The sequence below is a fragment of the Corynebacterium sp. HMSC034H07 genome (genome assembly GCF_001815175.1).
GTDB lineage: Bacteria > Actinomycetota > Actinomycetes > Mycobacteriales > Mycobacteriaceae > Corynebacterium > Corynebacterium hiratae.
The window spans coordinates 98,512-154,247 of sequence record NZ_KV819538.1 but is presented as its reverse complement, the minus strand read 5'-3'; the positions used below and the strand labels follow the sequence as shown (position 1 = coordinate 154,247).

56 protein-coding genes (2 of these 56 only partly in view) are annotated in these 55,736 nt (G+C 62.0%); 29 read left to right on the top strand and 27 right to left on the bottom strand.

Annotated features, from left to right (window positions below; genetic code table 11):
- The 3 genes in view from HMPREF3009_RS10515 to HMPREF3009_RS10505 are tightly spaced (each overlapping or abutting the next) and all read right to left on the bottom strand, a layout consistent with a single transcriptional unit that may run on beyond the window.
- Positions 1-310 carry the start of a hypothetical protein gene (locus HMPREF3009_RS10515; RefSeq protein WP_232761079.1) on the bottom strand. It extends 680 nt beyond the left edge of the window, so 310 of the gene's 990 nt are visible here — the first part of the coding sequence; its start codon is at positions 308-310; its stop codon lies off the left edge, out of view.
- Positions 307-1,107, bottom strand: coding sequence for an ATP-binding cassette domain-containing protein (locus tag HMPREF3009_RS10510; protein ID WP_049154465.1), 801 nt, complete (start codon positions 1,105-1,107; stop codon positions 307-309). The genes HMPREF3009_RS10515 and HMPREF3009_RS10510 overlap by 4 nt, the downstream gene beginning before the upstream one ends.
- On the bottom strand, positions 1,104-1,478 hold the full coding sequence (locus tag HMPREF3009_RS10505; RefSeq protein WP_046648800.1) for a GntR family transcriptional regulator: 375 nt from the start codon (positions 1,476-1,478) through the stop codon (positions 1,104-1,106). Before HMPREF3009_RS10505 ends, HMPREF3009_RS10510 begins: the two co-directional genes overlap by 4 nt.
- Before the next feature lie 225 nt (positions 1,479-1,703).
- Here HMPREF3009_RS10505 and HMPREF3009_RS10500 point away from each other — a divergent pair, with 225 nt between their 5' ends.
- Positions 1,704-2,942, top strand: coding sequence for an NYN domain-containing protein (locus tag HMPREF3009_RS10500; RefSeq protein WP_046648799.1), 1,239 nt, complete (start codon positions 1,704-1,706; stop codon positions 2,940-2,942).
- Between the two features lie 115 nt (positions 2,943-3,057).
- On the opposite strand, the gene HMPREF3009_RS10495 is transcribed toward HMPREF3009_RS10500, so the two are convergent.
- The gene (locus HMPREF3009_RS10495; RefSeq protein ID WP_070681798.1) at positions 3,058-3,882 is read right to left on the bottom strand and encodes a PspA/IM30 family protein; all 825 of its coding nucleotides are present in this window, start codon (positions 3,880-3,882) and stop codon (positions 3,058-3,060) included.
- A 157-nt stretch (positions 3,883-4,039) separates the two neighbouring features.
- Complete coding sequence (trxA, locus tag HMPREF3009_RS10490; protein ID WP_046648797.1) at positions 4,040-4,405, bottom strand: thioredoxin; 366 nt, start codon at positions 4,403-4,405, stop codon at positions 4,040-4,042.
- Between the two features lie 149 nt (positions 4,406-4,554).
- Between trxA and HMPREF3009_RS10485 the strand changes: the two genes are divergently transcribed.
- From HMPREF3009_RS10485 to HMPREF3009_RS10470, 4 genes are read left to right on the top strand one after another with little or no spacing between them, the layout of a single operon-like run.
- Positions 4,555-4,755, top strand: coding sequence for a heavy-metal-associated domain-containing protein (locus HMPREF3009_RS10485; RefSeq protein ID WP_070681795.1), 201 nt, complete (start codon positions 4,555-4,557; stop codon positions 4,753-4,755).
- 5 nt (positions 4,756-4,760) lie between these two features.
- Positions 4,761-6,932 carry a heavy metal translocating P-type ATPase gene (locus tag HMPREF3009_RS10480; RefSeq protein ID WP_070681792.1) on the top strand — a complete coding sequence of 724 codons (2,172 nt, stop codon included), beginning with the start codon at positions 4,761-4,763 and terminating at the stop codon, positions 6,930-6,932.
- A gap of 11 nt (positions 6,933-6,943) precedes the next feature.
- The gene (locus HMPREF3009_RS10475; RefSeq protein ID WP_070681789.1) at positions 6,944-8,278 is read left to right on the top strand and encodes an MFS transporter; all 1,335 of its coding nucleotides are present in this window, start codon (positions 6,944-6,946) and stop codon (positions 8,276-8,278) included.
- On the top strand, positions 8,268-8,771 hold the full coding sequence (locus HMPREF3009_RS10470; protein ID WP_369816118.1) for a VanZ family protein: 504 nt from the start codon (positions 8,268-8,270) through the stop codon (positions 8,769-8,771). Before HMPREF3009_RS10475 ends, HMPREF3009_RS10470 begins: the two co-directional genes overlap by 11 nt.
- Before the next feature lies 1 nt (position 8,772).
- Here HMPREF3009_RS10470 and dnaB read toward each other — a convergent pair whose 3' ends face one another.
- From dnaB to HMPREF3009_RS10430, 8 genes are all read right to left on the bottom strand, one after another.
- Entirely contained in the window at positions 8,773-10,197 is a 1,425-nt protein-coding gene (gene dnaB / locus HMPREF3009_RS10465) for a replicative DNA helicase (RefSeq protein WP_046648794.1), read from the bottom strand.
- Positions 10,198-10,865: 668 nt separating this feature from the next.
- A complete protein-coding gene (gene rplI / locus HMPREF3009_RS10460) occupies positions 10,866-11,318 on the bottom strand; it encodes a 50S ribosomal protein L9 (protein WP_010187895.1) in 453 nt (150 codons plus the stop codon).
- Between the two features lie 46 nt (positions 11,319-11,364).
- Positions 11,365-11,958, bottom strand: a complete 594-nt coding sequence (locus HMPREF3009_RS10455; protein WP_046648793.1) for a single-stranded DNA-binding protein — start codon at positions 11,956-11,958, stop codon at positions 11,365-11,367.
- Between the two features lie 51 nt (positions 11,959-12,009).
- Positions 12,010-12,300 carry a 30S ribosomal protein S6 gene (rpsF, locus tag HMPREF3009_RS10450; protein ID WP_175973876.1) on the bottom strand — a complete coding sequence of 97 codons (291 nt, stop codon included), beginning with the start codon at positions 12,298-12,300 and terminating at the stop codon, positions 12,010-12,012.
- A gap of 147 nt (positions 12,301-12,447) precedes the next feature.
- On the bottom strand, positions 12,448-12,630 hold the full coding sequence (locus HMPREF3009_RS10445; protein WP_046648791.1) for a hypothetical protein: 183 nt from the start codon (positions 12,628-12,630) through the stop codon (positions 12,448-12,450).
- On the bottom strand, positions 12,627-13,982 hold the full coding sequence (locus tag HMPREF3009_RS10440) for a glycosyltransferase family 87 protein (protein WP_070681810.1): 1,356 nt from the start codon (positions 13,980-13,982) through the stop codon (positions 12,627-12,629). The genes HMPREF3009_RS10445 and HMPREF3009_RS10440 overlap by 4 nt, the downstream gene beginning before the upstream one ends.
- A 63-nt stretch (positions 13,983-14,045) precedes the next feature.
- Positions 14,046-16,274 (bottom strand): transglycosylase domain-containing protein, encoded by a 2,229-nt coding sequence (locus tag HMPREF3009_RS10435; protein WP_070681786.1) that lies wholly within the window; start codon positions 16,272-16,274, stop codon positions 14,046-14,048.
- A gap of 76 nt (positions 16,275-16,350) precedes the next feature.
- On the bottom strand, positions 16,351-16,710 hold the full coding sequence (locus HMPREF3009_RS10430) for a DUF5318 family protein (protein WP_070517275.1): 360 nt from the start codon (positions 16,708-16,710) through the stop codon (positions 16,351-16,353).
- Positions 16,711-16,880: 170 nt separating this feature from the next.
- Here HMPREF3009_RS10430 and HMPREF3009_RS10425 point away from each other — a divergent pair, with 170 nt between their 5' ends.
- From HMPREF3009_RS10425 to HMPREF3009_RS10415, 3 genes are all read left to right on the top strand, one after another.
- Positions 16,881-17,360, top strand: coding sequence for a MarR family winged helix-turn-helix transcriptional regulator (locus HMPREF3009_RS10425; RefSeq protein ID WP_046648788.1), 480 nt, complete (start codon positions 16,881-16,883; stop codon positions 17,358-17,360).
- Positions 17,361-17,443: 83 nt separating this feature from the next.
- Entirely contained in the window at positions 17,444-18,427 is a 984-nt protein-coding gene (locus HMPREF3009_RS10420; RefSeq protein ID WP_070681783.1) for a universal stress protein, read from the top strand.
- Between the two features lie 11 nt (positions 18,428-18,438).
- Positions 18,439-18,921 (top strand): hypothetical protein, encoded by a 483-nt coding sequence (locus HMPREF3009_RS10415; protein ID WP_049154484.1) that lies wholly within the window; start codon positions 18,439-18,441, stop codon positions 18,919-18,921.
- 6 nt (positions 18,922-18,927) lie between these two features.
- On the opposite strand, the gene HMPREF3009_RS10410 is transcribed toward HMPREF3009_RS10415, so the two are convergent.
- The gene (locus HMPREF3009_RS10410; RefSeq protein WP_070681780.1) at positions 18,928-19,857 is read right to left on the bottom strand and encodes an oxygen-dependent tRNA uridine(34) hydroxylase TrhO; all 930 of its coding nucleotides are present in this window, start codon (positions 19,855-19,857) and stop codon (positions 18,928-18,930) included.
- Between the two features lie 53 nt (positions 19,858-19,910).
- Complete coding sequence (locus HMPREF3009_RS10405; RefSeq protein ID WP_070681778.1) at positions 19,911-21,407, bottom strand: DUF1846 domain-containing protein; 1,497 nt, start codon at positions 21,405-21,407, stop codon at positions 19,911-19,913.
- 77 nt (positions 21,408-21,484) lie between these two features.
- Here HMPREF3009_RS10405 and HMPREF3009_RS10400 point away from each other — a divergent pair, with 77 nt between their 5' ends.
- On the top strand, positions 21,485-22,300 hold the full coding sequence (locus tag HMPREF3009_RS10400) for an Fpg/Nei family DNA glycosylase (RefSeq protein ID WP_046648783.1): 816 nt from the start codon (positions 21,485-21,487) through the stop codon (positions 22,298-22,300).
- Between the two features lie 10 nt (positions 22,301-22,310).
- Positions 22,311-23,912, top strand: a complete 1,602-nt coding sequence (locus HMPREF3009_RS10395; protein ID WP_070681775.1) for a bifunctional ADP-dependent NAD(P)H-hydrate dehydratase/NAD(P)H-hydrate epimerase — start codon at positions 22,311-22,313, stop codon at positions 23,910-23,912.
- A gap of 160 nt (positions 23,913-24,072) precedes the next feature.
- Here the strand turns inward: HMPREF3009_RS10395 and HMPREF3009_RS10390 are convergent, their stop codons facing one another.
- From HMPREF3009_RS10390 to HMPREF3009_RS10380, 3 genes are all read right to left on the bottom strand, one after another.
- Positions 24,073-24,849 carry a YwaF family protein gene (locus HMPREF3009_RS10390; RefSeq protein WP_232745370.1) on the bottom strand — a complete coding sequence of 259 codons (777 nt, stop codon included), beginning with the start codon at positions 24,847-24,849 and terminating at the stop codon, positions 24,073-24,075.
- 101 nt (positions 24,850-24,950) lie between these two features.
- Positions 24,951-25,601, bottom strand: a complete 651-nt coding sequence (locus HMPREF3009_RS10385) for an ABC transporter ATP-binding protein (RefSeq protein WP_070510149.1) — start codon at positions 25,599-25,601, stop codon at positions 24,951-24,953.
- The gene (locus HMPREF3009_RS10380) at positions 25,601-26,596 is read right to left on the bottom strand and encodes an ABC transporter permease (RefSeq protein ID WP_046648780.1); all 996 of its coding nucleotides are present in this window, start codon (positions 26,594-26,596) and stop codon (positions 25,601-25,603) included. Before HMPREF3009_RS10380 ends, HMPREF3009_RS10385 begins: the two co-directional genes overlap by 1 nt.
- A gap of 115 nt (positions 26,597-26,711) precedes the next feature.
- Here HMPREF3009_RS10380 and HMPREF3009_RS10375 point away from each other — a divergent pair, with 115 nt between their 5' ends.
- The 3 genes from HMPREF3009_RS10375 to HMPREF3009_RS10365 are packed head-to-tail and all read left to right on the top strand — an operon-like array spanning position 26,712 to position 29,493.
- Positions 26,712-27,917, top strand: a complete 1,206-nt coding sequence (locus HMPREF3009_RS10375) for a histidine kinase (protein WP_070681772.1) — start codon at positions 26,712-26,714, stop codon at positions 27,915-27,917.
- Positions 27,853-28,473 carry a response regulator gene (locus tag HMPREF3009_RS10370; protein WP_046648778.1) on the top strand — a complete coding sequence of 207 codons (621 nt, stop codon included), beginning with the start codon at positions 27,853-27,855 and terminating at the stop codon, positions 28,471-28,473. The genes HMPREF3009_RS10375 and HMPREF3009_RS10370 overlap by 65 nt, the downstream gene beginning before the upstream one ends.
- Positions 28,474-29,493, top strand: a complete 1,020-nt coding sequence (locus tag HMPREF3009_RS10365) for an NAD(P)-binding domain-containing protein (protein ID WP_070681769.1) — start codon at positions 28,474-28,476, stop codon at positions 29,491-29,493. It begins immediately after the preceding gene.
- 3 nt (positions 29,494-29,496) lie between these two features.
- Here HMPREF3009_RS10365 and HMPREF3009_RS10360 read toward each other — a convergent pair whose 3' ends face one another.
- Positions 29,497-30,069: a VanZ family protein gene (locus HMPREF3009_RS10360; RefSeq protein WP_070510144.1), complete on the bottom strand. Its 573-nt coding sequence runs from the start codon at positions 30,067-30,069 to the stop codon at positions 29,497-29,499.
- Between the two features lie 86 nt (positions 30,070-30,155).
- Here HMPREF3009_RS10360 and HMPREF3009_RS10355 point away from each other — a divergent pair, with 86 nt between their 5' ends.
- Positions 30,156-31,121 carry an MDR family oxidoreductase gene (locus tag HMPREF3009_RS10355; RefSeq protein WP_070510141.1) on the top strand — a complete coding sequence of 322 codons (966 nt, stop codon included), beginning with the start codon at positions 30,156-30,158 and terminating at the stop codon, positions 31,119-31,121.
- Positions 31,122-31,164: 43 nt separating this feature from the next.
- On the opposite strand, the gene metS is transcribed toward HMPREF3009_RS10355, so the two are convergent.
- The 5 genes from metS to HMPREF3009_RS10330 form a co-directional block, all read right to left on the bottom strand.
- Positions 31,165-31,332, bottom strand: coding sequence for a methionine/alanine import NSS transporter subunit MetS (metS, locus tag HMPREF3009_RS10350; RefSeq protein ID WP_046648774.1), 168 nt, complete (start codon positions 31,330-31,332; stop codon positions 31,165-31,167).
- Between the two features lie 25 nt (positions 31,333-31,357).
- Positions 31,358-32,977, bottom strand: coding sequence for a sodium-dependent transporter (locus HMPREF3009_RS10345; protein WP_070517287.1), 1,620 nt, complete (start codon positions 32,975-32,977; stop codon positions 31,358-31,360).
- A 282-nt stretch (positions 32,978-33,259) separates the two neighbouring features.
- Positions 33,260-34,585 carry an MFS transporter gene (locus HMPREF3009_RS10340; protein WP_070517291.1) on the bottom strand — a complete coding sequence of 442 codons (1,326 nt, stop codon included), beginning with the start codon at positions 34,583-34,585 and terminating at the stop codon, positions 33,260-33,262.
- A 116-nt stretch (positions 34,586-34,701) separates the two neighbouring features.
- Positions 34,702-35,967, bottom strand: a complete 1,266-nt coding sequence (locus tag HMPREF3009_RS10335; RefSeq protein ID WP_369816119.1) for an AMP-binding protein — start codon at positions 35,965-35,967, stop codon at positions 34,702-34,704.
- Between the two features lie 367 nt (positions 35,968-36,334).
- Positions 36,335-36,955, bottom strand: coding sequence for a TetR/AcrR family transcriptional regulator (locus HMPREF3009_RS10330; protein ID WP_232745371.1), 621 nt, complete (start codon positions 36,953-36,955; stop codon positions 36,335-36,337).
- A 112-nt stretch (positions 36,956-37,067) separates the two neighbouring features.
- Here HMPREF3009_RS10330 and HMPREF3009_RS10325 point away from each other — a divergent pair, with 112 nt between their 5' ends.
- The 10 genes from HMPREF3009_RS10325 (at position 37,068) to HMPREF3009_RS10280 (ending at position 45,226) form a co-directional block, all read left to right on the top strand.
- On the top strand, positions 37,068-37,526 hold the full coding sequence (locus HMPREF3009_RS10325; RefSeq protein ID WP_070517297.1) for a hotdog fold thioesterase: 459 nt from the start codon (positions 37,068-37,070) through the stop codon (positions 37,524-37,526).
- Between the two features lie 111 nt (positions 37,527-37,637).
- The gene (gene paaA / locus HMPREF3009_RS10320) at positions 37,638-38,624 is read left to right on the top strand and encodes a 1,2-phenylacetyl-CoA epoxidase subunit PaaA (RefSeq protein ID WP_070510126.1); all 987 of its coding nucleotides are present in this window, start codon (positions 37,638-37,640) and stop codon (positions 38,622-38,624) included.
- Positions 38,625-38,672: 48 nt separating this feature from the next.
- Positions 38,673-38,960, top strand: coding sequence for a 1,2-phenylacetyl-CoA epoxidase subunit PaaB (gene paaB, locus HMPREF3009_RS10315; RefSeq protein ID WP_046648767.1), 288 nt, complete (start codon positions 38,673-38,675; stop codon positions 38,958-38,960).
- Complete coding sequence (paaC, locus tag HMPREF3009_RS10310; protein ID WP_070517300.1) at positions 38,957-39,793, top strand: 1,2-phenylacetyl-CoA epoxidase subunit PaaC; 837 nt, start codon at positions 38,957-38,959, stop codon at positions 39,791-39,793. The genes paaB and paaC overlap by 4 nt, the downstream gene beginning before the upstream one ends.
- Positions 39,794-39,820: 27 nt before the next feature.
- Complete coding sequence (paaD, locus tag HMPREF3009_RS10305; RefSeq protein WP_070510120.1) at positions 39,821-40,360, top strand: 1,2-phenylacetyl-CoA epoxidase subunit PaaD; 540 nt, start codon at positions 39,821-39,823, stop codon at positions 40,358-40,360.
- The gene (gene paaE / locus HMPREF3009_RS10300; protein WP_070681764.1) at positions 40,360-41,520 is read left to right on the top strand and encodes a 1,2-phenylacetyl-CoA epoxidase subunit PaaE; all 1,161 of its coding nucleotides are present in this window, start codon (positions 40,360-40,362) and stop codon (positions 41,518-41,520) included. Before paaD ends, paaE begins: the two co-directional genes overlap by 1 nt.
- 11 nt (positions 41,521-41,531) lie before the next feature.
- Positions 41,532-42,308, top strand: coding sequence for an enoyl-CoA hydratase/isomerase family protein (locus HMPREF3009_RS10295; RefSeq protein ID WP_070681761.1), 777 nt, complete (start codon positions 41,532-41,534; stop codon positions 42,306-42,308).
- A 73-nt stretch (positions 42,309-42,381) separates the two neighbouring features.
- On the top strand, positions 42,382-43,578 hold the full coding sequence (locus HMPREF3009_RS10290; RefSeq protein ID WP_070681759.1) for a thiolase family protein: 1,197 nt from the start codon (positions 42,382-42,384) through the stop codon (positions 43,576-43,578).
- Positions 43,579-44,346: an enoyl-CoA hydratase/isomerase family protein gene (locus tag HMPREF3009_RS10285; protein ID WP_070547055.1), complete on the top strand. Its 768-nt coding sequence runs from the start codon at positions 43,579-43,581 to the stop codon at positions 44,344-44,346. It abuts the gene before it with no gap.
- A 28-nt stretch (positions 44,347-44,374) separates the two neighbouring features.
- Positions 44,375-45,226: a 3-hydroxyacyl-CoA dehydrogenase family protein gene (locus HMPREF3009_RS10280; RefSeq protein WP_070547058.1), complete on the top strand. Its 852-nt coding sequence runs from the start codon at positions 44,375-44,377 to the stop codon at positions 45,224-45,226.
- 33 nt (positions 45,227-45,259) lie between these two features.
- Here the strand turns inward: HMPREF3009_RS10280 and HMPREF3009_RS10275 are convergent, their stop codons facing one another.
- Complete coding sequence (locus HMPREF3009_RS10275) at positions 45,260-45,667, bottom strand: PaaI family thioesterase (protein ID WP_083312739.1); 408 nt, start codon at positions 45,665-45,667, stop codon at positions 45,260-45,262.
- A 102-nt stretch (positions 45,668-45,769) separates the two neighbouring features.
- Here HMPREF3009_RS10275 and paaZ point away from each other — a divergent pair, with 102 nt between their 5' ends.
- From paaZ to HMPREF3009_RS10260, 3 genes are read left to right on the top strand one after another with little or no spacing between them, the layout of a single operon-like run.
- Entirely contained in the window at positions 45,770-47,848 is a 2,079-nt protein-coding gene (gene paaZ / locus HMPREF3009_RS10270; RefSeq protein ID WP_070681753.1) for a phenylacetic acid degradation bifunctional protein PaaZ, read from the top strand.
- Positions 47,849-47,908: 60 nt separating this feature from the next.
- Complete coding sequence (locus HMPREF3009_RS10265) at positions 47,909-49,609, top strand: FAD-binding dehydrogenase (protein WP_070681750.1); 1,701 nt, start codon at positions 47,909-47,911, stop codon at positions 49,607-49,609.
- Positions 49,610-49,636: 27 nt separating this feature from the next.
- Positions 49,637-50,920 carry a hypothetical protein gene (locus HMPREF3009_RS10260; RefSeq protein ID WP_070517321.1) on the top strand — a complete coding sequence of 428 codons (1,284 nt, stop codon included), beginning with the start codon at positions 49,637-49,639 and terminating at the stop codon, positions 50,918-50,920.
- Between the two features lie 399 nt (positions 50,921-51,319).
- Here HMPREF3009_RS10260 and leuS read toward each other — a convergent pair whose 3' ends face one another.
- The gene (gene leuS / locus HMPREF3009_RS10255; RefSeq protein WP_070681747.1) at positions 51,320-54,163 is read right to left on the bottom strand and encodes a leucine--tRNA ligase; all 2,844 of its coding nucleotides are present in this window, start codon (positions 54,161-54,163) and stop codon (positions 51,320-51,322) included.
- Between the two features lie 200 nt (positions 54,164-54,363).
- Here leuS and HMPREF3009_RS10250 point away from each other — a divergent pair, with 200 nt between their 5' ends.
- Both HMPREF3009_RS10250 and HMPREF3009_RS10245 read left to right on the top strand, forming a co-directional pair.
- A complete protein-coding gene (locus tag HMPREF3009_RS10250; protein WP_049154824.1) occupies positions 54,364-54,636 on the top strand; it encodes a type II toxin-antitoxin system Phd/YefM family antitoxin in 273 nt (90 codons plus the stop codon).
- Positions 54,636-55,019, top strand: coding sequence for a type II toxin-antitoxin system VapC family toxin (locus HMPREF3009_RS10245; RefSeq protein WP_070510079.1), 384 nt, complete (start codon positions 54,636-54,638; stop codon positions 55,017-55,019). Before HMPREF3009_RS10250 ends, HMPREF3009_RS10245 begins: the two co-directional genes overlap by 1 nt.
- A 376-nt stretch (positions 55,020-55,395) precedes the next feature.
- Here HMPREF3009_RS10245 and HMPREF3009_RS10240 read toward each other — a convergent pair whose 3' ends face one another.
- Positions 55,396-55,736 carry the 3' portion of a zinc ribbon domain-containing protein YjdM gene (locus HMPREF3009_RS10240; protein WP_070681744.1) on the bottom strand. It continues 43 nt past the right edge of the window, so the window shows 341 of its 384 coding nt (coding positions 44-384); its start codon lies off the right edge, out of view — the gene reads right to left on this strand; its stop codon occupies positions 55,396-55,398.

Below are 55,736 nucleotides of genomic sequence, written 5' to 3'. Positions count from 1 at the left end.
CGATCCACGTTGCCGCTGGGGCAATGAGAACCCACCACGGAAAGGCGAAGGGCGCGCTAACAAGAATCAGTAAAAGCGTCAGGGTGGCATTGATGCGCCGGTGTCCGTTCCAGATACGGGTACTGAGGCCAAAGGTCAGGTAACGCGTGAAGTCAGGCTGCGAAAGGTAAACCATAAGGACCATAAAGAGTGAGTAACCAATGGCCCACCCTTGCCCGCGGCCCATTCCCAGCACCGGAAGGATGACAATCCACAAAGCGTAGAAGAAGCTGTTCCAGCTCAGCGCCATATGTCTATAGAGCTTCATCATGCCTCCCCCAGTGCCAGAACTGCCTGTTCAAGGGATACCTGGGCGGCGCGCAGCCCCATTTCCTGGGCCATGGCAAAGACGTTGGCGGTGTGGTTGGGGCGGGCGTCGACAAGCGCGCGGTCGGCTACGGCTGAGGTTTCGCGCTCAAGCACCGGAAGCTGCAGGCGCCCCAGCGCACGATCGAGGGCTTCGGCAGAGCCAGTGAGCTGGACGACGCCTTCGATGAACTCATCGATGGGACCGGACAGCGGGTTCTCCCCCATCAGAGCCACGGTATCGAGCAAACCGGAAAGCTCGTTGAGGTGGTGGGTGGAGACAATAATGGTGCGGCCGTGCTCTTCGCGCAGGACTTCGTAGAATACTTGCCGCTTGGAAGCGTCGAGGCCGAGATAGGGTTCGTCGAGAAGCATGTACGGCACCCCCGAAGCCACCGCAACGATGAAGCTCGCTGCCGACTTCTGCCCACGGGAAAGCCCCGAGTAGTTCTTCATCGGTAGCTCGAAGCGCTCGACCAATTCCTCGGCGCGCTCCTTGTTCCAGGTGGTCCAGCGCAGGCTGGATACGGTGAAAATCTTCTTCAGGTTCCAGCCTTCAGGCAGGGGGTTATCGATACCCATGAGCACGATCTTGTTGAGCACCTTTTCATTGTCATAGGGCTTGTCGCCGTCGACCTTGATGCCGGAGCCACCCAATTGCCCGGCGATTTTGCGCAGCAAGGTGGTCTTACCAATGCCGTTGGGGCCGACAAGCCCGTGAGTCAGGCCGTCATCAAACGTGAAGTGCGGGGTAGAAATCATGAATAGAGTCCTCGGCTTTCTGCGACAAGGTCGATGAGGTCATGGAGTTGCTGGCGGGTATAGCCCAGGCGCACGGCTTCGTCGATAAGCGGCGCAGCGTACTCGGCCGCGAATTCCTGGCGACGCCGCGCCCGGATCAGTTCGGCGGCACCAGAGGTAACGAACATGCCGATGCCTCGGCGTTTTTCGAGGATTCCGAGATCCACGAGGAGGGTCAGCCCCTTGCGGGCGGTCGCGGGGTTGATGCTGTGGAAGGCGGCGAGCTCATTCGTGGACGGTGCCTGGGCACCCTCGGCGAGAGTGCCCTCGATGATGGCGTCCTCGATGAGCACCGCTATCTGACGAAAGAGCGGCTGCGCGGAGTTGTCCATGCAGACCCCTTAGCTGGTTGGTTACTCATGTAACTAACCATATAACCAACCTTCGGCCAGTGCAAGGTCTCCCCATTCCATATCTTTGACCTGGGAATTTCCTCAAGGTTATCGACGTTTTGTGGCTAATGGGGCACACTGGACTACACCGGCCGTAGGCTGGAAGACCTCACAGAAGTGACCTAAGAAAATTAGTTAGAAGAAATAGAACGGAATTTAGGAGCCATGCTTGAACGAACACTTGTCTTCGTCGACACGTCATATCTACTCGCCAGTTTCTATAACTCCTGGGAGACGGGCGCCCGTGCCCAGCTAGAGATTGATTTACCCGAAGTGGTCAGCTCCCTCGGTTCGATGATTGAAACCCAGGTGGGCAACCGCGTTCACCGCCAATATTGGTATGACGGAATCCCGGATACCGGCCCCCACCGCTACCAACGCGCACTGCGCGTCTGCGACGGCGTCCAGCTTCGCACCGGCCAGCTCATCGAGTGGGGCGAGCGCCGCACACAGAAAGCCGTGGACACCCGCCTTGTCGCCGACATGATCGTCTCCGCCATGAAGGGCCAAGTCACGGACTTTGTTTTGGTCTCCGGCGATGCCGACATGATTCCCGGCGTCCAAGAAGCCGTGAACAACGGCGTACGCGTGCACCTCTATGGCTTTGGCTGGGATTCGATGTCCTCGGCGTTGCGCCATGCGTGCGACTCCACCACCATCCTGGATCCGCGGGAAGATTTCGCCGATGCAATGGAGCTCGAGGTCCTCGAAGGGCCGCTGCCGCCGACCATCCGCGAGCCCCAGCACTCCGAGGACGGCAGCGAGGGCGAAGCCGTTGCCACCGATGAGCACGCAGAGGAGTGCGACGAGCCCACCGAGGCGCAAGCCGCCTTCCCCTCCGCCCCCAAGCCCGGCCCGGCCACACCTTCTGCCGCCGCGACGGACGTCGCCGCGACTGCCTCTCATCCCGAATCAGCTGCGCCCGATACCTCCCGCAAGGAAGAGGAGCCTCTCCCCTCCGGCGAGCAGCCTTCCGCGCCCGGCATCGACTCGCAGGAGCCTGCGGGCGAGGAAGCGGACGCAGCCCCCGAAAGCTCGAAGCCAACGCCCAAGCCAGCTGCGCCCAAACCTTCGATGATGGCGCCGCGCCGCAAGCTGCGGTCGAAGTATGTTCCGCTCCCCGAAGAAGTGTGGAGCTCCGCCGGGTTCCAGTCCCCCTTTGACGTGGGGCAGCAATATGCCTCGTGGTGGTTCGACAACGCCGCGAGCGCCGATCAGCGCGACCAGGCCCACCTGCTCTCGGGCGGCGGCCTGCCCCCGGAGATCGATCGCCCGCTGCTGCAGTTCGCCTGCGAAACGCTGCACGAGTACACGCTGACAGAAACCCAGCGCGTCAACCTGCGCGATGGCTTTCACTCGGGCATCCGCGGCGTGCTCATCAATATCCGCCGCCAAGATAGCTAAACCGAAAATCGTCAAAAGGGACCTTGGAGAGCGTGGGGTTCTGAAACACCCCGGCCGCGCTGCGCGGCCCGCTCTAGAAGGTCCCTTTTCTGTGTAGTGGCTTGCTTCGCAGTGGCTACTGCTTGCCCTCGGCGGAGTCCGATTCGGCGTTGGCATCACTAGCATCAGAATCGGCGCCGGCCTCAAGCGCTTGGTCGCTGGCGAAGGGCGAGTTTTCCAGCTCCTTGCTCTTGGCCATCTCGGCGCGAATCTCGTCCAAGCGGGACGTAGCGGCCATGTCGTGGCCCGCGGCCGTAATTTCCTGAATGCGGCTACCACCCGCCGCCTGATGGAGCTCCTGGGCGCCGAGCGCATCCGCGTAGCGCTTCTCAATCTTGGCGCGCACCGAGTCCAAGGTCGGCGTGGAATCATCCGGCTTGAGCTCGTTCATTGAGTTCAACGCCTCGGCGTTCTTTTCCTGCATCGCTGCCTGATCTGCCTGGGACAGCAACTGGTCGACTTGTGCCAGCTGCTCCTTCAGGCGGGCCTCCGACTGCTGCTGCTGGGCCTTCGCCTGCTCGGCAGCCTGGCTAGCCGCCTCGTGCTGCGTTTTCAGGTTAGCCAGCTCGTTTTCCACGGCGACCAGCTGGCTCGCTACGACCTCTGCCGCCTGGTTGTACTCGGCGGCCTTCTGCGGATCCTCAGAGGCATCCGCCAACTCCAGCGCCCGGCGGGTCTGGTCCTGATAATCCTGCTGCGTCTTCACCAGGCGGTTGAGCTGCATTTCCAACTGGGTCTTGCGTCCAATAATCTCCGCTGCGTGTTCGGAAATCTCGCGATGCTGCTTCTTCGCGCCTTCCACGGCCTGCTGGATCTGGACCTTGGGGTCAGCGTTCTCGTCGATCTTCTGATCGAAAGAAGCCATCACATACTTCCAGCCTTTGCTAAATGGATTTGCCATCGCACTCACTCCTTTGTGGTTCCTGCAGCAGTAGTTAATGCAGCTCTTATTGGTGCCCTATATAAAAAGACGCTTTCCTGCGAGTGTAGCGATACTCACAGGAAAGCGCGCGCGGCGGGGCCACCGGGACCTCACCGCAGACAAGGACTAACCAGTTCTATTCCGCCTGCTGGCTCTCCACCTGGGCGCGGACCTCGTCCATGTCGAGGGCCTTAACCTGGCCAATGAGATCCTCCAGTGCCGCCGGCGGCAGAGCGCCAGCCTCGCGGAAGACCAGGATGCCGTCGCGGAACACCATCAAGGTGGGGATGGACTGAATCTGCAGCTTCGCGGATAGCTCCTGGTTGGCCTCGGTATCCAGCTTGGCGAACGTGGCATCGGGGTGCTCTTCAGATGCCTTCTCAAAGACTGGGCCGAAGCGCTTGCACGGGCCGCACCATTCCGCCCAAGCATCGACGAGCGTAATGCCGTCGCCGGAAACGGTCTCCTGGAACGTGTCCTCAGTAATGTCAATCGTTGCCATGTCTTTTCCTATCAGTCTCGGGGATATTTCTCGGTTCTATCAACCCCCAACGGTACACAAGACTCGATTATTCCTTGCCCACATACCCCAGGGGGGTATATCCTCGACAGTGACATTAACCCCCAAGGTAAGGAGAAGGATCCACCACCATGAGCACCACAACCTACACCGTTAACGGCATGACCTGTGGCCACTGCGAGCTTTCCGTCAAGGAAGAGATCTCAGAGATCAGTGGCGTCACCGACGTTACTGCCGACCACACCACCGGCGCCGTCACCGTGACCGGGGAGGGCTTTAGCGACGACCAAGTCGCCGCCGCCGTCGCCGAAGCTGGCTACGAGTTGGCCTAAGCACCATGACTACCAGTCTCACCCTCGGCATCACCGGGATGACCTGCACGTCGTGTTCCTCCCGCGTCGAGCGCAAGCTCAACAAGCTCGACGATGTCCACGCCACGGTCAACTTCGCCACGGAGTCTGCCTCCGTGAGTTATGACCCTGCAACGACGACGCCCGCCGATCTCATCGACGTCGTCGAAGGCGCAGGCTACGGAGCATTCACCATGAACGGTGAGGGGGAGGAGCCGGCCAGCACGGCGGAGGATGCTCGCGAAAGCGAGGCCTCCGACATCCTGCAGCGCACTCTGATCTCCGCGGCGCTCTCGCTACCAGTGATGCTGCTTTCCATGGTCCCGGCCCTGCAGTTTCAGCATTGGCAGTGGGCCTGCTTGATGCTCACCACACTCGTCTACGTCATCGGCGGAGCACCCTTCCACCGGGCCACCTGGGCCAACCTCAAGCATGGCGCCGCCACGATGGATACTCTCATCACTCTGGGCACCACCGCGGCTTTCGGTTGGTCACTCTACGCGCTCTTCTTCGGTGATGCCGGGATGCCCGGCATGACCATGCACATGACGCTACGCTCCAATGACGCGCAGATGGACCATATTTATCTCGAGTCCGTCGGCATGGTTATCACGTTCCTGCTGCTTGGACGATGGTTTGAGCTCAAAGCTAAGGGGCGCTCCTCCGAAGCGCTCACCACGCTGCTAACCATGGGGGCTAAAGAAGCCACCGTGCTCCGCGACGGCACCGAAACCCGCATTCCCGCCAGCGAGCTCCGCGTAGGCGATGTTTTTGTGGTCCGCCCCGGCGAGAAGATCGCCACCGATGGCGTGGTCCTCAGCGGTCATTCCGCCGTGGATGAATCCCTGCTCACCGGCGAGTCAATGCCGGTTGAGGTTTCACCCGGCAGCACAGTAACGGGCGCGACCATCAACGCCTCTGGGCGCCTTGAGGTGCGCGCCCCCCGCGTTGGCTCCGACACCGTCTTGGCCCAGATGGGCGCGCTGGTTACTGCGGCCCAGACCTCGAAGGCACCGGTCCAGCGCCTCGCGGACCGTATCGCCGCCGTCTTTGTCCCCATCGTCATCGGTATCGCCATCCTCGCACTCGTGGCGCACCTCTGGTTCGGCGGTATCGCCCCGGCCTTCGTGGCCGCCGTCTCCGTCCTCATCATCGCCTGCCCGTGCGCCATGGGATTGGCGACGCCCACCGCAATCCTCGTCGGCACCGGGCGCGGCGCCGAACTGGGAATACTCATCAAGGGCCCGGAGATTTTGGAATCGACCCGCCAGATCGACACCATCGTTCTGGACAAAACCGGCACCATCACCGAAGGCCAGATGTCGGTGGGAGCAGTCCAAGCTAAGGCAGGGCACACGCAGCAGGAGGTTCTCCGCCTCGCGGCCGCCGCGGAACAGGGTTCCGAGCACCCCATCGCACGAGCCATCCGCACAGCCTACGAGGGCGAGTTACCCGCAACCGAGGGCTTCCACGAGCTTCCCGGCCAGGGAATCGAGGCAACGATTGAGGGCTCCCGGGTGCGGGTAGGCCGGCCGCCCGCGGGCTATGACGGCACCGGAACGCAGGTGGGCGTCTACGTCGATGACACCCTGGCAGGCACCATCGAGCTACAGGATCGCATCAAGGAATCCTCCGCCGCCGCCATCGCGGCAATGCACAAGCTAGGACTTACCCCCCACCTACTCACCGGGGATAACGCCGGCGCGGCACGTGCAGTGGCGCGGGCCGTTGGCATTGATGATGCCAACGTAACAGCGGAGGTCATGCCCGCAGACAAAGTGGATACTATTGCTCGTCTGCAGGAGCAGGGGCGCACTGTGGCCATGGTGGGCGATGGCGTCAACGACGCCGCAGCGCTCGCGCAGGCGGACCTCGGAATCGCGATGGGCGCGGGAGCCGACGTGGCGATCGAAGCTTCCGATATCACGGTGATGAACAACGACCTGCGCTCCGTCGCCGAGGCAGTGCGGCTCGCGCGCAGCACCCTACGTATCATCAAGGGCAACCTATTTTGGGCCTTCGCCTATAATATTATTCTTCTTCCCGTGGCAGCGTTCGGCCTGCTCAACCCCCTATTGGCGGGGTTAGCAATGGCCCTGAGCTCAGTCTTTGTGGTGACCAATTCTCTGCGGCTAAAAAGCTTTACCCCCGCAGAGTAAGCTTAGCCTGCATGAATCGTCTTGATCATCGCTCTATCTCACGCACGGAGAGGCTCGACCGCCTTCCCGTCACCGGAAAACACAAACGTCTTCTTTTCGGCTCCGGCATCGGCTGGGCGCTCGACGCCATGGACGTGGGCCTCATCTCCTTCATCATGGCCGCTCTGGCCGTGCACTGGGGGATCACACCGACCCAGTCCTCATGGCTGGCGTCCGTGGGCTTCATCGGCATGGCCTTGGGTGCTACCTTCGGCGGCCTCTTGGCCGATAAGTTCGGCCGCCGCCACATCTTTGCGCTAACCCTGCTGGTCTACGGCCTTGCCACGGGTGCTTCCGCCCTGGCGACGGGCCTCACGCTCCTCATCGTTCTGCGCTTCTTCATCGGACTTGGCCTCGGCGCCGAGCTGCCGGTGGCCTCCACGCTAATCTCCGAGTTCGCACCCCTCAAGGTCCGCGGACGCATGGTGGTCTTGCTGGAGGCCTTCTGGGCCGTGGGCTGGATCCTCGCTGCGGTAATTGGAACGTTCGTCGTGGGGGCGTCGGAAAGCGGCTGGCGCTGGGCCCTAGCACTCGGCATGGTGCCCGCTTTTTATGCGCTTTACGTGCGCCTCCACCTGCCGGAGTCCGTGCGCTTCCTTGAGTCGAAGGGCCGCCACGAAGAAGCAGAAGAGATTGTCGCTTCCTTCGAGGCCGAGGTGGATGAGGCGGACATCGACCGCACGACCCCGGCACCGACCTACTCCGAGGAAGATGTCACCGCCACCAGCATTTGGTCGAAATCCCTGCGCGGGCGCACGCTGGCGCTGTGGACCATCTGGTTCTGCGTCAACCTCTCCTACTACGGCGCCTTCATTTGGATTCCGTCACTGCTTGTCGCGGATGGCTTCTCCCTGGTGAAGTCCTTCAGCTTCACGCTGATTATCACCCTCGCCCAGCTACCCGGCTACGCCGCAGCCGGCTGGCTCATTGAGGTCTGGGGCCGCCGCTCGACCCTAGCGATATTCCTCGTGGGTTCCGCCCTGTCGGCCGGGTTCTTTGGTTTCGCTAACACTGAAGCCATGATCATCCTGGCTGGTTGCCTGCTGTCTTTCTTCAACCTCGGCGCGTGGGGCGCGCTATACGCCATCGGCCCGGAGCTCTACCCCACCGCCCTGCGCGGGCGCGGTACTGGTGCGGCCGCGGGCTTCGGCCGACTCGCCTCCATCCTGGCGCCGCTTATCGTTCCGCCGCTCATCGCGGTGGCGGGCACGGGCTGGCTCTTCGTGCTGTTCGCAGCGGCCTTCGGACTCGCCGCTGCGGCGGCACTGACCCTGCCAGAATTCAAGGGTAGGACCCTTGCTCAATAGGATCGCCCTTGGCGCGTGGGTCGCGGTCATGGCCGCGCTCACCACGCTTAAGCCCTTCTACCAGATCGGCTACCTTTGGAAGCCGGAGAACCAGCGGGTCCGTGACCTGCGTTTGGTGCCACTTGATGAGTTCTCCGGAGGCACCTGGTTTGGCCCGCTTTTTGAGTATGCGGGCAATACCGCCTTTTTCATTCCTTTCGGCATGCTCGTCTTCAGCATGTGCCGATCAATCAAGGCAACGGCCGCGTGGGGATTCGCGCTGAGTTTGGCGCTGGAAACAGTCCAGTATGCCTTCGCGCTCGGACGCACTGATATTGATGACCTCATCTTCAATACGATCGGCGCGCTCATCGGCGCGGCATTCGCCCGGCTGTGCGGCGAGCGCTTCTTCCCCGTGTGGCGGTGGCTGGCGCTCGCCGCGGCTGCGGTCTTCCTGGTCTTGGTCATCCTCGGCCCACGGTTGGGTGACCCCAACGCCGTCGTGGACCTGTAATTTAACCGTGCGCCATGTTGACGAACTTGGAGTAGTGCAGCTGGTGCGCCACCTTCACCGTGTCGATCGGGCCGCCACGGTGCTTGGCCAGGATGATATCCGCCTCACCGGCGCGGGGATCATCGCGGTCTTGCGAGTCCGGGCGGTAGAGCAGCATAACCATATCGGCGTCCTGCTCAAGCGAGCCGGACTCACGCAGATCCGCCAGCTGCGGCTTCTTATCGGTACGGGACTCTGGGCCACGGTTCAGCTGGGAAATAGCGATGAGCGGAACTTCCAGTTCCTTGGCCAACAGCTTGAGCTGGCGCGAGAACTCCGAGACCTCTTGCTGGCGGGACTCCACCTTCTTGCCCGAAGACATCAGCTGCATATAGTCCAACACAATGAGGTCGAGCCCGTGCTGCTGCTTGAGGCGGCGGGCCTTCGAGCGGATTTCCATCATGGTGAGGTTTGGGGAATCATCGATGAACAGGGGCGCATCCTGGATGCGATTGAGGGTGTCATCGATCTTGGCCCAATCCTCCGTGGACACGCGGCCACCGCGCATATCCGACAGCTTCACTTCCGCCTCCGCTGACAACAGGCGCATGACGATCTCGGAGGCAGACATCTCCAGGGAGAAAACCACAGAGGTCTTGTTGTGCTGCAGGGAGGCCGAGCGCATGAAGTCCATGGCCAGCGTGGACTTGCCCACGCCAGGGCGGGCGGCGACGATGATCATCTGGCCCGCACGCAGGCCATTGGTCAGGTTGTCGAGGTCGATGAAACCGGTAGGCACGCCGGACTCCACGCCGTTTTGCTGCAGGGCGGCGAGCTCATCGATCGTGGGGTCGATGAGATCACTCAGCGCACGGTAATCCTCAGTCGTCTTCTTCTGCGCCACGGCGAAAACTTCCTGCTGGGCGCGGTCCAGCACGGACTCGATCTCCATGTCTTCGGAGCCCTGGAAGCCGAGTTGGACGACTCTGGTTCCGGCGTCCACCAGCTTGCGCAGCACCGCCTTCTCCGCGACAATCTCCGCGTAATAGCGGGCGTTAGCCGCAGTGGGCACCGTGGCCAGCAGGGTATGCAGGTAGGGCGCACCGCCAACGCGTTCAAGGTTGTTATAGCGATCGAGACGGGCCGCAACAATCACCGCGTCAATATCCGTGCCTGCCGCGTAAAGATCGATCATGGCCTGGTAGATGAGCGTGTGCGCAGGATAGTAGAAGTCCTCCGGCTCCAGCTCCTCAATGACCTCCATGACCGTATTCGGGCTCAGGAGCATGGCGCCGAGGACGCCCTGTTCGGCCTCGCGGTCCGCGGGCGGCTGGCGAAATTCGCCGTAGCGCTTTGGCTCTTCCTGCCGGTAAGAGCGGCGAGGTTCCTCCTCTACCGGCTCCGGCGGCGGTGGAACGTGGTCGTCGTCAAAACTGGCATTAGTCATTGCTCATCAATCCCACCGTTCATTAGTCCCACCCTGGCCGTGCCTGAAGTTCTCACTCTTCTCCGCGCCGGACGGCCAGGCTTCGATGCAGTGCCAAGCGGCAACCGCGCGTAGTACACAACAGTGTAGCCGAGGGTCAAGACACTACCCCTTGGGCATAACTCTCACAGTTATCCACAGAGAGCTGTGGAATTCCCAGGTCAGCAAAGACATGGTGTACAAAGCCAGAGGTCAGAGCTGTGGATAACTTTGCAACGCTGTGACCAGCGAAGATTATTCCTGCAGGTCAAGGCGCGTTTTTTGAGGTGTGAAAATACGCACAAATTCCGTGGAGAAGTAGGGCCATTACCCCGATATCGCCGCTACCAGCGGGTTAACACATGGCGGCATGAGTGAATTCACCGTTAACTGAACGCAGGTTTATCCACAGGCTGGGAGAGTTATCCACAGGCCGCGCTTGGCGACATTTCCCTGCCTCCCGCGGTGCTAGATCTCCAAAAAGGCGACCCCGCGTAAAACGGCGCAAGGCCGTGCTTCCTCTCACCACCTCACATAGTGAAAGGAGCACGGCCTTAAAGCCTTGCTGTTGTCTTAAGGTCACATCCTGCGTACCGGCGCCGCGCCTCACACGCGGGCGAACGGAGGGTGACCGTCGTGCGCCTTAATTCTTAGGCAGCGACGACCGAGAAGTTCACCTTGCCGATAACGTCAGCGTGCAGCTTCAGCTCGACTTGGTAGTTGCCGGTCTTCTTGACCAGGCCCTTGGGCAGCACAACGATGCGCTTGTCCAGCTTCGGGCCGCCAGCGGCGGCAACGGCGTTCACGATGTCCTCAGCGGACACGGAGCCGAAGAGCTTGCCGGACTCGGAGGTCTTCACGGGGACGTTAACGTCCTTGAGCTCCTCCAGCTGGGTACGGATCTCGCGTGCGTGGTCCAGGTCGCGGATTGCGCGAGCTTCCTGGGCGCGCTTGATGCCCTCGATCTGCTTCTCAGCACCGCGGGTAGCAACGATTGCCAGGCCGCGCGGAAGCAGGTAGTTACGTCCGTAGCCGTCCTTAACCTCTACAATTTCGCCGGGGGCGCCGAGGTTCTCAACGGCAGCGGTGAGGATCAGCTTCATGATCCCTGCCTTTCAATTGAGTTAAATGAATACTTGCGTGACAGTCTTAGAACGGGGGTTCTGCATCCGCACCACCAAAGCTTCCCGCTTGGGGTGCAGAATTCCACGGATCGTTACTCGGAGCCGACTGCTGCTGAGACTGCTGCGGGGCAGAGGACTGGGACTGGTTTCCAGAGAAACCGCCCTGGTTTCCGGAGAAACCACCTTGGTTGCCGCCGCCGTAGTTAGCACCACCCTGCTGCTGGCCGCCACCATAGTTGCCGCCGCCGTTGCCGGACTTGCGGTTAACCTGTGCGGATGCATAACGCAGGGACGGGCCGACCTCATCAACCTCGATTTCAAAAACAGTGCGGTTTTCGCCCTCACGGGTCTGGTAAGACCGCTGGCGCAAACGGCCAGTAACGATAACGCGCATGCCCTTGGTCAAGGTCTCCGCAACGTTTTCTGCGGCTTGGCGCCACACGTTGCAGGTGAGGAACATGGCCTCGCCGTCCTCCCACTGGGAAGTCTGCTGATTATAGCGACGCGGGGTGGAGGCAACACGGAAATTTGCCACTGCGGCACCCGCTGGGGTGAAGCGCAGTTCCGGGTCGGCCACAATGTTGCCGACAACCGTAATGTTGGTATCTCCCTGAGCCATGTCTTTACTCCTTAATATCGGTTACGTGGATTGCTCGAAACCCAGTATCCGCTATTTGCTGTCGGTGCGCAGAACCTTGGTACGCATAATGGAGTCGTTCAGGTTCAGACGGCGATCAAGCTCGAGAACCGAGTGGGATTCACACTCCAGCTCCACGACTGCGTAGATGCCCTCTTCCTTCTTGTTGATCGGGTATGCAAGACGGCGCTTGCCCCACACATCAACCTTTTCGACTTTGCCGCCATCCTTGCGGATCGTTTCGAGGAACTTGTCTAGGGACGGGGTTACGGTGCGCTCATCCTGGTTAGGATCCAGAATGATCATGACTTCGTAGTGACGCACGGACCTCATCACCTCCTATGGTCTAGTAATTGGTATCGGCCATATCACCTTTGCGGATATGGCAGGAGGGTCTGTTGCGTCAAGCAACCCTCACACAGTACCGCACTGACCGGCGGAAAAGGAAATCCCCCATCTCCTCGGCTGCCGCTAGTGGGTCGCCGCGACGAAGATCGCCGATCCCGCCGGGATCACCGTGAGAAACAGCAAAGCCAGCAAGCCCAGCACAACCGGCCAGGTGCGGTCTTGAGAGCGCTGAAACAGGTAGTAGGCGCTCAACACACAAAGGAAGCCCAGCGTGATGGAGACGATGCCCACGATGGTGATAGTCATCGTGCAAAATCCCCCGCCAACGGGTCCCTGCCGCCATGAGCGGCGCGGACCTTGTCCTCAGACTTGCCCCACATCTGGCGGATAATGAGCACGCCGATGGCAATGATGAAGCCATCGCGCGTCAGCACCGCGATATCGAGCATCTCGTGCGGCAGACCATTGTTTTCCGAGCCGAGCATGTGCCAGGTAAGGATGGGCCAGAGGAGGGCGTCGGCAAGCGCCCAGCTAAAGATGAGCCGCCACCGCGGAAGCGCCAGGAGTGCCGGGACGACCAGCCACAGGGAGTACTGCGGGGACCACACCTTGTTGAAAATGAGGAAGGCCATGATGATGAGGTAGATCATTTCGGCTACTCGCGGCGCGCGCGGCGCCTTAAGACCCATGATGGCAATCGCCCCGCAGCTCACCAGAAACGCCACGAGTGAGAAAGTGTTGAGGAATTCGGGCTCAAAACTCACGCCCGCGACGCGGCTCAAGAGCGCATAGATCGTGGTCCACTCGGCACCGCGTTCTTGATTGAGCCGGAAGAATTCGCGCCAGGCCTCGGGGTAGGCCAGCGCCACGGGAAGGTTCACCACGAGCCACGTCGCGGCGGTTGCCACGAACATCTTGAAGAAAGGCGCCCAGCGCTTGAGGCGGATGGCCAACACCAGAAACGCGCCTAAGATAAACAGAGGCCACAGCTTGAATGCCGTGCCGAGCCCAATGAGAATGCCGGCGAGCCAGTTCTTGCGCTTCTTCACTGCGAGAAGGGCGCCCACCATGAACGCTACCGACGGGATATCCCAGTTGGTGAAAGCGTGGATAACCACGAGCGGGCTGGCCGCCATGAGAACGGTATCCCATGCCCGGTTGCCCGTGAGCTGGAATACCATGACCACGGTGCCGACCCACACGAGGGACAAGATGAGCGTGGTCAGCCCGAAGTACCAGCTGACCTCGGCCATACCAATCCACTCGACGGCCGGATACGTGGTGCGCGCCAGCCAGCCGACGACGCCCTGGAACAGGCCCGCCAGAACGGGGTATTCCATGTAGCGCGTGAGGTCTCCCTCCGCCCAGGAGTAGGCATAGGGAAAGCCAGGTTGATCCAAGCCGCGCCCACCATAGAGCGGCACGATGTCGTTATAACAAAAGGACGTGTACTGGCGGTTACCATCCCAGTTCAGGCTGATGAGGCCGTCCTCGCCCCGGCGGCTGCCCGCGCAGGTTGCCTTACTCAAGAATCCAAACGCCAGGAACGTCCACGCCAGTGTGATGATGACGCGCAGCGGCGTCCACCAACCAGAATGGGCCGAGCGGGCGAAGCGCCCCGTCGGCCCGCCGAGGGCATCGATGGCGCCACGGGTCATCGATTCGGATGAGAGTGGGACAAGCTGCGAAGAAGTGTGATGGCTCACCGGGGGATCAATCTCCTATTGGCCAAGCAATTGGTCGAGGCCATCTCCATTAAGAATGTCATCGAGTGAAGGTACTTCAGGGTTAGCGGGTTGCTCAGGTTGCTCAGGCTGGGCCGGCTGCTCTGGGCTACCGCCCTGACCCTCGTCGTGGTGCTCGCCGCCCTCGTCAGGTGTTTCCTCTTCACCCTCGGTGCTGTCGCTCTCCGGGCTCGCCGGCGTCTGGTTCCACGTGGTGGTCTGGCTCGGATCATAGACATATCCCGAGCCCCAGCTGCCGACGCCGTAATGAACCGGATAAGCCTGCGGGAAGGGCTGTTGCTCCACGTTGGCCAGAGAGGTGTCCAAGATGGACTTCCAGATCTTTGTCGGTGCATCCGAGCCGTACATGATTCCACCCCACTGATTAAAGATTGCGGAGGTGTTGTCGGCCGTGCCTACCCACACTGCTGTAGCCAGCTGCGGCGTGGAACCGACCATCCACGCATCCTTGTTCTGGCCCGTATCGCCCAGCTGCGTCGTACCAGTCTTGGAGGCAGACGGGCGTCCGCCAGCTAGCGCACCATTGGACCATGCGGCAATTGGCTGCATCGCGGAGATCACGTTGTTGGCCACGTTGGCGGAGACACGGCGTTCACCGCCGTCGGTCGGGTTCTCGTAGAGGACTTCGCCGGCAGCGTTTTCTACCTTTTCCACGAAGTGCGGCTGATGCCATATGCCTTGGTTGGTCAAGGTGGCCATTGCCGTCGCTATATCGAGCGGACGCGACTGGTACTGGCCCAGCACGATGCCCTCGTACGGCGTTCCACCATTTTCAGTGAGGGTCTTTTCAATCCCCGGAAGACTGCGCGGCACGCCCAACGCATGCGCCATATCCGCGGTGTCCTGCGTCTTGTTTTCCAAGTCATCCTGGAGGCGCAGGAAGGACGTGTTATAAGAATTCTTCATTGCCTCAGCGATGGAGCAGCTACCGCAGCCGGCACCCACGTCGTTGGTCACGAGCTGCGATCCAGGCAGCTGGTAGGGCGCCGAGGAGTAATAAGTATTGAGATCGATGCCCTGCTGGAGCGCTGCGGCCAGGGTCATAATCTTGAAGGTTGAACCTGTCTGCAGCGGGGAATTGGCATAATCCCAGCCGTTGGAATCGTCACCGCCGTAGTAGCCACGCACGGCACCCGTGGCCGGGTCAATGGTGACTGCTGCCGCGCGTGCATCTTCCTGCAGCACTCCCAGCTCTGCGTGGGCAGCATCCGTCGATGCATTCTGGACGGTCATATCAATGGTCGTCGTCACCTTCAGACCACCGGTGGCCAGCTGATCCTCAGTGATGCCCACACGGGACAGCTCATCGATGACCTGGTTCTTGATGTGGCCATAAGCGCCTGGCGCTTCGGTGTAAGCGGAATACTCAGACGGATCGCGAGTTTCCGGGAAGACCAACTGATCGCGTTCAGCCTGATCCAAGTCACCCATCTCAACGAGGCCATCCATGACGTAATTCCAGCGAGCTTGGGACCGTTCCTCATCTACCCACGGATCAAGGACGGACGGGGACTGGATAACACCCGCCAGCAGCGCGCCTTCTTCCTTAGTGAGGTCCTTGGCGTCCTTATTAAAGTACGCATTGGATGCAGCCTCGATGCCATACGCATTGCGGCCGAAGTAGACCGTGTTGAGGTAGGCGTTGAGGATGTCCTCCTTGGACCATTCGTTGGTCATCTTCACCGAGTAGATGAGCTCACGAATCTTGCGGACGTAGGAGTACTCGTCACCAACGAGAGTATTCTTCACATACTGCTGAGTAATCGTCGAGCCACCACCGGCGGAAGCATCACCGGTGAGCTTGCCCAAGACGGCACGGCCCAGACCTGTAAAGGAAAAGCCCGAGTTGGTCCAGAACTCGCGGTCCTCGGCCGCGAGGACAGAATCCTCAACGTAATCCGGGATCTCATCCAGGGTCACCTGGCGGCGGTTGCCCTCCGGTGGAACTAGTTTGGCCAGCTGGGTTTCGCCGTCGCCGGCGACAATCGTGGAAATCTGGCTCGGCTGCAGCTCCTTGGGCTCGGGGACGTCGTATTGCGTATACGCGTACCCAAAGAGCAAGGCGGGGATGCCGACAATTACGAATAAGACAGCGAGCACGATCCACGGCCAGCGGCGTGTGCGGCCGGACGAACGCCTACTCCTGTGCGAGGCGCTCTTCTTGCGATTACCTGACTTTCGCCCGGAGGTTTCCTTCTCGGTCACTAATCCGTGTCCTCATCAATCCTGTACAGAAACTGTAAATACATGCAGCTTACCGGCGTGAACTGGGAAGCCAAAACTACCTTCGAGCATAGACCGTGGCCGCTCGAAGCAGATGATTCCAGCGGCATGCCGGGCACACTTCCACGAAATGCACTGTAAACTCCAGCCTCTCGGCCGCCATTTCTGCAATTTCCGCCGCGCTGCGCGCGCTTCCCGCACGGCGCTTTAAAGAGTCGCCATAAACCCAGCGGGTCAGTCGCAGCTCTTCGCCGCACACCGGGCACGGCTTCTGCATGTCAACGCCGTGGTGCTCCGCCGCCGCGCGAAGGAGAAAATCAGCATCACACAGTTCTTCGCGCGTCACTTTTCCCGCGCGAAGCTCGCGCAGATGCTGCGCGCGCTCCCATTCATAGGAGACTTCGTTGCGGTAGGCCACTTCTGGCCTTGTCTTTGCAGACTCTGCCTTGGACGGAGAATTCACGCCGGACAGTGTAGTGCGGGCAGCGTCAACAATCTAGGCTCCCTTTGGGCGCTTCGTGACGCAAAACCTAATTTTTTACTCAGCTAACTACCGACGAGGGTGGTTTGTAGCTACACTTATTTTCCATGAGTGAAGAAACTATCGAATCCCCGATCCCCTACGAGGACGCACTGGATGTTGCCCGCCAGATCCAGCCCGCGCTCAATAAGCTCATGCTCATCTTCCAGCGCACAACGGAGGGCACGTCCCTAACCACCTCGCAGGTCTCGATCATGAATCAGCTGCGCCTGCGTGGGCCCTCTCGCGTCAGCACCATCGCCCAAGCAGAGTTGATCCGGATGCCCACCGCGTCCAATGCACTGTACCAATTGGAGCGCCAAGGCTTCGTGGAACGGCACCGCGATGAAAAGGACCGCCGCGGCGTTCTCGTCGCCCTCACCCAGCTCGGCGAATCCGAGCTGACCATCGTCTCCCGCCAGCGTGCGGCAGCTTTGGCCGAGATCCTGCGCTGGCTTGAACCGGAGGACATCAAGGACGCCAATTCTTTGGTCAACCTGATTTCCAAACTCGCGGATGTGTACCGCCCCACCATGGACGGAAAATAGACCAAAAAGCGCCGGTAGAACAGATTTTATTTTAAAGCGTGAAGGGTCGATAATGAAGGAAACGACCCCGATCCTTTTGATGAATGGCTAAGAAATCTTCACACCCCGCGGAAGGACAGTCCTCCTCGGAAGACCGTATCCCCCCGCTTCGCGTACTCGTCTCGTGGAGTCCTAGCTCCACGGGCACCGAGGCCATCGAGTTTGCCGCATGGCTTGCGCGTTCCACGCCCGTTCAGATTCGGGTAGTATCCACGATTTCGCAACCCCTCACCGTGACGTCGCTCAGCAAGCTCAGCGGCTCCTATAAGCAGTGGTTCAAGAAGGAGCGCGCAACCTGCGAACGCGCCGTTAAGCAGGCCTTGGACGGAGCCGGGGTGGACAAGGACCAGCTCGATAAGAACGTCTCCGTTCTCATCGCGGGACCGTCCCGCCCGCAGCTGCTGGAGCAAGCGGCTACGGATTTCAACGCTCACGTCATCCTCCTGGGGGCCAACCAGTCCGCGCCGAAGGGCCGTTTCTTCTCCGGTTCTACCGCCGATGCGCTGCTGCACTACTCGCCGCTTCCCGTGGGTCTCACCCCGCGCGGTATCAAGCTGTCCAAGCACGGGGTGACGCGCATCAATTTCGCCTTCACCGAACTTGGCCGTGCCGACGATCCCGCCCTCCGGCACGCGGCATGCATTGCGCAGCGCGGCGGTATTCCCTTGCGTATCCTGGCGTTTTCCGCCAAGGGGCTGGTCGACGTCCCCCTCGAATACTCCCCCACTTTTCCTTCCGACGCCCCCAATTGGCGCGAGCACTCGCTCTCGTTGTTGGACCGCGCCCACGATTTCATCGCAGAGGCCTTCCCGGAGATTTCCGTCACGACGGACATCGGCAGCGGTCACGGCTGGTCCGGCGCGGTGGATTCGCTCAAGTGGAAGAAGGGCGACCTACTCTGCTTGGGTTCCTCCCCCATGGGACCGATCGAACGCGTCTTCATCGGCAGCACCGCCACCGAACTTCTCCCCCACGTGGGAGTGCCGGTCCTGGTCTGCCCTAGCACCTATGACCCCGAAGCACGTTAGACTTGCACAGCATGGCAGCAGAGCACCCCGAAAATGATCTCACGTCCGACGCGGACTATACCAACCTGCCTCGCCCCGAGCCCCGCAGCTTTGATGAGCTTGCCGACGAGCCCGATCCCCTCGCCGTCGCCGAGGCCAACCGCCGCTCCTCGCGCCAGGCGCTGTGGTTTATGGTGGCTATCCTCGTGAGCTCGGCGCTGTACGCGCTCCTCCTCGCTGGATTCTTCAGGTTCTTCGGAACCACGACCGACTGCCTCCGCGTGGAGTTCGCCGCTTGGCTGTGCACAAGGACCCAGCGCACGGTGTTCGCCACGACGACGCTGATCATCCCCTTCATCGGCATGATCGGCTGCGCCGTCATCATGGTGCGCAAACTCAAGGCCTACGTGCGCTGGCGCGGTTGGATGGCGATTTTCTGGGTCATGGCCGGCAACTTCATGATCTGGTGCATCAACGACATCCAGATCCTGCTCACCCCGGTGCTTGAAAACTAGCGAAAGCTAGGCCTGCGCCTGGGCCGCAGCCACCTCGGCGCAATCTGGACGCCCACAGTGCTGGGTTTCCACGTGCTGGATACAGTCATCGCAAATGAGCACCTGCTTGCGGCACGTGTCCTCATTAATGCAATTGTGGAAGGTATTCGTCCCCTTCCCACAGTGCACGCAGTGGCCGAGCTGAATAAAGCCTGGATCCTCTAGGCCCTGACCAAACTCGTGGTGCATGCGCTTGTCAAAGACGTACATCGAGCCTTCCCACAGGCCATCGTTGCCGTACTTTTCTCCGTAGCGGACGATGCCGCCGTCAATCTGATAAACCTCGTTAAAACCGCGGTTCTTCATCAGCGCGGAGAGGATTTCGCAGCGAATACCACCCGTGCAATAGGAGACCACGGGCTTGTCCTTCATCCAGTCATACTTGCCGGATTCGAGTTCAGCGATGAAGTCGTGGGTCGTACGCACATCCGGCACCACGGCATTCTTGAACTTGCCGATTTCCGCCTCCATGGCGTTGCGGCCGTCGAAGAAGACGACCTCCTCACCGCGCTCCTCCACCAGCTTGTTGCCCTCTTCGGGCTTGAGGTGAACACCACCGCCGATGACGCCGTTCTCATCCACCTTGAGCTCGCCCGGCGCGCCGAAGGCCACGATCTCATCGCGCACCTTGACCGACAGGCGCGGAAAGTCTTCCGCTCCGCCCTCGGACCACTTGAACTCCATCTTCTTGAAACCCGGGTACTCGCGGGTCTCGCGCACGTAGCGCTTACACGCATCCATGTCCCCGCCCACGGTGCCGTTGATGCCGTGCTCCGAAATGAGGATACGGCCCTTGAGCCCGAGCTTTTCGCACAGGGAGCGCTGCCACAGCATGATCGCGGTGGGGTCCTCGATGGGAGTAAAGCAGTAGTAGAGGAGAATCTTGCCAATAGTCACGCCCGCAAGTCTAGGCCTGCTAGTGGCAAGATCCCCAATCTTTCGGCGAAGTCTTAGCGCTTCTGGTACAGCGCGCTCTTACGGGCAAAGACCGGATCGGAGGTCACCAGGACGCCCAGGTTGCGGAAGATGCCCTCATCCACCGAACCCAAGATGGTGGTGGTGTGAACATCGCAGGCCTGAAGCTCCTTGAGCGCATCGAGCGCGCGGCGGGCGTTCTCGTCCTTCGCCGCGGATACCGACAGCGCGATGAGCACCTCGTCGGTGTGCAGGCGCGGGTTCTGGGAGCCCAAGTGCTTGGTCTTCAACGTCTGGATGGGCTCGATGGATTCCGGGGACAACAAGTGCAGGTCATCATCGATGCCGGCCAAGTGCTTGAGCGCATTGAGCAGCGCGGCTGCGGAGCAGCCCAGCAACGGGGAGGTGCGGCCGGTGATGATGGTGCCGTCGTGAAGCTGCAGCGCGGCTGCCGGGCCTTGCGTCTCTTCCGACTTCTGACGTGCCGGGAGCACAACCGGACGGTCGGTGGACTTAATGCCGGCCTTCGCCATGACCACGGCAGCGCGCTCGGATTGCGTGGTGTCGAGGCCGTTGCGGGCTTCCTCCACCAAAGTCTTGAAGTAGCGGCGGATGATCTCCTGCTGGGAGGCCTCGCGGCAGACTTCGTCATCGGTGATGCAGAAGCCCACCATGTTCACGCCCATGTCCGTCGGGGACTGGTAGGGCACGGTGCCGGTCAGCCGCTCCAGCAGGGACTTCAGCAGCGGGAAAGCCTCGACATCACGGTTATAGTTCACCGTGGATTCGCCGTGCGCGGAGAGGTGGAAGTGGTCGATGACGTTGGCATCGTTCAGGTCCACGGTGGCCGCCTCATAGGCCAGGTTCACCGGGTGATCGAGTGGCAGGTTCCAGATGGGGAAGGTCTCAAACTTGGCGTAGCCCGCCTGCACGCCGCGCAGGTTTTCGTGGTAGACCTGCGAGAGCGCGGTGGCCAACTTGCCGGAGCCCGGCCCCGGCGCGGTGACCACGACGAGGTCCCTAGAAGTTTCCACGTAGTCGTTCTTGCCCAGACCATCCTCGGAGACAATGAGGTCGATGTTGGCGGGGTAGCCCGGAATGATGTGGTGGCGCGCTACGGTGAGCCCTAGGCGCTCAAGGCGCTCGATGAAGGTCTCCGCCTGGCTATTGCCCTCCTCGAGCTGGGTCATGACAATGTTATTGACCAGGAAGCCGCGGTCCCGGAAGACGTCGACAAGCCGCAGCACATCATCTTCGTAGAGGATCCCGAGGTCACCGCGCATCTTCTGGCGCTCGATATCCTTGGCGTTGATGCAGACGAGGATTTCTACGTCATCCTTGATGCGCTCGAGCATGGCAATCTTGTTATCCGGGGTGAATCCGGGCAGAACGCGGGAGGCGTGCATGTCATCGAAGAGCTTGCCGCCCATTTCGAGATAAAGCTTCCCGCCGATTTCTTTGCGTCGAGCGTTGATGTGCTCCGACTGCAGTTCAATATATTTTTCACGATCAAAACCGAGCGCGCGCCCCATAGTATTTAGGCCCTTCCGTTCAACGGGTAGTACCCGGAAAGTCTACAGCAGCACTGCCCCCGCGTAGACTTCCTGACATGCCTGAGGGACACGTTATTCACCGCCTTGCTCGGACACTCAATGCGGATTTCCGTAACAAGCCGCTGGCCGTGAGCAGCCCCCAAGGTCGGTTCGCTACGGAGGCCGCGCTTGTCGACGACTCCCGCCTCTTACTCGCCGAAGCCTTTGGCAAGCACCTCTTTCTCCACTTCGATGCGGATAACCCGCGCCACGTTATCTACATCCATCTGGGCCTCATCGGTTCCCTACGCTTTGAGCCGTCTGCCGATGTGTGGGGCCAAATCCGGCTGCGCATCGATAACGGCACCACAGCCGCGAACCTGCGCGGCCCGCAGTTCTGCACGCTCATTACGGAGGAGGAATACCAGGCCAAGGTGGCGAAAGTGGGCCAGGATCCGCTGCGCAAGGATGCCGACCCGGATGCCCTATGGGCCCGCGTGCATGCCTCGCGGCGCAGCATCGGCGCGATGCTCATGGACCAAGGCCTCTTTGCTGGCGTGGGCAATATCTACCGCGCAGAAGCCCTATTCCGCCAAGAACTCTCCCCCTTCATCCCCGGCAACCAGCTCGACCGAGCAGAGTTCGATGCCATCTGGTCTGATCTGGTCGATCTCATGGACTACGGCGTCGAACGCGGCCGCATCGACACGGTCCGCCCCGCCCATACGCCGGAGGCCATGGGCCGCGAGCCCCGCAAAGATGACCATGGCGGCGAGGTCTATGTCTACCGTCGCGCCGGGCAACCCTGCTACGTGTGCGGCACCGAGATCCGGGAGCAGGTCATGCAGGGCCGCAACCTCTTCTGGTGCCCCACCTGCCAACCCGCGCGCTAGGGTGTGGGTTATGCGCCCTGCTTATACCGTCGCCACTGTCCGTGCCGCTGAGAAGCGCCTGCTAGAACAACAGTCTCATGAGGATCAGCTCATGAAGCTGGCCGCCGCGGCGGTGGCAGAAACCGCATCAGTGATGTTGGAGGCACGCCCCGGCGCGGTGCTCATTCTCGCTGGCTCCGGCGGCAACGGCGGGGATGGGCTCTACGCCGGGGCGGCGCTGGCCTCACGCGGGGTTACGGTCCATGCCCTGGTCCCAGAGCGTTGCCACGAGGAGGCCCTCGCTGCGTTTTGCAGCGCCGGTGGTACGGTCCTTTCTGCCGATGCGCTGCCTAACGGCAGCGCGCCCTCAGGCAGCACACTGCTAATCGACGCCATCGCTGGCCTCGGATCCGCCCGCGGTCTCTCCGGTGCAGCCCTGCCCCTCTACCGCGATACCACCGCTGCCGGGGCCGCGGTTTTAGCCGTCGACATGCCCACCGGCGTCGACGCCGACACGGGAGTCTGCGCCGCGGATGCCGTTAACGCCGATGTCACCGCCACCTTTGGCTCGCCACGCCTCGGCCACGCGCTGGCCGCCGAATGCGGGCAGGTTGTGGTCTCCGATCTCTTCTTGCCCGGCGCACCCTCCTTCGCTGAGACCCTCGCTGAACTGGATAAACCAGCGGCATTCATCGCTCACGAGCCCTCCGTGCCGACGCCCTATGCGTGGCAGCCGGGCGAACTCGATCTGCCGGGCGGGCGCGCTTCCCGCCCCTGGCCGGTTGGCTGCACGGGCCCCATCACCGATCCCACACCAGGCGCGCGCTCCGATAAGTACTCCGGCGGGGTCGTCGCCCTGGCCGCCGGAAGCGGCACCTACCCGGGTGCGGGGATCCTCTGTGCCACCGCGGCGGTGCGCGCCACGCCCTCGATGGTACGTTTCATCGGGGATAACTCGATTACTTCTCTGCTGCCCGAGCTGGTCTGCCATCCTGACGTGGCCTCCGCCGGACAGGCCCAGGCCTGGGTCGTGGGCCCTGGCCGCGGTACCGATGCCGCGGCGGCCACCGAACTGCGCAAGGTGCTAGCGCAGGACCTGCCCACCGTTCTCGACGCCGACGCCCTGACGCTTCTAGCGCGCAATACCTCCCTGCGCCAGCAAGTTACCAAGCACCCGATGACCATCCTCACCCCGCATGAAGGCGAGTTCATCCGCCTCTACGAGGCCACTTTCGGATCTGCTCCCGATGCGTCTGCTGGGTGGGGCACTGCCCTCCACGAGCTAGCCGAGGAGCTGGACAGCATCATCTTGCTCAAAGGCCGCTTGACCCGCGTCACCGCTCCAGGCCAGCCGCTCTATTCCTTCAACGCCGGTCACTCTTTTGCCGCGACCCCCGGCTCCGGAGACGTGCTCTCCGGTATCCTCGGCGCGGTCATGGCCCAGCTCTTCGCCAGCGCTCCCGCCGCGTCACCTGCCGGGGTCATCGCCGAGGTCCTCCACGCCGGTGCCATCCACGCGCACGCGGCGGCCATCGCGGCCGAAACCCCCGAGGGCTTCGCGCCCTGTTCGGCCTCCCAGATCGCTGCGGCTATCCCGCGGGCCATCGCGCGGCTCCTCAACGCCGAGCGCTAGCTCCTTGGCCCGGCGCTAGCTCCGCCGCTAAGTACGTTTCGATCAAATAGCGCCCAGAAATTTGAAAATCTGGGACCTTGTTTGATCGATCCGTACCTGGCCGCCACCACCTTGGTACGTTTTCGCAACGAAGCCCTAGAATTTCGCGATTTTCGGGCCACTATTTACGAAAACGTACCTTGGCCCGGCGCAGTGTCCCGGACGCGGTACCCACAGACTTGCGCATGAGCCCGCGCGGGCCCACCGCCACCGTGCCGCGGCGCAGCGAGGTGTTCTCCCACGGCCACGTCATCCCGGCCCATGCTGCTGCGACGGCGAGGGTCTCGGCCGCGATGTAGCCCGGCCAGGGTCCCAGCAGGTTGATGATGGAGGGGCTTCCCGGCGCGTGGTTGAGGAAGCCATAGTTGCCGTCGGTCTTCGCGTTGACTGCCATCGCGATAGCCATCCACAGCGGCGTGACCTTCACGGCGAAGCGATAGCCCTTCCACGTCGGCCGGTAACCCAAGCCAAAGGTCAGCGCCAGCGGCACAGCGAGGGCCACGATGTGGAAGAACCAATAGGTGCCAAACCGCAGCCAGCGCGGGGAGAAGTAGTAGATGACGTCCGGGGTGATGATGGCCTGCGGGTTAAGGATGATGCCCCAAAAGTAAGACAGGGTCAGGGCATGCTCATTGCCGGTGATAAGGCCCAGCGCCAGGATCGGACGCAGCACATCGCACAGGTGCAAAGGCAAAGACTCGCGGATATCGAATTGCTTAGGGTCCAGGGAGATGACCGTCCACGCAGTACCCGCCACCAGCAAGGCCCAGCCCACCATCCGCCGGATGAAGGTTTCGCGGGAGGTTCCCTTGATCCTGCGGGCAGCGACGATAAAGACCCCGCAGGCCACCACGGTGATGCTCAACATGAGCGCATGCAGCGCAGTCCACTGCTGCATGCGCGGGTAGTCAGTTGGGCTTACTCGGGGCTTGCGGGGTCGTATCATAACGGGGTATTAATTTACCCCTTTGTATGAACACGTGAGAGATGAGAGGGTTTTTACGCGGCTAGCTCGGAGTATTCGGAGAGCTTTCCGTCCTTGACTTCGACCACAGTGTCGGCATAGTCGAGCAAGCTGCGGTCGTGGGTAATGAACAGGGTTGCGGTATCGAAGTCCTCGGTGACACCGCGCAGGAGCTTGGCAATGTCGCGCGAAAGCTTGGAATCGAGGGCGGAGGTGGGCTCATCCGCAAGCAACACGGAAGGCTGGCCCATGAGTGCGCGGGCAATATTGACGCGCTGGCGCTGGCCGCCAGAAAGCTGGTTCATGCGGCGGTTCCCAAAGCCCTCCAAGCCCACGAAACTGAGCAGCTCATCGGCACGATCCTGGCGCGGCTTGCGGCCCTCCATGTGGTCAATGATGAGCAGCTGTTCGCGCGCGGTCAGGGCGGCCAGCAGGTTGGCCTGCTGGAAGATGAGCCCGCGGGAGCCGGTTCGCTCCACGCTGCCGGAGTCCGGCTCGATGAGGCCGGCGGCTACGGACAGCAGGGTGGACTTGCCGGACCCGGATTCGCCGATGACGGCGGTGAGCTCGCCGGGTTTGACGTCCAAGCTGACGCCGTCGAGTGCAGTGGTGCGGGACTGGCCGTCTGGGTAGGTCACCACGATGTCGCGAAGGGACAGTGCAGGGGAAGAAGCGGTGGTAGTCATTAGGCGTTGCCTCCTAGGGCGTCGAGCGGGTTGATCTTGGAAACGCGGCGGGTGGCCAGGAAAGCACCAGCGATGCCGAGCAGCCAGATACCGAGCGCGGGGACGATGACGGTCATGGCGGAGACCTCGAAGGGCACGGCACCTTGGGCGGCAAGGCCCAGCAACCAGCCGACGAGCGCGCCGACCCCTACGCCAATCGCGAGGATGATGGCAGCCTGCGCGATGGCGTCCTTGAGCAGGTACTTCACGCTGGCGCCAAGGGCACGCAGGATGGACAGGTCACGGGTGCGCTGGATGGTCCAGATGCTCAGGAAAGCGATGGTGACCAGCGCGGAGATTCCGTAGAGGAAGGCCTGCATGGTCAGCAGGGAGCCGCGCTCCGAGCTATAAGCCGGCAGGCCGGACAGGGCCTTGCCCATGGACACGGAGGTGTCGGTCGGCTCGTGGGACAGCACGGCCACACCCACCATGTCTTCGGGGGAATGGGAGACCTTCTGCCAAGTTGCGGTGGAGACCCACACCACCGGGGAGTGGGAATAGTACTCATCCTCAACCACCGCGTTCACGTCCAGGTCCACGCCGCCGAGGGTGCCCCGGGATGGCGCGTTCAGGGCGTCGTCGATGGATTGGCTCAAGACCATGCCCTCCTCCGGAATCACGGTGCTGGAGCCAGGGATCTGGGTACCTTCGGGCAGGCCGAAGACCGCCACGCCGCCGTGGCCCTCAAGCTTGGTCTGCGAAGTACCGAGCGGAATGCCAGAAGCGGGGACATCCTCGGCGAAGATCTCCGACTCGGTGAAGGACGGGTCTTCCGTCGAGAAGGTCACATAAGGAGTCTGCTCCCCGAGTGCCTCGAGTGCGGAAGTATTTTGCTTGGACAGGCCTTGGGTCAGGCCGGACAACATAACGAGCAACAACGTAATTAGAGCCACGACGCCGCCGATCAGGAAGAACCGACCGCGGGCGGTGACTATCTCTCTCAATGCCAGGAACATACTATTAATCCTGCTGTGGCCAGCGCAGAAAGTAATCGAGTAGCCAGTTGAACCTCCACTCAACCAGTTGGTTGATTCCCCCTCGTCCAGCCAGAGGATAAGCTGGAGCGCCGTGATGATGAGCAATAAACTGTGGACCGTGGGACTGCACGCCATGTTTGGCTTTCTCCTCGTCTTCGGCGTGCTCCGCGCGTGGGCCGATGACCGCCTTGACGCCCGCGCTCTCGGCCTCTCCATCGCACTCGCAGTGGTCTACACGGGGTTTGCCATCTTCGGCTCCCGCCCCATCACCCGCCCCGTCCCCACCACGCTGTGGCTCGCCGCCCTGTGCCTGCTGTGGATCGGGCTTATGGTGCACGCCCAAGACTTCATGTGGCTCGAGTTCCCGCTGGTCTTCGTCTTTATCCATGCGCTTCCCTTCTGGCCGGGAATCGTCGCCAGCGTGGTGCTGTGGGCCGTCGCCGCCTTCGTCCCCGCATGGATCCACCCGCAATTCTGGACCGCGGCCGCAGCCATCGGGCCGTTCATCGGCACCTGCTTTGCCGTGGGCGTCTACCACGCCGCCCGCCGGGTTCAGGCGGAGGCGGCGCACCACGCGGCCGTCGCCAAGCAACTGCGTGAGACCCAGGAGGAGCTAGCGGCCAGCGAGCACCAAGCCGGGCGCCTCGAGGAGAGGGAGCGGCTCTCCCGCGAGATTCATGACACCGTGGCGCAGGGGCTGTCCTCCATCGTCCTGCTCAGCCGCGCCGCCAAGAACACCTCCGCTCAACAGGATGTCACCGAGCAGCTCGCGCTCATTGAAAAAGTGGCCCAGGACAACCTGGCGGAGGCCCGGCGCTTCGTCAAAGAGCTGGCGGCGCCTGCCTCCTCCATCGACGCGGAACTGCGCACACTTGTGGATGAGCTCCAAGCCCAGGCTAAGGGCCTGGGGCTGCGCACCCGCTTCGGGCTCAAGCTCACCGGCAGTGCCGACGTCCCCACCGAGTTTTCCCACGTCATCCTGCGCGCCGCGCGCGAAGGTCTCACCAATGTCATGAAACACGCCGACGCCGACCGCGCCGTGGTCACTCTGGGCTCTTTCGAGGATGGAATCATCCTCGATGTCGTCGATGACGGCCGCGGCATCGAAGGACCACGGGGCTTCGGGCTGACCGGCCTGGAGCAGCGTGTTCGCAGCGTTGGCGGCAGCGTCCAGGTAGAATCTTCACCCGCCGGCACCGCACTCGCGGTGCGAATCCCAACAGGAAGCAGCAGCAATGGTCAACGTGATGCTCATCGACGATCACCCCGTAGTCCGCGCCGGGCTGCGCGCGATTCTTAACGCCTTCCCCGACATCGTGGTGGTGTTGGAAGGCTCCGATGGCTCGGCCGTCGAAAAGCTGGCGGATGCTGATGTTCCCCATATCGATGTGGTCGTCTGCGATATCCAGATGCCGGACGTCGACGGCATCGCCGCCACTCGGCGCGTGCGCGAGCTCGACGGTCCACCGGTGCTCATTCTCACCACCTATGACACGCAGGCGGATATCCTGGCCGCCGTGGAGGCGGGCGCGCTGGGTTACCTGCTCAAGGACGCCCCCGAGGAAACCCTGCACGCCGCGGTGCTCGACACGGCCGCGGGAAAGCGGACCTTGGCGCCTGAGGTCACCAACCTCTTAGCGGAGCGCTTGGCACAGCCGGAGACTGCACTTTCACCGCGCGAGCTGGAGATCCTGCAGGCGCTGTCAACGGGAGATTCCAACAAGCAGATTGCCCAGCGGCTCTTCATCTCCGAGGCCACGGTCAAGACCCACCTCATCCACGTCTATCAAAAGCTCGGCGTGGAAACCCGCACGGCGGCCGTCTCCGCGGCCCGCGAGCGAAAGCTCATCCAATAGATGCATACCTACGATTGCATCGTGGTGGGTGGCGGCCAATCCGGCCTGGCCACCAGCTATTACTTGCGCCGTCAGAAGCTCGATTTCCTCATCCTCGACGCCAACTCCTCCCCCGGCGGGGCCTGGCAGCACGTGTGGGATTCACTCACGCTCTTTAGCGATGCCCACTCCTCCACGCTGCCCGGCTGGCCCATGCCTTCTTACCCGGGTTTCCCGCCGGCTTCCCATGTGGTGGACTCCCTCACCCGCTATGAGCAGCGCTATGACCTGCCGGTCCGGCACGGGGTGGCGGTGGAGCGCGTGCTTGACGACGATCCCCGCTTCCGCCTTCTCACCACTCACGGTGAGTTCCGATCCCGGACCGTCGTGGCGGCGACGGGCACCTGGTCCGCGCCGTTCATCCCCTTCTACCCCGGTGAGTTTCAGGGGCGCCAGTGGCACACGGCAAGCTACCCGGGGCCGAATCCTTTCTTAACCAGCACCAGCAGCGGCCATACCAGCCGTGTGGCCGTTGTCGGCGCGGGCAACTCCGGTGCCCAGATCGCCGCCGAGCTAGCCCTCGCCGGTGTGGACACCACGTGGTTCACCTCGCACCCGCCGCGCTGGATGCCGGATGATGTGGATGGGCGCGTGCTCTTTAGCCGCAACCGTCAGCGCATGCTGGCGAAGCTTCGCGGCGAACCGGACCCAGGCCCCGAAACAGAACTGGGGGATATCGTCATGGTCCCGCCGGTGCTCAAGGCCCGCGATAGTGGGCTGCTGCGCGCCACCGACATGTTTTCCTCGCTCGATGAATTGGACCGCGAAGGCTTCAGCGACCTCATCTGGGCCACCGGCTTCCGCCCAGCGTTGCGCCCGTTCCCCGGGCTGTTGGCAGAAGGAAAGCCCACGGTGGAAGGCTTCTTCCCCGTGGGCTATGGCTCGTGGACTGGTCCGGGCTCGGCCACGATTACCGGTGTGTCACCCTATGCACGGCAGGTGGCGGCGGACGTCGCCAAGCTCGTTCGCTCTTCCCGCTAGGCGCTAGAGCGCAACCATGGCGAGGAGCACCACCGCTGCCAGCGCAAGCAGGAATCCCAGGCGACGCAGAATCTTCATCTGCTCCTCGCGCCCCACGCGCGCCATGAGTGCGGCGCCGAGGACAGAGCCCACGGTGTTGTACAGAAGATCATCAATGTCGCTAAAGCCCAGGGCAAAGATGTACTGGGCGCTTTCTATGCACAGGCTAACCACGAGGCCGATGAGCATCGCCCCGCCCAAGCCCCAGCGGATCCTGGCACGGTTGCGCCCGGCCACGTAAATCGCCGCTCCCAGCGGCATGAAGAGAGCAATATTCCCCAGGAGATCGGTCCACCCGCCGTACCACACGGAGGCGTTCTCAAAACCGCCAAAGAGCTGCAGGTTGACCCTTCGCACCGCGTGCGCGGAACCATCCACCACGCCGGGGATGTCCATGAAGGGCTTGCCCACCGTCGCCAACACCACGACCACTAGGGACAGGGCCGCGACAAGGAGGGAATCACGAAGCAGGTGGCGATACGGATCCGGCGCGGGCCGCAGCCGATTGCGCGAGCGTTGAGCTTCTATCCCAGTCATGCGCCTCACCCTAGTGGTTTTCGCTGGCAATCGGCTGAAGCAGAAGCCAGAAAACACTGCTTCACATCCTCTGTACGATAGTGTCCATGAACACACTGATTGTCACTCGCACGGATTCCGGAGTAACGCACTCATTCCAAGAGCAGCCCCTGCTCGGGGAAGGTGACACGGTCGTGGATGTGCAGTTTTCCTCCCTCAATTACAAAGACGCCATGGCCTTGGAGGGCGATAAAGGTGTCATGCGCATCGATCCGCTCGTCCCCGGCATCGATGTGGTGGGCACCGTGGCGGAGACTTCTGATTCTCGCCTGGACCCCGGCCAGCTTGTCGTCTCCTGCGGCGATGGCCTGGGCGAGTTCCGCCATGGCGGCTATACCACCCGCCAGCGCGTCAACGGTGAAGCCACCATCCCTGTACCCCAGCGTTTCAGCGCGCACGATGCCGCCGCAATTGGTACGGCCGGATACACCGCCGCTATCTGCGTGAACCAGCTGCGCACGCACGGCACGACGAAGGGCCATATCCTCGTCACCGGGGCCACCGGCGGCGTGGGATCCATCGCGGTCCAGCTGCTCAAGTCTTCCGGCTACGAGGTTACCGCCGTCACCGGCCGCGTGGAATCCCAGTCGGAGTACCTCACCTCACTCGGCGCGGATCACGTGCTCGACCGCACAGCGTTGTCTGAGACCGGCCGCCCGCTGCAGAAGGCGCTGTACGACGGCGCCATTGACACCGCCGGTTCCACCGTCTTGGCCAACGTGCTGGCGCAGGTGCGCTGGGGCGGCGTGGTGGCGGCCACCGGTATGGCGGCTGGTCCGGATCTTCCTGCCTCGGTGCTGCCGTTCATCCTGCGCGGCATCGTGCTGGCCGGCGGTAACTCCGTCGATGCACCCCGCGAGGTGCGTGAGGCCGCCTGGCAGCTTCTCGACGAACACCTCGACCTCAACATGCTGAACTCTATTACTGAAACGGTGCCGCTGGCCGATGTCGCCACTGCCGCTCAAGAGCTGCGCGCCGGCTCCCGCCATGGGCGCACGGTCGTCGAGATATAGGCAGGGCAGGTGTGAGCGGGCAGCCTTATACTGCCCGGCCCCTTTAGTGGTGCACGCGGTGCGATAGCGATTCGTCGTCGGTGCCGGGGGCATTACCCAGCTCGCCGGTGAATTCATCGTCGCTGCGCGCCAACCAGATGGAGGACACCACCAGTCCGCCCCAGATGACGACGACGAAGAGGATAAAGAGCAGGATTGCGCTTGTAGTCATTGTTATTCTCCTTTCCTTATAGCCGCTACTTGTCGTCCGTGTTCGGTGCGGCGGCGTTGCCTGCGGCAAGTGGGTTCGGAGTACCGGCCGGGCGGCCGCCCACTGGGACGCCGTAATCAGACGTCTCGATGCCGTCCAGGTACTTGTTTCCGCGGAAGTCCACCAGCGGCATGATGAAGCTGGCGAGCAGAATGACGCCCAGCACGGTCCAGCCATAAAGACCAATCTGGGTGGAGGAGTAGCCCTCATAACCTTCGCGGACAATCGTGGTGATCTCGTTGACCAGGAAGTAGACGAGCAGCAGCGGGGTCGCGACGAAAGTCAGGAACTGCCAGAAGCCACCCACCTTGAACTGCGACACGGCGTTGATGTGCTGCTGGATCTCGCGGCGGCGGCCGGTCACCCAGCCGACGACTACGAGGGCGCAGATGGCGCCGAAGACGATGCCCAAGTTGTTGGTGAACTTATCCATGATGTCCAGAGTGACCAGGCCCGAGGAGGTGGCGAACAGGAAGCAGGACAGTACTCCCATCGCGCTGCCAACGCTGATGGCAGAAACGCGGCGGGAAATGTTGAACTTATCTGCCACGGCGGAGACAACGACCTCCATGATGGAGATCAGCGAGGTCACACCGGCCAGGAACAGGGAGCCAAAGAAGAGGACACCGAACAGCCAGCCGAGCGGCATGAGGTTAATGATCGTCGGGAAAGCGATGAAGGCCAGACCGATACCAGACTCAGCCACCTCATCGACAGACACGCCCTGCTGGGCGGCCATGTAGCCCAGAGTGGCGAAGACGCCGATGCCGGCGAGAACCTCGAAGGAGGAGTTCGCAAAGGCAGTAACCAGGCCCGTGTTGGTGAGGTTGGTGCGCGGCTTGAGGTAGGACGCGTAGGTGATCATGATGCCGAAACCGATGGACAGGGAGAAGAAGATCTGTCCGTAGGCGGCGATCCACACCGACGGGTTGCTCAGCACGGACCAGTCCGGAGTGAAGAAGGCGTTGAGGCCCTCGGCGGCGCCGTCGAGGAAGAAGGCGCGGATCACCAGAATGATGAACATGACGGCCAGGACCGGCAGGAAGATGGAGGTCAGCTTGCCGATGCCCTTGTTGATGCTCGTGGCCAGCGTAGCGATGCAGACAACCCATACGAGGATCATGACGCCCAGAATGGCGGGGACGACGTGGCCCGAGTAGGTTGCCTCTGGGTCCGCCTGGAGGAAGTCAACCATGAAATAGTCCGCGGGAGCTTCTCCCCACGCCTGGTTCACGGACTTGATGGTGTAGAGCGCCGCCCACGCAATGATGGCAGCGTAGTAGATGGCAATGAAGAAGTTCACGCCGACTTTGAACCAGCCGATTCCTTCCCAGCGGCTGCTGATACGGCGAAATGCCAGCGGTGCAGAACCGCGGAAGCGGTGACCAATGGCGAGGTCGAACCACAGGATGGGAATACCGGCGGTCAGCAAGGCCACCATGTACGGGATGAGGAAGGCACCGCCACCGTTTTCATAGGCAACGTAGGGGAAGCGCCAGATATTACCCAGGCCGACGGCGGAGCCGATGGCGGCCATGAGGAAGACGAAGCGCGTATTAAAAGTATCGCGTGTAGAGCGAGTCTTATGCGGGGTTGTTGTGGTCATGAGAGAACTTTCTTCTTGAGCAAATATCGCGCACCGCAAGACCGTAGGAATTGTTTATACGGACCGCGTACGGCGAGTATTAGCGAGAAGCTTAGTCTAACTGCCAACCTATAGGTACCGTTTTGAATATTTATTTCTGAAGCTTTACCTCTGCCTTAACCCCATGGCCAGAGGCCTAAAACCGCCACTGCCCCTCAACACTCTGCTCCCCGTCCGAAACATTGGGTCCCGGAAAGTAGCTGAGCGATGAAGGGCAAAGAGTGAGCGAAGAAGATGGTGAAACTAGACGTGCAAATCGCGATCCTGAATCCCCTTGGGAACGGCGAGCACACCAATGAGGGACACGACCGAAATCGCGATGCCGTAGGCGGCGATGGCCATCGAGGTCTCGTACCGCGTGTACAGCATCTCTGCAATCATCGGGGCAAAGGCACCACCGATGATGGAGCCGAAGGCGTAGCCGATGGACACGCCCGACAGGCGCACCCGCACCGGGAACATCTCCGCGTACATCGCTGACTGCGGGCCATAGGTCGCACCCAGGATGACACCTAGGAGGAACACGGCCACGCCGAAGAACATGACGTTGCCCGAGTCAACCGCCCAGAACACCGGGGTGATATACAGCGCCAAGACGATGTAGCCGCCAATGAACGTCGTGCGCCGCCCCACCCGGTCAGACAGGTGGCCGAAGTACAGCGTGCCGATAAACCAACCAATCGACGCGATCAGGGCTACCCCAAGGGCCTGGGGGCGGGTATAGCCCACAACCTTCGTGCCATAGGCGGTGAAGTAGGCGATGACGAAGTAGCCAATCGCGTTGTTGGCGGCGAAGATAACTGCGCACTTGATGACGGTTCCGAGGTGGCCCTTGAACAGGACCGCGAGCGGTGCGGTGGACTTTTCCTTCAGCTCTTCCATCTCCGCGAAGGCCGGGGACTCTTCTACCGCCCGGCGGATCAGGTAGCCCAAGAGAATGAGCACGACTGAGGACAGGAACGGGATACGCCAGCCCCAGGCGAGGAACTGCTCCGGAGTCAGGACGGCGGAGAGCACCAGCATAAAGATGGTGGCCAGGAACATGCCGAGGGGTACTCCTACCTGCGGGAACGCACCAAAAAGTCCGCGCTTGCCGTGCGGGGCGTGCTCAACGGCCAGCATCGCCGCACCGCCCCATTCACCGCCGGCGGAGAGGCCCTGAAGGATACGTAAGAGCACCAGCAGGATAGGTGCTGCCATGCCGATGGAGGCGTAGGTAGGCAGCACACCCATCAGCATGGTGGCCAAGCCCATGCCAACCAGCGTGACGACAAGAACCGGCTTGCGTCCGAGCCGGTCACCCAAGTGGCCGGCCAGAATGGCCCCGAGGGGACGGAAAAGGAAGGAGATACCCAGCGACGCCCAGGCAATGATCTGAGCGAGCGAGGCGCTTTCGTTGGAGACCGGATCGAAATACTGGGTAGCGAAGATCAGGCCGGCGGCCTGAGCGTAGATGAAGAAGTCGAACCACTCAATAGTGGTGCCGACCATCGAACCGGCGAGCACGCGCTTGTGCTCTGTGGTGATTCCCGGCCCTTGGGCAGGCTGTTGGGTGACTGGTGCAGACATAGTGGGAGTCTTTTCTCTATGGGTGCAGAAGCACGGTGGATACAGTTAAAGCCAGTGAACGAAAGGGACAATGGTGAGGCGGGGCGTGCCAAAGAAGCCGAGAACGCGGCAGCGTTTTACTGATCGCGGTTGTCGACGATCCTCTTGGCCTTGCCCTCACCGCAATCGACGTGGTCAGTGATCTCGACGCCAACAGTGACGCCGATGCGCTCCTTGATCTGTTTCTTCAGCCACGCGGCGGAGGCATCGATCTGATCAGGAGTAGCCTCCGAGGAGTGCTCAACCACCAGGGTGAGGTGGTCCATGCGGCCACGCTTGCTCAGCACGCACTGGTAGCGCGGGCGAAGCACGCGGTCCTCAGTGATGATCTCCTCGAACTGCGACGGGAAGCAGTTCACGCCACGCAGGATGATCATGTCATCGTTACGAGCGGAGATACGGTCGATGCGACGCATCGAACGCGCAGTGCCCGGGAGCAGGCGGGTGATGTCGTGGGTGCGGTAACGAATGATCGGGAAGGCCTCCTTGGTGAGGGAGGAGATGACCAACTCGCCGTACTCGCCGTCTGGAACCGGCTGCATGGTCTCCGGATCGATGATCTCTGGGTAGAAGTGGTCCTCCCAGACGGTCAGGCCATCCTTGGCCTCGACACATTCTTGGGCCACGCCAGGGCCCATTACCTCGGAGAGGCCGTAGATATCGGTGGCCGTAATGCCGAAGCCTTCTTCGAGTTCGCGGCGCATTCCCTCGCTCCACGGCTCGGCGCCAAAGACGCCGGCGCGCAGGGAGGATTCGCGCGGATCCAGGCCTTCCTTGCGCATGCGGTCAAGGAGGTTGAGCACGTAAGACGGCGTACCCAGAATTGCGTCCGGCTGGAAGTCCTGCATGATCTGGATCTGGCGCTCCGTCTGACCACCGGAGGTCGGAATCGCCGTGGCTCCTAGGGCCTCAACGCCATAGTGAGCGCCCAGGCCGCCGGTAAAGAGGCCATAGCCGAACGTAATCTGAACCTTATCGCTCTTGCGCAGGCCGCCTGCCCGCAGCGAACGGGCTACGAGCTCGGCCCAAATACGCACGTCATTCTCGGTGTATCCCACGACGGTCGGGCGACCCGTGGTGCCGGAAGAAGCGTGGATGCGGGAGATTTGGTTCTGGCCAACAGCAAACATCCCGAAGGGGTACTCCGCGCGAAGGGTTTCCTTGTCGGTGAACGGGAACAGCGCAAAGTCCGCGAGTTCCTTGAAGTCATCCGGGTGAACGCCCTTCTCATCGAACGCACGGCGGTAGTGCGGGACGTTGTAGTACGCGTGGCGAAGCTCGTTCTTCGCGCGCGCGGTCTGCAGCGCAATGATTTCATCGCGGGAGGCGTACTCAATGCCCATCTGGGGGCCGTGGTGGTCAGAGAAGATATCAAACGTTGCGGTCACGTCATTTGCCTTTCATTTCGAGGAGAGGGGAAATACCACACCCTTTAAGCTCCCTCGAAAGTGCTGCAAGAAGTTGGTTAGCTGGGACAACGCACAAAAGTACGTTAATTACTTACCGTTCGGTTGGGTAAGTCTTGTGACGTACACTACAGGCCGTTGTCGTGATAGACAACACAATTAGTCCAAGTTTTTGAAGCGCAACACATCATCGCAGGCCACGACGGTTTCACCGACAAAAGAAGCCCCCACCCCCATATGGAGCCCCAACGGCGGAGCGAAACGCTCGCCCCCGACTAGCTGATCAACTACTTGCCCATCGCGACTAGCCCGTCGCTTGCGGAGCTAGGCCGCCAAACACAACACTCTCAAAAGCACTGGCCAGCTCCTCGGCACCAAGTCGACCCTCCGGCTCGTACCAATCAGACGTCGAGTTAATCATTCCGAAAATCATGCGGGTCAACAGCGGAGCCTCAATATCGGAGCGAATAGCACCCTCCTCCTGAGCAGCCTCCACCAGCGGAACCACGGAACGCGTCAGCGTACGGCGGCGCTCCAACGCGCTCCGCTCCACCTCGGAGTTTCCACGCAAACGGAGCAAGAGCGCGACAGACTTCGGGTCGGAGCACAGCACCTCAATCGAGCCACGCAACAGCCCGCGCACCCTCTCCCCCGCCGACACATCGGCCGCGGCCATCTCTTCCGCAACCGCTTCCAAACGGCTCAGTGCCTGCACTACCGTGAGCTCCAAAATCTCTTCTTTGGAAGAGATGTGGTGATAGAGCGCGGACTTAGAAATCCCCAATTCGCTCGCCACATTATCCATCGACGTGGCGTCGTAGCCGCGGGCTGTAAAAGCACGGACAGCTGCACGAATGACATCTTCACGGGAGTAGCCGGGGCGGCCACGTGCCGCGCCCTGGACAGTGGATTTCTCATTCTTCACGCAGTCCATTCAAGCAGAGAGCCCCGAGCACCGTTAGACTAGTGAGCCACCACACCCCTTTTCGCTCCCTCGGCAGCACTGCGGAAACCCCTTACCTCAAGGAGGAATTCCCATGAGCACCGAGCACCCCATCCTCGCCCCCGGCGTCGCCGAAAGCCCCGAGTTCACCCACGTGCGCACCATGTTCGACGATGACCGTGCCACCGCGGAGATTGGCGCGAAGATTACCGCGCTAGACGTCGGCAAGTGCGAAGGCCACTTCACCGTCCGCCCGGAGATGTGCAATGGACATGGCACGGCACAGGGTGGCTATTTATACATGTTTGCCGATTCCATCTTCGCCGGCGTTTGCAACTCCGGTGGCGACTTGGCCGTGGCCGCGCACAACTCGATTCACTACATCGCCCCCGCCTTCGAAGGGGATGTCGTTGACGGGGTTGGGGTGACCCGCCAAGCCTGGGGCCGCAACGGCGTTGTCGACGTCACCCTCAGCATCAAGGGTAAGCCCATCGCCGAATTCCGCGGCACATACCGCGTGCTGCCCGCCAAGCCCCAGAACCGCAACAAGTAGGGCGCAGCTCACAAACTTGGTTGACATAGCTCACACATGCCCCATATACTGACCAACCAGTCAGTAAGTATCACCGAGCCGACACTGAGCAGAGAGGGAACGATTCCTCCCATGACCCCATCAGAGAAAACACTCGCCGCCGTCCCGGCCGCGGATGAAGCACAAGCACAGCAGCGCTTCGACGAGCTCATCGCCGAAGACTCCCGCATCGAGCCCACCGACTGGATGCCGGCTGCCTACCGCAAGACCTTGACGCGTCAGATTTCCCAGCACGCGCACTCCGAAATCATCGGCATGCAGCCGGAGGCCAACTGGATCAGCCGCGCGCCTTCGCTCAAGCGCAAGGCCATCCTCATGGCCAAGGTGCAGGATGAGGCCGGCCACGGCCTCTACCTCTACTCCGCTGCGGAGACCTTGGGCACCTCGCGCGACGAACTGGTGCATCAGCTTCTCGACGGCACCGCCAAATACTCCTCCATCTTCAACTACCCGGCGCGCACGTGGGCCGACATCGGAGCCATCGGCTGGTTGGTGGATGGCGCCGCCATCTGCAACCAGGTCCCGCTCTGCCGTGCTTCCTACGCACCCTATGGCCGCGCCATGGTGCGCATCTGTAAGGAAGAGTCCTTCCACCAGCGCCAAGGTTGGGAGATCCTCTACGAGCTGTCCCACGGAACGCCCGAGCAGAAGCAGATGGCGCAGGAAGCCATCAACCGTTTCTACGGACCCGCACTCCAGATGTTCGGCCCGCCGGATGATGACTCCCCCAACTCCAAGCAGTCCATGGCGTGGAACATCAAGCGCTTCTCCAACGACGAACTGCGCCAGCGCTTCGTGGACATGATTGTCCCGCAGGCCGAAGCCCTTGGCCTGCACTTCGAGGACCCGGACCTGAAATGGAACGAAGAGCGCGGCCACTACGACTTCGGCGAGCTCGACTGGTCCGAGTTCAAGGCCGTCATCAAGGGCGAAGGCCCCTGCAACGTGCAGAGGATGCAGCGACGTCGCCAAGCGCATGCCGACGGCGCGTGGGTCCGTGAGGCTGCCGCAGCCTACGCCGAGAAGCACCACTCGGCTGATACCTCGCTCATCGCTTAACCCCTAAGCACACTGCTCAACCAGCTTCGAGACTTTAAGGAAGATTCCATGTCTAGCTCCACCTGGCCCATGTGGGAGGTCTTCGTACGCTCCTCCCGCGGCCTTTCCCACGTTCACGCCGGCTCGCTCCATGCACCGGATGCCACCATGGCCCTGCGCAATGCCCGCGATCTCTACACCCGCCGCAACGAGGGAACCTCCGTCTGGGTCGTGCCCAGCGAGGCCATTGCCTCCTCCGACCCGGACTCCAAGGGCGGATTCTTCGAATCCCCCCAGGGCAAGAGCTACCGCCACGCCACGTACTACGACAAGTCGGAAGGAGTGCCGCACCTGTGACCGGATTTGCAGCCGCCGATTCTGCGACCAAGCAATCGCAGGGCAACGGCATCACCGCAGAAGACATCGCCGCCTCCGGCGCAGTGGCCCCCGAGGACACGGCTCGCTATGCGCTCATGCTGGGCGATGACGCCCTCATCCTGGCCCAGCGCCTGGGCTGGTGGATTTCCCGCGCGCCGGAGATGGAAGAGGACATCGCACTGGGCAACATCGCCCTCGATCTCATCGGGCACGCCCGCTTCCTACTGACCTACGCCGGTACCGCATGGGGCAAGACCGAGGATGACTTGGCTTACTTCCGTAACGAGGAGGAGTTCCGCTCCGCGCGCTTGGTCGAGCAGGAGAACGGCGACTTCGGCTACACCATCGCCCGCCAGCTGCTCTTCTCCTACTACCAGTACGGGCTCTACACGGCCTTGCTGGAGTCGCAGGATGAAACCATTGCGGCGATCGCGGCGAAGGCCATCAAGGAAGTCGAGTACCACGTCGACCACGCCAACCAGTGGATTCTTCGTCTGGGCCAAGGCACCGAGGAGTCCCACCGCCGAATCACGGAGGGCCTGATGTACATGTGGCCCTACCTTGACGAGCTCTTCGAGGATCTCCCGCTTCACGAGAAGCTGGCGGCAGAAGGCATCGCAGTTCTGCCCTCGAGCCTGCGCGCGCAGTTCGATGAGCGCATCGCCTACGTCCTAGACAAGGCAGGTCTGGCCATCCCGGACGTCAAGCAAGCCCGCTCCGGGCAGCGCACCGGGCGTTTCTCCGAGCACCGCGGTTTCATCCTCGCGGAGATGCAGTCCTTGGCGCGCCAACACCCCGGCGCGACCTGGTAAAGACAAGGAAAGGACCAAGGTTTCATCGTGTCCATCACAGATAAATCCCACCCGCTGCGCCCCACGCAGCCTGACGACGCCCACGTGTGGGACGTCGCCGCCGAGGTGCCCGATCCGGAGATCCCCGTGATTTCCATCGCCGACCTTGGAATTCTTCGGGACGCTCGCCTGGATGGCGATACCGCGGTGGCCACGATTACCCCCACCTACTCCGGCTGCCCCGCCATGGAACACATCACGGCGGACATCACCACAGCGCTGACCGATGCCGGTTACGCGAAGGTGCGCGTCGACCTCGTTCTCCACCCGGCGTGGACCACCGACTGGATGACGGAGACCGGCCGGCAAAACCTCAAGGACTACGGCATTGCCCCGCCCAGCGGAAAAACCCGGGCCACGCCGGAAGGTCCTATCCCGCTCACACTCGAACCGCCGCCGGCCATCGAATGCCCCCACTGTGGCTCCCGCCGCACACGTAAGCTTGCCCAATTCGGTTCCACCTCCTGCAAAGCTCTCTACAACTGCCAGGATTGCTTGGAGCCCTTCGACTACTTCAAGGTGCACTAATGACCACGACCCCGTCTGCCCCCGCAAAGAAGAAGGCCACGTTCAACACCCTGACCGTGTCCGAGGTGCGCGCCCTGACTTCAGACTCCGTGGAGGTTTCCTTCGCTATCCCTCCGGAGCTCCAGGACGACTATGACTACATCCCCGGCCAGTACGTTGCACTGCGGGCAACCATCGACGGCCAGGAAGTCCGCCGCTCCTATTCCATCTGCGATGTGCCTCGCGACGGCGTGCTGCGCGTCGCCATCAAGCGCGACCGCGGTGGCGTCTTCTCCACGTGGGCCAATGACACCCTGCAGCCCGGCGACACCATGGACGTGATGAACCCGCAGGGCGCGTTCACCTCAAAGACTCACCTGACCGGCCTTAACAACCCCGAGGCCGTGCGCGAAGAACTGGAGAAGCTGGAGAACCCACACCTCGTGGCCATTGCAGCGGGCTCCGGCATCACGCCAATCATGGCCATCGCCCAGACCGTGCTCCACACCTCCCCCGACACCACCTTCGAGCTCATCTTTGCCAACAAGGGCGGCGGCGACGTCATGTTCGCCGAGGAGATTGGTGACCTCAAGGACAAGTTCCCTACGCGCTTTGCCGTGCACCACGTCCTGTCCCGCGAGCAGCGCGTTAACCCGCTGTTCTCCGGGCGCATCGATGCCGAAAAACTCCAGACCCTGCTGGATAACGTCGTGCGCACGGACACTGTCGACGAATGGTTCCTTTGCGGCCCCTTCGAGCTAGTGCAGTTGGTGCGCGATGAGCTGGCTGGCCGCGATGTGGGTGAGAAGGACGTGCGCTACGAGCTGTTTACCACCGGCAAGCCCTCTGGGGATCAGAACCAATCTGGACGCCACGTCGAGGTGGATCCGGAAGGCGATAACGTCACCATCAACTTCCAGCTCGATGGCCTCTCCGGTTCTGTTGAGTCCCCGGTCTCTGCCAACGAGTCTCTGCTCAATGCCGCCCTGCGCGTGCGCTCCGACGTCCCCTTCGCCTGCGCCGGCGGCGTGTGCGGCACCTGCCGCGCCAAGCTGGTCGAGGGCGAGGTCGACATGGCGGAGAACTACGCCCTCGAGGCCGATGAGGTCAAGGCCGGCTACATCCTCACCTGCCAGTCGCGCCCAACCACGCCCACCATCGTTCTCGACTTCGACGCCTAGGAGAAACATCCATGATCGACCTGCACCACGACGCCGAAGCCGGGGTTATCGAGCTCGTACTCAACAACCCGAAGGCCCTCAACTCCCTCGCGGAGGAAGACCTCGCCGAACTCTCCCGCACCCTCGATGAGGCCGCGGCGCTCAAACCCCGCTCGCTCATCCTGCGCGGCGAGGGCAAGGGCTTTTGCGCAGGCCGCAACATCAAGGGGCTCAACCCGCGCGAAGACGACGCCACTGCCTACCTCGCGGACGTTGTCCCCCCCGTGCTCACAAAGATCGATAACTTCCCCGCCCCCACCTTCGCCGCCGTGCACGGCCCCTGCCTGGGTGTCGGCCTCGGTCTCGCTTTGGCCTGTGACGTCGTCTACGTCGCCGAAGATGCCAAGTTCGGTTCCCCATTCGCCAACCTAGGCGCCACCCTGGATTCGGGCGGGCACTCCCTCTTCGTCGAACGCCTCGGCACACACCGCGCGATGGACCTCATCATCACCGGCGAACTCATCTCCGGTGCGGAAGCGGTGCGCGCTGGCCTCTTCTCCCGCGCGCTATCAGCAGAGGAGCTGCTGGAGTTTACCCGGGGCGTCGCCAAGCGCGCAGCCCACGGCGCGACCCAGGCTTTCCTCACCAGCCGCACCCTGGTCCAGGACATCCGCGATAACGGCACTGGGCTGTGGGCCAGCGTCGATGCCGAGAACTCCGCCCAAGGCAAACTCTGCGATACCGAGGATTATTACGAGGGCTTTGCAGCTTTCAATGAGAAACGCCCGCCGGTCTTCCACGGACGCTAAAACCTCCAGACCTTCTAGAACGCATACCGCGCAGTTCACACAGCGCAATACACACAGATAGTTAAGGAAAAACATGACCGCTTACCTCGTTTCCGGATTCCGCACCCCCGTGGGCCGCTACGGCGGCGCACTGTCCTCGGTTCGCCCAGATGACCTCATGGCCACCGCCATCAAGAAGACGGTGGAGGAGGCCGGACTCGATCCCTCCGCGGTGGATGAAGTCATCATCGGCAACGCCAACGGCGCCGGCGAGGAGAACCGCAACGTCGCCCGCATGTCCTGGCTGCTCGCCGGGTTCCCGGACACCGTTCCCGGGATGACGGTCAACCGTCTGTGTGCTTCGGGCATGTCCTCGATTGCCCTGGCCACCGCCCTCGTGGAATCCGGCCAGGCGGATATTGTCATCGCCGGTGGCGTCGAATCCATGTCCCGCGCGCCCTGGGTCATGGAGAAGCCAAGCAAGCCTTTTGCCAAGCCAGGCCAGGTTTTTGATACCTCCATTGGCTGGCGTTTTGCCAACCCAAAGTTCGCGGAGCAGGAGAAGATGACCTACTCCATGCCGGAGACCGCCGAGGAGGTGGCCAACGTCTTTGGTATTAGCCGCGAGGATGCGGACGCCTTCGCTGTGCGTTCCCAGGAGCGCGCGCTCGCCGCGATTGAGGCCGGCAAGTTCGCCAGGGAGATCGTGCCCATCGAGGTCACCGACCGCAAGGGCAACGTCACCGTCGTCGATACCGACGAAGGCCCCCGCCCGGGCACCACGATGGAGGTCTTGGCCAAGCTGCGCCCGGTGACCTCCCTGGGTGACGTCACCACGGCGGGCAACGCCTCCTCGCTGAACGACGGCGCCTCCTGCGTCATTGTCGCCTCCGACGAGGCGCTCAAGAAGCACAACCTGACCGCCCGCGCCCGCGTGGTGGCCAACTCCGCGCGCGGTGTGCGCCCGGAAATCATGGGCACGGGCCCCATCCCGGCAACCCGCGACGTGCTCGAGCGCGCCGGCTGGGAGCTGGACAGCGTGGATGCCGTCGAGCTCAACGAAGCTTTCGCATCACAGTCCATCGCCTGCATCCGCGAACTGGGCTTGGATGAGGACAAGGTCAACGCCTGGGGCGGCGCCATCGCGCTGGGCCACCCGTTGGGTTCCTCCGGTTCCCGCATCACGTTGACCCTGCTCAACCGCCTGGAAACGGACGGGCTGCGCCGCGGCATCGCCACCATGTGCGTGGGCGTGGGCCAGGGCACCGCGATTGCGATTGAGAGGGTGTAAATGACTACTGCCATTGAGATTTCAACGCGCGGTGAGAAGGACGAGATAGTCGTCGCCAAGCTCAACCGCCCCGAGGTGCGCAACGCCATCGATGAGCAGATGGTGACGGAGTTCCACGCACTCTGCGCGCAGCTCGAGTCCGAGCCCCGCATCCTCATCATCACCGGCTGCACGGTGGATACCCCGAAGGGCCCGCGCGGCATCTTCGCCTCCGGGGCGGACATCGCACAGCTTCGTGAGCGCCGCCGCGAGGATGCCCTCCGCGGCATCAACTCCGGCATCTTCCACCGCATCGCCTCGCTGCCCGCCCCCGTCATCGCGGCGGTGGATGGCTACGCCCTCGGCGGCGGTCTGGAGCTGGCCTTAGCCGCGGACTTCCGCGTGTCCACTCCTTTTGCCAAGTTTGGGCAGCCCGAAGCCGGCCTGGGTATCGCTGCCGCCGCGGGTGCCACGTGGCGCCTCAAGGAGTGCGTCGGCACGCCCCTGGCGAAAGAAATCCTGCTGGCCGGGCGCATCCTCAACGGCGAGGAGGCGCTGGTCAATCACCTGGTCAGCGAGTTGCACGAGCCGGATGCGCTGGTCGACGGTGCCCTGGCACTAGCCGGGCGCATTGCCAAACAAGACCCGCTGGCCGTGCGTTTGACCAAGCAGCTCATCTCTATGCCTGATGCGGCGCACCCGGCGGTGGACAACATCGCCCAGGCCGTGCTCTTTGAGTCCCCCGCCAAGTTTGAGCGGATGCAGGCCTTCCTGGACCGCAAGAAATAAACCTTCCACCCACAAGGAGAGTCAACTCATGTCCCCAGTACTGCAGGTTCCTGCCAAGGTTGGTGTGCTCGGCGGCGGCCGCATGGGCGCCGGCATTGCTCACGCCTTCCTGGCCGCCGGCGCGTCCGTGACCGTGGTGGATATCAACGATGACGCCGTGGCCGCCGCCCGCGAGCGCGTGCACAAGGCCATCCGCGGCTCCCTCGACCGCGGGGCGGAAGGCACCTTCGAATCCTGGGATGAGCGTCTCAGCTTTTCCACCGCCGCCTCCGCCTTTGCCGGCTTTGACCTCGTGGTTGAGGCAGTTCCGGAGTCGATGGATCTCAAGGTGGCCGCCTTTAAGGATATCGCCGAAGCCGCCCCGCAAGCCGTCGTCGCCACCAATACCTCCTCACTGTCGGTATCCCAGTTGGCAGAGAGCATCCCCAACGACGTCATCGGCCTGCACTTCTTCAATCCGGTCCCGGCCTCCAAGCTGGTGGAGGTGGTCGTCGCCGAGTCCACCCCTGATGCACTCGTGGACACCGCCAAGGGCTGGGTCGAGGGCCTGGGTAAGACCGCGGTGGTGGTCAAGGATGCCCCCGGCTTCGCGTCCTCCCGCCTCGGCGTGGCCATCGCGCTTGAGGCCATCCGCATGGTGGAGGAAGGCGTGGCCTCCCCGCGCGATATCGACAACGCCATGGTGTTGGGCTACAAGTTCCCCATTGGCCCGCTGGAACTGACCGATATCGTGGGTCTGGACGTGCGCCTCGGCATCGCCGAATACCTTGAATCCCAGCTGGGTGAGCGCTTTAGCCCGCCGCAGCTCATGCGCGACATGGTCGCCCGCGGGGAGCTGGGCCGCAAGTCCGGCAAGGGCTTCTACGACTACTCCGAATAAGCCGCACTCCCCCTCCACTATTTCCTAGCGCTCCTACTTCTTGTCCTTCGACGCCACGAGCGCGTTAGTGATGCGCGCCGTACACAGCCTCCTCCCCTCGTCATCTGTAATGATGATCTCGTGGGAGCACAGCGTCTTGCCCAGCTTGATGGCGGTGGCCGTCGCCGTAACCAGGCCGGTGCGCCCGGAGGCGTGGTGTGTCGCATTGATGTCCACGCCCACGGCGACCTTGCCCAGCGTCGAGGCGTGAATTACCGCAGCCCAGCTGCCAACGGCCTCGGCAATACAGGCCATGGCACCGCCGTGGAGCAGACCGAAGGATTGGGTATTGCCCTCGACCGGCATGGTGGCAACCACCCTCTCGGCCGACTCTTCGAGGATTTCGACACCCATCTTCTTGTCCAGCTCACCCAACTGAATCTTCCATACCTCTGCGGCCATGCCGTTCTCCTTACTTGCTCCTAGAAATGTGACGCAGACTATACTAGCCTGTATTTACTGACCAACCGTTCGGAAACTAATGGAAAGGCCAATCTTTTCGCTATGACTGCAGCCCTCGTCCCCAGCTATCTTTCCGGCCAGTGGCTCACCCCGGACAATCCCTCGCGCGTTGCTGACGTGCACGATGCCTCCACCGGTGACGTCGTCGCCAGGGTTAGCGCCGAAGGCCTCGACATCGCTGACGCCATCGACTACGCACGCGGCACCGGGCGCGAGGGACTCCAGAAGCTCACCTTCCACGAGCGCGCCCTCAAGCTCAAGGAGCTGGCGATTTACCTCCAGGATCACCGCGAAGAGCTCTACGAACTGGCCAACAAGGCCGGCGCCAACAAGCGCGATAACTTCGTCGATATCGACGGCGGTATTTCCACCATGTTCACCTTCTCCTCGAAGGGCCGCCGCGAGATGCCTAATTCCACCGTCATGCCGGATGGTGAGGCGGAGGTCTTCTCCAAGGACGGCTCCTTCATTGGCCGCCACATTTACACCTCGATCCCTGGCGTTGCGGTGCAGATCAACGCCTTCAACTTCCCCGTCTGGGGCATGCTGGAGAAGTTCGCCCCGGCCTTCATCGCGGGCGTGCCCTCCATTGTTAAGCCAGCGACACCGACCGGCTACATCACCGCGGCGTGTGTTCGCCTCATGATTGATTCCGGAATCCTGCCGGAGGGCAGCTTGCAGCTCATCTCCGGCTCCGCCCGCGACCTGTTGGATCACCTGGACTATCGCGATCACGTGGCCTTTACTGGCTCTGCTGATACTGCGAATACCCTGCGCGCACACCGCAACGTCATCGAGGGCGGCATCCAGTTCAGCGCGGAGGCGGACTCCCTCAACGCTGCCATTCTGGGCACCGATGTCACCGCGGATTCCCCGGAGTTCGACGCCTTCGTCAAGGCAGTCTTCGGCGAGATGACCTCGAAGGCGGGTCAGAAGTGTACCGCCATCCGCCGCGCCATCGTCCCGCACGCGCTTGTCGACGCCACCATTGACGCCCTCAGCACACGCCTTAGCGACAAGGTGGTCGTGGGCGATCCGCGCGATGCTTCCGCCACCATGGGCCCACTGGTCTCTGCGGATCAGAAAGCTGACGTCGCAGAAGCCGTCGAAAAGCTCAAGGCCGGCGGCGGCGAGATTGTCTACGGCGGCGAGGAGGCCGAGGGCGCGTTCTTCAACCCCACCATCCTGCGCTTTGCCGATAACCGCGCCCCAGCGGTCCACGACACCGAGGCCTTCGGCCCCGTCGTCTCCTTCCTGGGTTACGACTCCCCCGCCGAGGCCATCGAGCTCGCCGCCTTGGGCTCTGGCTCGCTGGTTGCCTCCGTTATTACGCATGACCCGCAGCTGGCACGCGAGTATGCCCTCGGCATCGCCGCCCATCACGGCCGCCTGCACTTCCTCGACCGCGATGATGCGAAGACGTCTACCGGCCACGGCTCTCCCCTCCCGCACCTCGTCCACGGTGGCCCGGGCCGCGCCGGCGGCGGCGAAGAACTGGGTGGTGTGCGCGGCATCCTGCACTACATGCAGCGCACCGCCGTTCAGGGAACCCCGGACCACCTCACCGCCATTACCGGCCAGTGGCACCGCGGCGCGACTGTCCAGCGCGTGACCCGGACGGACGTCGACAGCGGCCAGGGCACCCACCCCTTCCGCAAGGACCTGGCCACGCTGCAGATCGGCGACCAGTTCGCCTCCGACCTACGCCACGTTTCCCTTGAAGAGATCCTCGAGTTCGCAGAGAAAACCGGCGATACCTTCTACGCCCACACCGACGAGGAAGCCGCCACAGCTAACCCCTTCTTCCCACGCCGCGTGGCCCACGGTTACCTGCTGGTTTCCTGGGCAGCGGGACTCTTCGTGGAGCCGGCACCGGGCCCGGTCCTGGCTAACTACGGCCTGGAGAACCTGCGCTTCATCACGCCGGTGACCTACGACGATTCCATCCGCGTGGAGCTGACCGCTAAGCGCATCACCCCGCGCGTCACCGATGACTACGGTGAGGTGTGCTGGGACGCCGTGCTCTACAACCAGGAGGATGAGATCGTAGCGACCTACGACGTCCTCACCCTCGTGGAGAAGGTGAACACCACCTATGCCGAGGGCACAGTCTCGGCATAAAGATGACGTTGTGCGAGCCAAGTCACACATCGAAGGTTGGTTTCTTTTATCATTACTGTCATGAAAGAAATTAACTCAGTCACTGGCTCCATCATCATCGTCGGCAGCGGCCTCGCTGGCATGGTCGCCGGCTACGAGGCCCTCAAGGGCGGCAAGCACGTCATCTTCCTGGAACAGGAGAACCGCAACAACCTCGGCGGCCAGGCCTTCTGGTCCCTCGGCGGTCTGTTTTATGTCGACTCCCCCGAGCAGAAGATGATGCGGGTCAAGGATTCCGAAGAATTGGCCTGGCGCGACTGGGCCAACTCCGCCGACTATGACCCAGTGACCGAGGAAGACCGGCACGATTTTTGGGGCGCGAAATGGGGCCGCGAATACGTACGCTTTGCCGCTAATGAGAAACGCACGTACCTCAAAGGCCTAGGCCTCAACGTCCTACCCACCATCGGCTGGGCCGAGCGCGGTTCGGGCGATGCCTCCGGCCACGGCAACTCCGTCCCGCGTTTCCACCTCACCTGGGGCACGGGCCCGGAGGTCGTGCGCGTCTTCCGCGAGCCGCTCCTTAAAGCAGAAGAACAAGGCCAGGTCGAATTCCATTTCCGCCACCGCGTGGACGAGCTCGTCGTCGAAAACGACGACGCTGGCAGCCCGCGCGTCGTCGGCGTGCGCGGCAGCGTCCTCTCCCCCACCAGCCAGCCACGCGGTGAGGCGAGCTCGAGGGACGTGGTCAAGCACTTTGAGCTTCACGGCTCCGCCGTGGTCATCGCCACCGGTGGCATCGGCGGCAACCTGGAGAAGGTTCGCAAGATGTGGCCCACTGAGCGCTGGGGCGAGTGCCCGGAGGAACTGGTCACGGGCGTTCCCGCGCATGTCGACGGCCGCGGCATCGACATCGCCCAGCAAGCCGGCGCCTCCGTAGTCAACACGGACCGCATGTGGGCCTACACCGAGGGCATGACCAACTGGAATTCCATCTGGCCCGGCCACGGCATCCGCATCATCCCGGGCCCGTCAGCGCTGTGGCTCGACGCCGAAGGCAACCGCCTGCCCACCAACCTCTTCCCCGGCACCGATAACCTGGCGGCCTTGGCCCACATTGGCCAGACCGAGCACGGTTACTCCTGGTTCGTGCTCAACAAGGCCATCGTGGACAAGGAGTTCATCTTCTCCGGCTCTGAGCAAAACCCGGATCTAACGGATAAGGAATTCAAGAAGCTCGCCGGCAAGCTGGGCCCCGGCACACACGTGGCAGTCAAAGCTTTCATGGAGAACGGAATCGACTGGGTCGTGGAAGACAACCTGGAGGATCTTGTCGCCGGAATGAACGAAATCTCTCCGGAGGGCTCCCCCACCATTGATGTAACCCAACTTAGGAAAGTTCTGGAAGATCGCGATTCCCAGCTGGATAATCCCTTCAGCAAGGACGCCCAAGTCAACTATCTCCGCGTGGCCCGCGGCTTCTTAGGCGACAAGCTCATCCGCGTTGCTCCCCCACACCGCATCCTCGATAACTCCAAGGGCCCTCTCATCGCCGTGCGCCTGAAGTTCCTGACCCGCAAGACGCTCGGCGGCCTGGAGACCAACCTGGACGGCCAGTGCCTCAACGCCGACGGTACGGTTCTGCCTGGCCTCTATGCCTGCGGCGAGGCCTCCGGTTTCGGCGGTGGCGGCATGCACGGCAAAAATGCGCTGGAAGGCACCTTCCTGGGCGGGTGCATCCACTCGGGCAAGCGCGTGGGCGAAGCGTTGGCGCGCGGCTAGCACTGTTTTCTAATACTGTCGGGCACTATGAACCTCGCTAGGAACGTCCGCATCGACGTGGAGAATCCCTTCTTCACCACCTCCCGCTTCGTCGCCGCCCCCGCGGAACTCACCGTGGGCGAGATGATGATCATTGTCCACGCCGCGCTCGGCCTTGAGCCCTCTCATCCGGGAATCCTCGTGGGCGAGGAAGGCACGCCGATCGACGTCCTCACCATCATTGACCAGGACTTTTTCGAGACCTTCCGGGAAGTAGCGCACTACCACCCCTCGGACGGCGCATGGAATATCAGCATCAGCGTGGCGGACACCTCGCGCGTCGTCATGGGGCTGCCAGCCCTCATCGCCGGTGAGGGCCCCGATCTGATGAGTGAGCTGGGCAGTGCCGAGGCGATGTTCAAGGTGGTCCTCGATGTCCAGGCGACTATGGCCTACATGGCTGTTCCTACCGAGAGCATGGAGCGCATCTTCGCGCTCTTCCCCAACTACACACTGGACCAAATCCACCAGCGCCTCACCACCTTCTTCCCGCCGGCAGTGGCGCAGCGCCTCGCCACCATGGGCACGGAGGCCGCCAACCTGGAGGGCGGCACCAAGCCCGCACTGCCTGGGGATCTCCCCCTGGATCCTTTCCGCTCCACACCCTTCGAGGACATCCCGGTGCCCTCCTCGGAGATGCTGGAGGAATGGCGCGCGGAAATCCACGAGGCCTACCCGGAGCTGCGCCCCGACTATGAGCTGCCGGCGCTTGACGACGCCACCGCTCACCACGTAGGCCAGCGTATACGCGAATACCTCGAGGTCATCGAGGAATATCCACGCCTGACCGGGGCCGGCTACCTCAAGCAGGCGGCTGTCGCGCGCCTCAAGGAAGGGCTGAATAGCCCCAATGATTTTGATGACGTCAAGCGCGAGGACTACCACCAGCCGCTGTTGAACCTGCGCGGATTCCTCACGGACTTGGATTGGCTCAAGACCACAACGACGCAGATCAAGCTCACCAAATATGGCCGCAAGGCCATGAGCGATCCGCTCTGGGCAACGCAGGTCATCATGAACAACATCCCTTATGCCTACGCCGAACCGGAGGGCATTCCTCAGCTCTCCTTCGAACTAGTCCACCTATTGCGCGGTGAGTGGGAGTTCAATCCGGAATACGACTACACGCACGCCATCACCCGCGACCTGCTGTTCACGCTGGGCATTCTCGAGGATGACTCCACGTTCCCTGACATCACCGATGGGTGCCAAGGCTTCCTCGGCGAAATCATCACCAAGGTGCGCAAGGAGCTGAACCAAGAGCTGGACTAGTTCCAAGTCGCGACCTTGTAGACGCCACTAATGACACTGCTACCTAGTATTGTTCGGCGGTGGGGTGGGGTTGTTCCACGCTAAATCCGCCTAGGACAGGAAGGCGTCCTGCAAAAGGCATCTTTGGGTCTAAAAACGCCATCTGCACTGAGTAAATGGCGTTTTTGGCCGCGAAAACGCCTTATGACAGATGCCTTTTGTCAGACGCCCTTTGTCAGTTACCTCCCGCATGTCGATGGAGTCACGCAGACGTTGCGCGCTGCGAGGGGAGTGACGAAGGTACACGCCTAGGCGCAAAACTGCCCTAACTGACGATTTTCCCCACGATCATTCGCTGGAAGGGCGCTGGTTTCGTCAACTAGGGCAGTTGCGGCCGCCATCTAACGGAGCCGCGGTGGTTTATTTAACTACCAAGTTGACCATGCGGCCCGGCACGTAGATCTCCTTGACCACGTTCTTGCCGGCAGTCAGCTCAGCGATGCGCTCATCTTCCTTGGCAATACCCACGACGGTGGCTTGGTCAGCGTCGGCAGGCACCATCACGCGTGCCTTGACCTTGCCGTTGATCTGCACCGGAACCTCAATCTCGTCGTCGACGAGGTACTTTTCTTCGAACTCCGGGAAGGCCTCATAGGTGATGGTCTCCTCATGGCCGAAGCGCTTCCACAGCTCCTCCGCGATGTGCGGAGCAACGGGGGAGACCAGCTGGGCCAAGGGCTCCACGGCGGCGCGCGGCGCGCCCTTCGGGTAGGCCTTGGTCAGGTAGTTCACGTACTCGATGAGCTTGGCCACCACGGTGTTCAGGCGCAGGTTCTCGTAGTCATCACGCACACCGGCGATGGTGCGGTTGAGGTGCTTCAGGTCATCCTCGGAAAGCTCTGCGTCCGTCGTGCACAGCTCACCGGAGTTCTCGTCGACGGCTAGGCGCCACAGGCGCTGCAAGAAGCGCTGCGCACCGACGACGTCCTTGGTTGCCCATGGGCGGGAGGTATCCAGCGGGCCCATCGACATCTCATAAACGCGCAGGGTATCGGCACCATAGTCGCGGCAAATATCATCCGGGGCCACGGAGTTCTTCAGGGACTTGCCCATCTTGCCGTACTCTTGGTTGACCTTTTCATCCCCGTAGTAGAACGCGCCATCGCGTTCTACTACCTCAGCGGCAGGCACGTAAACACCGCGGGAATCGGTGTAGGCATAAGCCTGGATGTAGCCCTGATTGTACAGGCGGCGGTAAGGCTCCTTCGAGGTCACGTAGCCCAGATCGAAGAGAACCTTATGCCAGAAGCGGGCGTAGAGCAGGTGCAGCACGGCGTGCTCCACGCCTCCAACGTAAAGGTCAACGCCACCCGGGTCGTTGGCGCCGTGCTCCTCTGGACGAGGGCCCGTCCAGTAGCGCTCGTTCTCCAAGTCGCAGAAGAGTTCATCATTCGTCGGATCGATGTAGCGCAGCTGGTACCAGGAAGAACCTGCCCACTGCGGCATGACGTTGGTGTCGCGGTAGTAGGTCTTCGGGCCATCGCCTAGGTCGAGCTCGACCTCCACCCACTCGCGGGCCTTGGCCAGCGGCGGCTGCGGGGAGGAATCGGCATCATCCGGGTCGAATGACACCGGCTTGTAGTCCTCTACCTCCGGCAGCTCAATGGGCAGCATCGACTCCGGCAGCGGGTAGGCCTGGCCGGCCTCGTCATAGACGATGGGGAAGGGCTCGCCCCAGTAGCGCTGGCGAGCAAACAGCCAATCACGCAGCTTGTACTGGATCTTCTCGCGGCCTACTCCTTGTTCCTCTAGCCACGGGATAATGGCGGCGATGGCCTCATCCTTGGACATACCGTTGATGTCCAGGGAATCGTTGGCGGAGTTTACGGCCTTGCCGGACTCCGTGTAGGCCTCCTTAGTGATGTCGCCGCCAGCAACCACTTCGGTGATGGGCAGGCCAAAGACGGTAGCGAACTCGTAGTCACGTGTATCGTGCGCCGGGACCGCCATGATGGCACCGGTGCCGTAGCCGGTCAGGACGTAGTCCGCGATGAAGATCGGGACCTGCTTGCCGTTGACCGGGTTGGTGGCATAAGTACCCAGGAAGACGCCGGTCTTTTCCTTGTTCTCCTGGCGTTCCAGATCAGACTTGGCGGCGATGGACGCGCGGTAGGCCTCCACGGCCTCCTTCGGATCATCATGACCGAAGGTCCAGCGTTCATCGACATCATCGTCATAAGGGATGGGGGAGAGGAGGGCGTCGACAAGCTCGTGCTCCGGGGCCAGCACCACGTACTCCGCACCGAAGAGAGTATCCGGGCGGGTGGTGAAGACGTCGATGTTGTAACCCTCGGCATGGAAGCTGACCTCTGCACCACGGGAGCGGCCAATCCAGTTACGCTGCATGGACTTGACCTTCTCCGGCCAATCCAGAAGCTCCAGGTCATCGAGCAGGCGGTCCGAGTAAGCGGTAATGCGCATCATCCACTGGCGCAGGTTCTTGCGGAAGACCGGGAAGTTACCGCGCTCGGACTTGCCCTCCGCGGTGACCTCCTCGTTGGCCAGCACCGTGCCCAGGCCCGGGCACCAGTTCACGGTGGAGTTAGACAGATAGACCAGACGGAATTCATCGAGTGCCTGGCGCTGCTCTTCCTTGGTCAGATCCGCGTAGTAGCGACCATCCTTGGTGGTGCGCTTGCCCACCTCAAGTTCCTTGATGAGCTCAGAAATCGGGCGTGCCTTCTGCTGCTCCTCATCAAACCAGGAGTTATAAATCTGCAGGAAAATCCACTGCGTCCACTTATAAAACTCCGGGTCAGTCGAGGCCACCGAGCGGCGCGGATCGTGGCCCAGACCCAGCATGCCCAGCTGGCGGCGCATATTGTTGATATTCGCCTCCGTGGTGGTGCGCGGGTGCGTACCAGTCTGGATGGCGTACTGCTCAGCCGGCAGGCCAAAGGCGTCATAGCCCAGCGTGTGCAGGACGTTCTTGCCCAGCATGCGGTTAAAGCGGGCATAAGTATCCGTGGCGATATAACCCAGCGGGTGGCCTACGTGCAGACCCGCGCCAGACGGGTAGGGGAACATGTCCTGGATGTTCATCTTCTCCGCGGGAAGTTCCTTACCGTCCTCCGCGAGCGGCCCAACTGGGTTCGGCGCATTAAAGGTGCCGTTATCCTTCCAGTACTGCTGCCAGGCACTTTCAATCTGCGCGGCGAGCTCCGGCGTGTAGCGGTGGGTGGTGTTATCGCTCGGGTTAGTCATGGTTAGACAGTGTAGTCACCGCACGGACATCTCCCCAGTTAGACCCAGCTAGGCCGCAATTCCGTTCCGCAGCGCGGCCACGCAACTGACGACGCCCCCCCTTGTCCCCTCTAAGCTCTGCCACTAAAATCACCATTGTTCTACTGTTCTACATTTAACTTTTTACAGTCACCAGCCAATAAGGAAAGGCGGTTGGAGCAATGACCAACATTTCTTTGCGCGAACTCAACCAGCGTTCTGGCCACATCGTTCGCGAAGTTGCCGCTACAGGTCAAAGCGTGGTCATCACCGACCGCAATCGGCCCATTGCTCGCGTTGTTCCCATTTCATCTCTAGATAGCCCCGTGGAGCAGTTAGTAGCTGCCGGAATCCTGAGCCACAACCCGAAGCCTTACTCACAGCCAAGCACCACAGACTATCTGCCTTCCGGGACAGACGTTGTATCGCTACTGGATAGGGAAGACCGCTTGTGATGATCTACGTCGACACTTCGGCACTAGCGAAGTTGGCCTTGCCCGAGCGCGAAAGCTCCGAAGTCGCTGCACTCCTTGAAGGCCAGCAACTGTTTTCTTCTGCACTCATTGACATCGAGTTATCTAAAGTGTGGCAGCGCAGTGGCCTCACCGGCGCCGGTTACCGGAAGTTCACGGAGGGGGTCTCCAAAGTTGGCATCAGCGATGAGGTCATTCGTCGAGCTTGCTCGCTGACCGGCGTTCGCTCCCTGGATGCCATCCACCTGGCGAGCGCCTGTCTTCTCCGCGACGCTGGCCTCACCCTGACCTTTTTCACCTACGACAAACAGCTCCACGCCGCTGCCCAGTCTCAAGGTTTTGCTGTCTTTCCCTCGCCACAGTGACGACCACCAATACAAGTCTTGGGGGTACCTCTACGTCGTCTTCACTACCAACCCGACTTAGGCCAAATTGGTGCGGAACAACTCCACCCCGCCGTCGAAAAATGCAAGGTAGCAGCGTCAAGAGTGACGTTGCGGCACCTGCCCGATGACCTAAGTCGGGACACAACGACCGTTCCCGTAGAACACTGTACGCATCTTCGCGAAGCGGATTACCTTCTTTGCTCCCCTCGCAGCGCGCAACGTCTGCGCGCCTCCATCGACCTGCAGGAGGCGTCTGACAAAAGGCAGCGGTCTCAAGCAAGTCGGTGCTCACCCACCCCATGACCCAAGTCGGGACCAGTAAAAGTCCTGGGGTAGCCCTACATCGTCTTCACTACTAAACCTTCTTCACCACAGCAGGCTTCAGCTTCATCGCGCCAAAACCATCAATCCGGCAATCAATGTTGTGGTCTTCCTGGCCGGTGCCGGCGTCGAAGTTCAAGCGGATGCCGCGCACCTTGGTGCCGGCCTTCAGTGGCTGCTGCGCGCCCTTGACCTTGAGGGGTTTGGGGATGGTGACCGTGTCGCCGTCGGCAAGCGCGTTGCCCACTGAATCCACGATGGTGAGGGCGGCTGCCTCTGCGGCCGAGTCGCTGGCAACAGCGTCGGTGGAGAACTCGTGCGCACACTCCGGGCAGACGATAAGCGGCGGCATCTCGTAGGTGTACTCAGAGGAGC

Coding starts and splice junctions, on each gene's coding strand:
- HMPREF3009_RS10510 (WP_049154465.1), bottom strand. CDS start 1,107: ATGATTTCTACCCCGCACTTCACGTTTGATGACGGCCTGACTCACGGG.
- HMPREF3009_RS10505 (WP_046648800.1), bottom strand. CDS start 1,478: ATGGACAACTCCGCGCAGCCGCTCTTTCGTCAGATAGCGGTGCTCATC.
- HMPREF3009_RS10500 (WP_046648799.1), top strand. CDS start 1,704: ATGCTTGAACGAACACTTGTCTTCGTCGACACGTCATATCTACTCGCC.
- HMPREF3009_RS10495 (WP_070681798.1), bottom strand. CDS start 3,882: ATGGCAAATCCATTTAGCAAAGGCTGGAAGTATGTGATGGCTTCTTTC.
- trxA (WP_046648797.1), bottom strand. CDS start 4,405: ATGGCAACGATTGACATTACTGAGGACACGTTCCAGGAGACCGTTTCC.
- HMPREF3009_RS10485 (WP_070681795.1), top strand. CDS start 4,555: ATGAGCACCACAACCTACACCGTTAACGGCATGACCTGTGGCCACTGC.
- HMPREF3009_RS10480 (WP_070681792.1), top strand. CDS start 4,761: ATGACTACCAGTCTCACCCTCGGCATCACCGGGATGACCTGCACGTCG.
- HMPREF3009_RS10475 (WP_070681789.1), top strand. CDS start 6,944: ATGAATCGTCTTGATCATCGCTCTATCTCACGCACGGAGAGGCTCGAC.
- dnaB (WP_046648794.1), bottom strand. CDS start 10,197: ATGACTAATGCCAGTTTTGACGACGACCACGTTCCACCGCCGCCGGAG.
- rplI (WP_010187895.1), bottom strand. CDS start 11,318: ATGAAGCTGATCCTCACCGCTGCCGTTGAGAACCTCGGCGCCCCCGGC.
- HMPREF3009_RS10455 (WP_046648793.1), bottom strand. CDS start 11,958: ATGGCTCAGGGAGATACCAACATTACGGTTGTCGGCAACATTGTGGCC.
- HMPREF3009_RS10445 (WP_046648791.1), bottom strand. CDS start 12,630: ATGACTATCACCATCGTGGGCATCGTCTCCATCACGCTGGGCTTCCTT.
- HMPREF3009_RS10440 (WP_070681810.1), bottom strand. CDS start 13,982: ATGACCCGTGGCGCCATCGATGCCCTCGGCGGGCCGACGGGGCGCTTC.
- HMPREF3009_RS10425 (WP_046648788.1), top strand. CDS start 16,881: ATGAGTGAAGAAACTATCGAATCCCCGATCCCCTACGAGGACGCACTG.
- HMPREF3009_RS10420 (WP_070681783.1), top strand. CDS start 17,444: ATGGCTAAGAAATCTTCACACCCCGCGGAAGGACAGTCCTCCTCGGAA.
- HMPREF3009_RS10415 (WP_049154484.1), top strand. CDS start 18,439: ATGGCAGCAGAGCACCCCGAAAATGATCTCACGTCCGACGCGGACTAT.
- HMPREF3009_RS10405 (WP_070681778.1), bottom strand. CDS start 21,407: ATGGGGCGCGCGCTCGGTTTTGATCGTGAAAAATATATTGAACTGCAG.
- HMPREF3009_RS10400 (WP_046648783.1), top strand. CDS start 21,485: ATGCCTGAGGGACACGTTATTCACCGCCTTGCTCGGACACTCAATGCG.
- HMPREF3009_RS10395 (WP_070681775.1), top strand. CDS start 22,311: ATGCGCCCTGCTTATACCGTCGCCACTGTCCGTGCCGCTGAGAAGCGC.
- HMPREF3009_RS10390 (WP_232745370.1), bottom strand. CDS start 24,849: ATGCAGCAGTGGACTGCGCTGCATGCGCTCATGTTGAGCATCACCGTG.
- HMPREF3009_RS10385 (WP_070510149.1), bottom strand. CDS start 25,601: ATGACTACCACCGCTTCTTCCCCTGCACTGTCCCTTCGCGACATCGTG.
- HMPREF3009_RS10380 (WP_046648780.1), bottom strand. CDS start 26,596: ATGTTCCTGGCATTGAGAGAGATAGTCACCGCCCGCGGTCGGTTCTTC.
- HMPREF3009_RS10375 (WP_070681772.1), top strand. CDS start 26,712: ATGATGAGCAATAAACTGTGGACCGTGGGACTGCACGCCATGTTTGGC.
- HMPREF3009_RS10370 (WP_046648778.1), top strand. CDS start 27,853: ATGGTCAACGTGATGCTCATCGACGATCACCCCGTAGTCCGCGCCGGG.
- HMPREF3009_RS10365 (WP_070681769.1), top strand. CDS start 28,474: ATGCATACCTACGATTGCATCGTGGTGGGTGGCGGCCAATCCGGCCTG.
- HMPREF3009_RS10360 (WP_070510144.1), bottom strand. CDS start 30,069: ATGACTGGGATAGAAGCTCAACGCTCGCGCAATCGGCTGCGGCCCGCG.
- HMPREF3009_RS10355 (WP_070510141.1), top strand. CDS start 30,156: ATGAACACACTGATTGTCACTCGCACGGATTCCGGAGTAACGCACTCA.
- metS (WP_046648774.1), bottom strand. CDS start 31,332: ATGACTACAAGCGCAATCCTGCTCTTTATCCTCTTCGTCGTCGTCATC.
- HMPREF3009_RS10345 (WP_070517287.1), bottom strand. CDS start 32,977: ATGACCACAACAACCCCGCATAAGACTCGCTCTACACGCGATACTTTT.
- HMPREF3009_RS10340 (WP_070517291.1), bottom strand. CDS start 34,585: ATGTCTGCACCAGTCACCCAACAGCCTGCCCAAGGGCCGGGAATCACC.
- HMPREF3009_RS10335 (WP_369816119.1), bottom strand. CDS start 35,967: ATGGGCATTGAGTACGCCTCCCGCGATGAAATCATTGCGCTGCAGACC.
- HMPREF3009_RS10325 (WP_070517297.1), top strand. CDS start 37,068: ATGAGCACCGAGCACCCCATCCTCGCCCCCGGCGTCGCCGAAAGCCCC.
- paaA (WP_070510126.1), top strand. CDS start 37,638: ATGACCCCATCAGAGAAAACACTCGCCGCCGTCCCGGCCGCGGATGAA.
- paaB (WP_046648767.1), top strand. CDS start 38,673: ATGTCTAGCTCCACCTGGCCCATGTGGGAGGTCTTCGTACGCTCCTCC.
- paaE (WP_070681764.1), top strand. CDS start 40,360: ATGACCACGACCCCGTCTGCCCCCGCAAAGAAGAAGGCCACGTTCAAC.
- HMPREF3009_RS10295 (WP_070681761.1), top strand. CDS start 41,532: ATGATCGACCTGCACCACGACGCCGAAGCCGGGGTTATCGAGCTCGTA.
- HMPREF3009_RS10290 (WP_070681759.1), top strand. CDS start 42,382: ATGACCGCTTACCTCGTTTCCGGATTCCGCACCCCCGTGGGCCGCTAC.
- HMPREF3009_RS10285 (WP_070547055.1), top strand. CDS start 43,579: ATGACTACTGCCATTGAGATTTCAACGCGCGGTGAGAAGGACGAGATA.
- HMPREF3009_RS10280 (WP_070547058.1), top strand. CDS start 44,375: ATGTCCCCAGTACTGCAGGTTCCTGCCAAGGTTGGTGTGCTCGGCGGC.
- HMPREF3009_RS10275 (WP_083312739.1), bottom strand. CDS start 45,667: ATGGCCGCAGAGGTATGGAAGATTCAGTTGGGTGAGCTGGACAAGAAG.
- paaZ (WP_070681753.1), top strand. CDS start 45,770: ATGACTGCAGCCCTCGTCCCCAGCTATCTTTCCGGCCAGTGGCTCACC.
- HMPREF3009_RS10265 (WP_070681750.1), top strand. CDS start 47,909: ATGAAAGAAATTAACTCAGTCACTGGCTCCATCATCATCGTCGGCAGC.
- HMPREF3009_RS10260 (WP_070517321.1), top strand. CDS start 49,637: ATGAACCTCGCTAGGAACGTCCGCATCGACGTGGAGAATCCCTTCTTC.
- leuS (WP_070681747.1), bottom strand. CDS start 54,163: ATGACTAACCCGAGCGATAACACCACCCACCGCTACACGCCGGAGCTC.
- HMPREF3009_RS10250 (WP_049154824.1), top strand. CDS start 54,364: ATGACCAACATTTCTTTGCGCGAACTCAACCAGCGTTCTGGCCACATC.
- HMPREF3009_RS10245 (WP_070510079.1), top strand. CDS start 54,636: ATGATCTACGTCGACACTTCGGCACTAGCGAAGTTGGCCTTGCCCGAG.